Source organism: Burkholderia metallica, assembly GCF_001718555.1.
In the GTDB taxonomy this organism is placed as follows: Bacteria; Pseudomonadota; Gammaproteobacteria; order Burkholderiales; family Burkholderiaceae; genus Burkholderia; species Burkholderia metallica.
This window is the reverse complement of sequence record NZ_CP013403.1, coordinates 570891-628035: the sequence shown is the minus strand read 5'-3', so window position 1 is coordinate 628035 and position 57145 is coordinate 570891. Positions and strand designations below refer to the sequence as shown.

The 57145-nt window shown below is 66.4% G+C and carries 47 protein-coding genes, 1 tRNA gene and 2 pseudogenes (1 of these 50 running past the window's edge); 21 read left to right on the top strand and 29 right to left on the bottom strand.

Going from position 1 to position 57145, the window contains the following annotated elements:
* Positions 1-838, bottom strand: partial view of an RNA repair transcriptional activator RtcR gene (gene rtcR, locus WJ16_RS22580; protein ID WP_069259304.1) — the 5' portion only. It extends 779 nt beyond the left edge of the window; 838 of the gene's 1617 nt are visible here — the first part of the coding sequence; its start codon is at positions 836-838; the stop codon falls past the left edge of the window.
* 335 nt (positions 839-1173) lie between these two features.
* Between rtcR and WJ16_RS22575 the strand changes: the two genes are divergently transcribed.
* The 4 genes and pseudogenes from WJ16_RS22575 to WJ16_RS33655 all read left to right on the top strand — a co-directional run.
* A tRNA-Cys gene (locus WJ16_RS22575) sits at positions 1174-1246 on the top strand.
* A 258-nt stretch (positions 1247-1504) separates the two neighbouring features.
* Positions 1505-2647: a slipin family protein gene (locus WJ16_RS22570; RefSeq protein ID WP_069261086.1), complete on the top strand. Its 1143-nt coding sequence runs from the start codon at positions 1505-1507 to the stop codon at positions 2645-2647.
* Between the two features lie 59 nt (positions 2648-2706).
* On the top strand, positions 2707-3930 hold the full coding sequence (locus WJ16_RS22565) for an RtcB family protein (protein ID WP_069261087.1): 1224 nt from the start codon (positions 2707-2709) through the stop codon (positions 3928-3930).
* A gap of 55 nt (positions 3931-3985) precedes the next feature.
* Positions 3986-4135 (top strand): annotated as a pseudogene (locus WJ16_RS33655) (DNA polymerase beta superfamily protein); the annotation flags it as partial.
* A gap of 564 nt (positions 4136-4699) precedes the next feature.
* Here the strand turns inward: WJ16_RS33655 and WJ16_RS33650 are convergent.
* Together WJ16_RS33650 and WJ16_RS33645 are read right to left on the bottom strand one after the other, a co-directional pair.
* Entirely contained in the window at positions 4700-7723 is a 3024-nt protein-coding gene (locus WJ16_RS33650) for a DEAD/DEAH box helicase (RefSeq protein WP_084636106.1), read from the bottom strand.
* On the bottom strand, positions 7723-8592 hold the full coding sequence (locus WJ16_RS33645; RefSeq protein ID WP_167375395.1) for a Hachiman antiphage defense system protein HamA: 870 nt from the start codon (positions 8590-8592) through the stop codon (positions 7723-7725). Before WJ16_RS33645 ends, WJ16_RS33650 begins: the two co-directional genes overlap by 1 nt.
* A 713-nt stretch (positions 8593-9305) precedes the next feature.
* Between WJ16_RS33645 and WJ16_RS34355 the strand changes: the two are divergent.
* Together WJ16_RS34355 and WJ16_RS22550 are read left to right on the top strand one after the other, a co-directional pair.
* Positions 9306-9867 (top strand): annotated as a pseudogene (locus WJ16_RS34355) (RtcB family protein); the annotation flags it as partial.
* 319 nt (positions 9868-10186) lie between these two features.
* Positions 10187-11338, top strand: coding sequence for a DUF1176 domain-containing protein (locus tag WJ16_RS22550; RefSeq protein ID WP_069259301.1), 1152 nt, complete (start codon positions 10187-10189; stop codon positions 11336-11338).
* A gap of 9 nt (positions 11339-11347) precedes the next feature.
* Here the strand turns inward: WJ16_RS22550 and WJ16_RS22545 are convergent, their stop codons facing one another.
* Complete coding sequence (locus WJ16_RS22545) at positions 11348-12016, bottom strand: O-methyltransferase (protein ID WP_069259300.1); 669 nt, start codon at positions 12014-12016, stop codon at positions 11348-11350.
* 133 nt (positions 12017-12149) lie between these two features.
* Between WJ16_RS22545 and WJ16_RS22540 the strand changes: the two genes are divergently transcribed.
* The gene (locus WJ16_RS22540; RefSeq protein ID WP_069259299.1) at positions 12150-13445 is read left to right on the top strand and encodes an O-acetylhomoserine aminocarboxypropyltransferase/cysteine synthase family protein; all 1296 of its coding nucleotides are present in this window, start codon (positions 12150-12152) and stop codon (positions 13443-13445) included.
* Positions 13446-13627: 182 nt separating this feature from the next.
* Positions 13628-14353, top strand: coding sequence for a ZIP family metal transporter (locus WJ16_RS22535; RefSeq protein ID WP_069259298.1), 726 nt, complete (start codon positions 13628-13630; stop codon positions 14351-14353).
* 22 nt (positions 14354-14375) lie between these two features.
* Here the strand turns inward: WJ16_RS22535 and WJ16_RS22530 are convergent, their stop codons facing one another.
* The gene (locus WJ16_RS22530) at positions 14376-14837 is read right to left on the bottom strand and encodes a hypothetical protein (RefSeq protein ID WP_226239882.1); all 462 of its coding nucleotides are present in this window, start codon (positions 14835-14837) and stop codon (positions 14376-14378) included.
* A 106-nt stretch (positions 14838-14943) separates the two neighbouring features.
* Positions 14944-15219, bottom strand: a complete 276-nt coding sequence (locus WJ16_RS22525; RefSeq protein WP_069259296.1) for a DUF4148 domain-containing protein — start codon at positions 15217-15219, stop codon at positions 14944-14946.
* Positions 15220-15545: 326 nt separating this feature from the next.
* Between WJ16_RS22525 and WJ16_RS22520 the strand changes: the two genes are divergently transcribed.
* A complete protein-coding gene (locus tag WJ16_RS22520) occupies positions 15546-16706 on the top strand; it encodes a porin (RefSeq protein WP_069259295.1) in 1161 nt (386 codons plus the stop codon).
* Positions 16707-17011: 305 nt separating this feature from the next.
* Here WJ16_RS22520 and WJ16_RS22515 read toward each other — a convergent pair whose 3' ends face one another.
* A complete protein-coding gene (locus WJ16_RS22515) occupies positions 17012-17317 on the bottom strand; it encodes a hypothetical protein (protein ID WP_236858373.1) in 306 nt (101 codons plus the stop codon).
* Positions 17318-17547: 230 nt separating this feature from the next.
* On the opposite strand from WJ16_RS22515, the gene WJ16_RS22510 reads away from it, so the two are divergent.
* Positions 17548-17841 (top strand): DUF4148 domain-containing protein, encoded by a 294-nt coding sequence (locus WJ16_RS22510; protein ID WP_069259293.1) that lies wholly within the window; start codon positions 17548-17550, stop codon positions 17839-17841.
* 79 nt (positions 17842-17920) lie between these two features.
* Here WJ16_RS22510 and WJ16_RS22505 read toward each other — a convergent pair whose 3' ends face one another.
* The 6 genes from WJ16_RS22505 to WJ16_RS22480 all read right to left on the bottom strand — a co-directional run bounded on the left by WJ16_RS22505 (position 17921) and on the right by WJ16_RS22480 (position 27080).
* Positions 17921-19345 carry a heavy metal sensor histidine kinase gene (locus tag WJ16_RS22505; protein ID WP_069259292.1) on the bottom strand — a complete coding sequence of 475 codons (1425 nt, stop codon included), beginning with the start codon at positions 19343-19345 and terminating at the stop codon, positions 17921-17923.
* On the bottom strand, positions 19342-20025 hold the full coding sequence (gene irlR / locus WJ16_RS22500; protein WP_021157388.1) for a heavy metal response regulator transcription factor IrlR: 684 nt from the start codon (positions 20023-20025) through the stop codon (positions 19342-19344). Before irlR ends, WJ16_RS22505 begins: the two co-directional genes overlap by 4 nt.
* Complete coding sequence (locus WJ16_RS22495; RefSeq protein ID WP_069259291.1) at positions 20025-23249, bottom strand: efflux RND transporter permease subunit; 3225 nt, start codon at positions 23247-23249, stop codon at positions 20025-20027. The genes irlR and WJ16_RS22495 overlap by 1 nt, the downstream gene beginning before the upstream one ends.
* Before the next feature lie 137 nt (positions 23250-23386).
* Entirely contained in the window at positions 23387-24865 is a 1479-nt protein-coding gene (locus WJ16_RS22490; protein WP_069259290.1) for an efflux RND transporter periplasmic adaptor subunit, read from the bottom strand.
* Between the two features lie 34 nt (positions 24866-24899).
* On the bottom strand, positions 24900-26210 hold the full coding sequence (locus WJ16_RS22485) for a TolC family protein (RefSeq protein WP_069259289.1): 1311 nt from the start codon (positions 26208-26210) through the stop codon (positions 24900-24902).
* 378 nt (positions 26211-26588) lie between these two features.
* Complete coding sequence (locus WJ16_RS22480; RefSeq protein WP_157126847.1) at positions 26589-27080, bottom strand: OmpA family protein; 492 nt, start codon at positions 27078-27080, stop codon at positions 26589-26591.
* 433 nt (positions 27081-27513) lie between these two features.
* Between WJ16_RS22480 and WJ16_RS33640 the strand changes: the two genes are divergently transcribed.
* Both WJ16_RS33640 and WJ16_RS33635 read left to right on the top strand, forming a co-directional pair.
* Positions 27514-28284 carry a M35 family metalloendopeptidase gene (locus tag WJ16_RS33640; protein WP_236858372.1) on the top strand — a complete coding sequence of 257 codons (771 nt, stop codon included), beginning with the start codon at positions 27514-27516 and terminating at the stop codon, positions 28282-28284.
* A gap of 15 nt (positions 28285-28299) precedes the next feature.
* Positions 28300-28749, top strand: coding sequence for an OmpA family protein (locus tag WJ16_RS33635; protein WP_084636104.1), 450 nt, complete (start codon positions 28300-28302; stop codon positions 28747-28749).
* A 164-nt stretch (positions 28750-28913) separates the two neighbouring features.
* On the opposite strand, the gene WJ16_RS22475 is transcribed toward WJ16_RS33635, so the two are convergent.
* From WJ16_RS22475 to WJ16_RS22450, 6 genes are all read right to left on the bottom strand, one after another.
* Positions 28914-30104 (bottom strand): phosphotransferase enzyme family protein, encoded by a 1191-nt coding sequence (locus WJ16_RS22475; protein WP_069259288.1) that lies wholly within the window; start codon positions 30102-30104, stop codon positions 28914-28916.
* A 42-nt stretch (positions 30105-30146) separates the two neighbouring features.
* Positions 30147-30779: a nicotinamide riboside transporter PnuC gene (gene pnuC / locus WJ16_RS22470; protein ID WP_069259287.1), complete on the bottom strand. Its 633-nt coding sequence runs from the start codon at positions 30777-30779 to the stop codon at positions 30147-30149.
* Positions 30780-30838: 59 nt separating this feature from the next.
* A complete protein-coding gene (locus WJ16_RS22465) occupies positions 30839-33070 on the bottom strand; it encodes a TonB-dependent siderophore receptor (protein ID WP_069259286.1) in 2232 nt (743 codons plus the stop codon).
* Between the two features lie 561 nt (positions 33071-33631).
* Positions 33632-33835, bottom strand: coding sequence for a DUF2970 domain-containing protein (locus WJ16_RS22460; protein WP_046549365.1), 204 nt, complete (start codon positions 33833-33835; stop codon positions 33632-33634).
* Between the two features lie 123 nt (positions 33836-33958).
* On the bottom strand, positions 33959-36025 hold the full coding sequence (locus WJ16_RS22455) for a pyridoxamine 5'-phosphate oxidase family protein (protein WP_069261084.1): 2067 nt from the start codon (positions 36023-36025) through the stop codon (positions 33959-33961).
* Positions 36026-36061: 36 nt separating this feature from the next.
* Positions 36062-36706 carry a glutathione S-transferase family protein gene (locus tag WJ16_RS22450; protein WP_069259285.1) on the bottom strand — a complete coding sequence of 215 codons (645 nt, stop codon included), beginning with the start codon at positions 36704-36706 and terminating at the stop codon, positions 36062-36064.
* Between the two features lie 127 nt (positions 36707-36833).
* Here WJ16_RS22450 and WJ16_RS22445 point away from each other — a divergent pair, with 127 nt between their 5' ends.
* Positions 36834-37811, top strand: a complete 978-nt coding sequence (locus tag WJ16_RS22445) for a LysR family transcriptional regulator (RefSeq protein WP_069259284.1) — start codon at positions 36834-36836, stop codon at positions 37809-37811.
* Positions 37812-37918: 107 nt separating this feature from the next.
* Here the strand turns inward: WJ16_RS22445 and WJ16_RS22440 are convergent, their stop codons facing one another.
* The 3 genes from WJ16_RS22440 to WJ16_RS22430 form a co-directional block, all read right to left on the bottom strand.
* Positions 37919-38248, bottom strand: coding sequence for a type II toxin-antitoxin system RelE/ParE family toxin (locus tag WJ16_RS22440; RefSeq protein ID WP_069259283.1), 330 nt, complete (start codon positions 38246-38248; stop codon positions 37919-37921).
* Positions 38245-38517 carry a type II toxin-antitoxin system Phd/YefM family antitoxin gene (locus WJ16_RS22435; RefSeq protein WP_069259282.1) on the bottom strand — a complete coding sequence of 91 codons (273 nt, stop codon included), beginning with the start codon at positions 38515-38517 and terminating at the stop codon, positions 38245-38247. The genes WJ16_RS22440 and WJ16_RS22435 overlap by 4 nt, the downstream gene beginning before the upstream one ends.
* Positions 38518-38611: 94 nt before the next feature.
* Positions 38612-39253: a TetR/AcrR family transcriptional regulator gene (locus WJ16_RS22430; RefSeq protein WP_226239862.1), complete on the bottom strand. Its 642-nt coding sequence runs from the start codon at positions 39251-39253 to the stop codon at positions 38612-38614.
* Positions 39254-39356: 103 nt separating this feature from the next.
* Between WJ16_RS22430 and WJ16_RS22425 the strand changes: the two genes are divergently transcribed.
* Genes WJ16_RS22425 through WJ16_RS22415 form a run of 3 tightly spaced genes read left to right on the top strand, consistent with a single transcriptional unit; the run spans position 39357 to position 42825 of the window.
* Positions 39357-40259 carry an SDR family NAD(P)-dependent oxidoreductase gene (locus tag WJ16_RS22425; RefSeq protein ID WP_069259280.1) on the top strand — a complete coding sequence of 301 codons (903 nt, stop codon included), beginning with the start codon at positions 39357-39359 and terminating at the stop codon, positions 40257-40259.
* A complete protein-coding gene (locus WJ16_RS22420; RefSeq protein ID WP_069259279.1) occupies positions 40256-41830 on the top strand; it encodes a flavin-containing monooxygenase in 1575 nt (524 codons plus the stop codon). The genes WJ16_RS22425 and WJ16_RS22420 overlap by 4 nt, the downstream gene beginning before the upstream one ends.
* Before the next feature lie 8 nt (positions 41831-41838).
* A complete protein-coding gene (locus WJ16_RS22415) occupies positions 41839-42825 on the top strand; it encodes an alpha/beta fold hydrolase (RefSeq protein WP_069259278.1) in 987 nt (328 codons plus the stop codon).
* A gap of 70 nt (positions 42826-42895) precedes the next feature.
* Here the strand turns inward: WJ16_RS22415 and WJ16_RS22410 are convergent, their stop codons facing one another.
* Positions 42896-43294 (bottom strand): carboxymuconolactone decarboxylase family protein, encoded by a 399-nt coding sequence (locus tag WJ16_RS22410; protein ID WP_069259277.1) that lies wholly within the window; start codon positions 43292-43294, stop codon positions 42896-42898.
* 361 nt (positions 43295-43655) lie between these two features.
* On the opposite strand from WJ16_RS22410, the gene WJ16_RS33630 reads away from it, so the two are divergent.
* Together WJ16_RS33630 and WJ16_RS22395 are read left to right on the top strand one after the other, a co-directional pair.
* A complete protein-coding gene (locus WJ16_RS33630; protein WP_076605988.1) occupies positions 43656-46016 on the top strand; it encodes a collagen-like triple helix repeat-containing protein in 2361 nt (786 codons plus the stop codon).
* 120 nt (positions 46017-46136) lie between these two features.
* Positions 46137-47420 carry an isoprenylcysteine carboxylmethyltransferase family protein gene (locus WJ16_RS22395; protein WP_069259274.1) on the top strand — a complete coding sequence of 428 codons (1284 nt, stop codon included), beginning with the start codon at positions 46137-46139 and terminating at the stop codon, positions 47418-47420.
* 64 nt (positions 47421-47484) lie between these two features.
* On the opposite strand, the gene cml is transcribed toward WJ16_RS22395, so the two are convergent.
* Positions 47485-48690 carry a CmlA/FloR family chloramphenicol efflux MFS transporter gene (gene cml, locus WJ16_RS22390; RefSeq protein ID WP_069259273.1) on the bottom strand — a complete coding sequence of 402 codons (1206 nt, stop codon included), beginning with the start codon at positions 48688-48690 and terminating at the stop codon, positions 47485-47487.
* 688 nt (positions 48691-49378) lie between these two features.
* Between cml and WJ16_RS22385 the strand changes: the two genes are divergently transcribed.
* Entirely contained in the window at positions 49379-49969 is a 591-nt protein-coding gene (locus tag WJ16_RS22385) for a histone acetyltransferase (RefSeq protein ID WP_069259272.1), read from the top strand.
* 54 nt (positions 49970-50023) lie between these two features.
* Positions 50024-50596 carry an NADPH-dependent FMN reductase gene (locus WJ16_RS22380; protein WP_069259271.1) on the top strand — a complete coding sequence of 191 codons (573 nt, stop codon included), beginning with the start codon at positions 50024-50026 and terminating at the stop codon, positions 50594-50596.
* A 79-nt stretch (positions 50597-50675) separates the two neighbouring features.
* Here the strand turns inward: WJ16_RS22380 and WJ16_RS22375 are convergent, their stop codons facing one another.
* Positions 50676-50981, bottom strand: a complete 306-nt coding sequence (locus tag WJ16_RS22375; protein ID WP_069259270.1) for a DUF4148 domain-containing protein — start codon at positions 50979-50981, stop codon at positions 50676-50678.
* A gap of 238 nt (positions 50982-51219) precedes the next feature.
* Here WJ16_RS22375 and WJ16_RS22370 point away from each other — a divergent pair, with 238 nt between their 5' ends.
* Positions 51220-51723 carry a DM13 domain-containing protein gene (locus WJ16_RS22370; protein ID WP_069259269.1) on the top strand — a complete coding sequence of 168 codons (504 nt, stop codon included), beginning with the start codon at positions 51220-51222 and terminating at the stop codon, positions 51721-51723.
* Positions 51724-51756: 33 nt separating this feature from the next.
* Here WJ16_RS22370 and WJ16_RS22365 read toward each other — a convergent pair whose 3' ends face one another.
* Genes WJ16_RS22365 through WJ16_RS22350 form a run of 4 tightly spaced genes read right to left on the bottom strand, consistent with a single transcriptional unit; the run spans position 51757 to position 56820 of the window.
* Complete coding sequence (locus WJ16_RS22365; protein ID WP_069259268.1) at positions 51757-52374, bottom strand: DUF2894 domain-containing protein; 618 nt, start codon at positions 52372-52374, stop codon at positions 51757-51759.
* Positions 52371-53015 carry an OmpA family protein gene (locus WJ16_RS22360; protein WP_069259267.1) on the bottom strand — a complete coding sequence of 215 codons (645 nt, stop codon included), beginning with the start codon at positions 53013-53015 and terminating at the stop codon, positions 52371-52373. The genes WJ16_RS22365 and WJ16_RS22360 overlap by 4 nt, the downstream gene beginning before the upstream one ends.
* Before the next feature lie 3 nt (positions 53016-53018).
* A complete protein-coding gene (locus tag WJ16_RS22355) occupies positions 53019-56066 on the bottom strand; it encodes a DUF802 domain-containing protein (protein ID WP_069259266.1) in 3048 nt (1015 codons plus the stop codon).
* Positions 56067-56076: 10 nt separating this feature from the next.
* Entirely contained in the window at positions 56077-56820 is a 744-nt protein-coding gene (locus tag WJ16_RS22350; RefSeq protein WP_069259265.1) for a DUF3348 domain-containing protein, read from the bottom strand.
* Positions 56821-57145: the final 325 nt, after the last annotated feature.

Below are 57145 nucleotides of genomic sequence, written 5' to 3'. Positions count from 1 at the left end.
GCAGCAGCCCGGCCCGCGCAGACTGCGCGCCCGTGAACGCGCCCTTCACATGACCGAACAGCGTCGACATCGCGGCGTCGCCGCGCAGCGTCGCGCAGTTGATCTCGATGAAGGGCCCCGCGAGCCGATGGCGGCCGCGCTTCAGCTCGTACACGCGCTTCGCGAGAAACGACTTGCCGGCGCCCGTCGGCCCGACCAGCAGCATCGGCGCACGCGAACGCACGGCCACGCGCTCCAGTTGCTCGATCAGCGCGTTGAAGCGCGCGCTACGCGTCGCAATGCCGGCCTTCAGGAACGACACGGTTTCGTCGCGCTCACGGGTGAAGCGCTGCGCGATGCGGTTGTAGCGCGACAGGTCGAGATCGATCACCGACATCGTGCCGGGCCCGCTCGGCCCTTCGTCGGTCTTCTGCGGCGGCGCGGTCTGCGCGAGACGCGCGGGCAGGTAGCGCGCTTCCGCCAGCAGGAACCAGCAGATCTGCGCGACGTGCGTGCCGGTCGTGATGTGGATCAGGTAGTCCTCATGGTCGAGATCGAACGGGTAGCGGCGCGCGAAATCGTGCAGCGTCGCATAGACCTCCTCGAAATCCCACGGGTCGCGAATCTCCATCGGGATGAGCCGCACGTCGGTATGCGGCGATACGCGCTCGAGATCCTGTTTCACGCGGTTCGCGAGGCGGGCGTAGCTCGGCGAATGCAGCAGTTCGAGCCGGTCGATCGGCGTGTCGCGCTGTTCGCACAACGAAATCGTCGGCCGCCAGTTACGCCAGCGGCGCTGCGAGCCGCCACCCTGGTCGAGCACGGCACCGAGAAAACCGATCGCGACGGTTTTGCGCATGCTTATCCCACACGATAATGAACGATCTGATTGTATCGACTTCTCCGGATCGAGTTATCGCCCGATTTCCATCCCCAATCCGCCACACACAATAATTCTCCTTTTATTTCAAAGGGTTGAGATTTATTGCGCGCATCAAACCGCCCGCTGGCACGCCTCTCGCTAAATAGAAAGCGCCGGATGTCCCGCTGGCCCGCGAGCCAGGGTTCAACAAGCCCTGCTGGTGCGCCGCCGCCGAACCTGGTTCGTCGCGGTCGCGCATGCCGCCATGGGCAGACGAAGGCAAACGGGCGCGTACTGGAACTTCGCCCGGGTTCGAATCCCGGGGCGCCCACCGTTCGGTAGCTCATTCGGGTAGAGCAGCCGGCGCAAGCCGGTGTGTAGCGGGTTCGAATCCCGCCCGAACACTGTCCGCAAGGACAGTCTCTTGATAGAAGCAGTACCCGCCGGTGCGGGCCGCAAGGCCCGCCGCGCGTCGGACCGGTTGCGGTTCCGCGCGATCGGCCGGACGGCCGCACGGCCCGCGCGAGGGCGCACGACGACGCGATGCAGGATGCGTCGCCGCGCACTTCGGCGCAGGGCCGGCGCGCCGCCCGCCCGGTTGCGTCGCCCCGCGATCCGCACGACGTGCGTCACCCGGCAGTCGTTGAAGAAAAGGACAAGAATATGTGGATGCGACATGTAGTGAAAAAGAACGAACGCGCCCTGCTGATGAATGAGGGCGATTTCGTGAAGGTGCTCGAACCGGGCGTGTTCAAGGCCTTCGATCCGTTCAAGCGCTTGTCGGTGCAGACCGCGCGTCTCGACGCGCCGCTCGCGGACACGGCACTGGCCGACTACCTGCGCCACGACGCACCGGACGTGCTCGCCCGGCACTTCGTCGCGATGGATCTCGCCGACGACGAAGCGGGCCTGCGCTACGAAGACGACGTGCTCGTCGAGATCCTCGCGCCGGGCACGCGCCGGCTGTACTGGCGCGGCCTGACCGCGCACCGTCTCGAACGCGTCGATCTCGCGCAGGACAGCATGCTGCCGGCCGCACTCGTCACGCGCATCGCGCAACCGGCGCTGCGTGCGCGCGGCGTGGCGGGCCTGACGGGCGTGTTGCTGGCGCAGGTGCCGGCGTACCACGTCGGCGTGCTGAAGATCGACGGCAAGATCGAGCGGCTGCTGGACGCGGGCGTCGCGGCGTTCTGGCGCTTCAATCGCGACGTCGCGGTCGAACTCGTCGACCTGCGTTTGCAGGCGATCGAAGTCGGTGGGCAGGAAATCCTGACGCGCGACAAGGTCGCGCTGCGGCTCAACCTGTCGGCGACGTGGTGCTATGCGGACGTGCTGCACGCGTTCGGCCAGTTGCAGAAGCCGGTCGAACACCTGTATCGCGAGCTGCAGTTCGCACTGCGATCGGCGGTCGGCACGCGCTCGCTCGACGAACTGCTGGAAGACAAGCAGTCGATCGACGACGTCGTGATCGCGCAGGTGCGTGCCCGCCTCGGCCATTCGGGCGTGGACGTGCGCAGCGTCGGCGTGAAGGATATCGTGCTGCCGGGCGACATGAAGACGATCCTCGCACAGGTGGTCGAAGCGGAGAAATCCGCGCAGGCGAACGTGATTCGCCGCCGCGAGGAAACGGCGGCCACGCGTTCGCTGTTGAACACCGCGAAGGTGATGGAAGAAAACCCGACCGCGCTGCGACTCAAGGAGCTGGAAACGCTCGAGCGCGTCGCGGAACGGATCGACCGCATCTCGGTGTTCGGCGGTCTCGACCAGGTGCTGAACGGACTCGTCAGCATCAAGGGCGCGCAATGAACGATCGGGCACGGCGCACGGGCGCCGTGCCTCATGAACGAAGAAGCAAGGTGACGAACATGAGTGACATGGATTACCAGGTGATGGAACTGGCCAACGGCAAGCCGGTGAAGATGTGGACGCAAGGCGTCGCCGTCGAGGACGAAGCGCGCGCGCAACTGCGCAACACCGCGCAGATGCCGTTCATCTTCAGCCACGTCGCGGTGATGCCGGACGTCCACCTCGGCAAGGGCTCGACGATCGGCAGCGTGATCCCGACGAAGGGCGCGATCATTCCGGCCGCGGTCGGCGTCGACATCGGGTGCGGGATGATGGCCGCGCGCACGACGCTGACGGCGTCCGACCTGCCGGATTCGCTCGCGGGCCTGCGCAGCGCGATCGAACGCGCGGTGCCGCACGGCCGCGCGCCGGGCCGCCGCGATCCGGGCGCGTGGGGCGATCGCACGCCCGCCGCCGTGACCGAATCGTGGAAGTCGCTGCAACCGGGCTTCCAGCGGATCGTCGACAAGTATCCGAAGCTGGAAAAGACGAATCACTACGCGCATCTCGGCACGCTCGGCACCGGCAATCACTTCATCGAAGTGTGCGTCGACGAAGCGGACCACGTGTGGTTCATGCTGCACAGCGGCTCGCGCGGCGTCGGCAATGCGATCGGCAGCCTGTTCATCGAGCTCGCGCAGGCCGACATGCGGCAGCACATCGCGAACCTGCCGGATCGCAACCTCGCGTATTTCACCGAGGGCAGCCGCCACTTCGACGACTACGTGGAGGCGGTCGGCTGGGCGCAGGACTATGCGCGCCGCAACCGGCAGGCGATGATGGACGCGGTGATCGGTGCGGCGCGCGGCGTGATCGCCAAGCCGTTCTCGGTCGACGAACACGCGGTGAACTGCCACCACAACTACGTGCAGCGCGAACGCCACTTCGGCGAAGACGTGCTCGTGACGCGCAAGGGTGCGGTGTCCGCGCAGAAGGGGCAGCTCGGGATCATTCCGGGCTCGATGGGCGCGAAGAGCTTCATCGTGCGCGGGCTCGGCAATCCGGAAAGCTTCTGCTCGTGCAGCCACGGCGCGGGCCGGACGATGAGCCGCACCGAAGCGAAACGCCGCTTCACGGTTGACGACCAGGTGAAGGCAACCCGGGGCGTCGAATGCCGGAAGGACGCGGGCGTCGTCGACGAAATCCCGATGGCCTACAAGGACATCGACGCGGTGATGGCGGCCCAGCGCAGCCTCGTCGAAGTCGTGCATACGCTGCGCCAGATGGTGTGCGTGAAAGGATAGCGCGGTGCGCGGCCGATGGCCGGCGGCCGCGCACAACGAAAGGGAAACGACAACAATGAAAGCCGACAACGCAATGACGACCGTGCGCAGCGCGCACCCGGTCGACCCCGCCGTTCGGGTGCGCGTGATGGCGGAGCTCGCGGAAGTCGAGCGCCGCCACGACGTGAGCGTGCTGTTCGCATGCGAATCGGACAGCCGAGGCTGGAAGCGGCGTAACGGGCTGCAACTGCTGCGCCGATTAAACTCTACTTGTGAGTAGCCTCAAGTCAAGGCATAGCGAATCAGTTTGTCCTGAAAATGGGCTTCTTCATGTAGACGCTATAACAAACAACAGGAGGCGCCCATGGCACGCCCTTGGTCAGACTGACGAGACTTCCCCGACCCACGCCGCGCTGGAATTCTCGTCGTACAACTTGGCCCACGTGTCTACGAAATGCACAATGAAGATATCCTTGTCTATTGCGGCAGCGGTGACAACGTCATATTGCGAATTGCCTCATCGCTACCGTCCTCGTTGAGAGCTGGACACGCAACAATGCCCCACTGCGGGACTACCTTCTCCAGAACATCTCGCTGATACAGTACCGAACGCTATCGTGTGTTGATAGTTAGGAGACCCCAACTCGCGCGTGCGAGTACAAATGCACTAGCAATTACCTCGTTCACACGTAGTTGACGCGAAGTTATCTGCGGCGTCCCAACACTTCCGCGAAGCCAGTTTCCGAAACACTCGCTGTATGAGCGCTGTACGCTCTGATCGACCATATTGTTACGAATCCTGCTTCATATGCTCTCTTGCCAAACGATGATGCAAGACTCGAAACATTGGGTCGACACGGCGTTGGTCACGGCCTCGAACAATTCCTTCCGCGCGGGTCCATGGAAGTGCAGCAAGCCAGTCCTGAATAGGCATAGCTTTCGTGCGAAATGGTTTGTATGCCTGCGATAGCCGTGTGGCGTCGGCACGCTCGATTCCTAGCGACAAACTCAGAGTCAACGCGTCAAAGTTCGGTACACCCTCCGCGGCCAGCACTGACAGAGCACTGACACCATCTCCAACCACCAGCCCCCTAAGCTTAGCTTCGTACTGAAGCAGTTCGTGCATTCCGAAGAGCCCCCAAGGCAGGAGATACTGCATTCGGCCGTAGATTCTCGCAATCAACTCTCCAAACGTGCCGCGTTGTACTTCGAACTTTGAAAGGGGCATCCCTGCGATCCACTTTTCCGCGAGGTATGAATACATGCCACCGAGCGCTTCGCCATCGAAAGCTAGCAAATGCTTTGCAACCGGTCCAATCAGGTAGCTGACATTCGAAACGTTTATGACATACCCGCCAAGGACAAGATTTCCGAACCCCTCCAATTGCCAATCATCTCTAGTCTGGAGCCATCTATAGATGTTCGCTTGCGCTTCCAAAGACCAACCTACTCTCGCCGCGATTTCAATAAGAGCTGGATTCTCGTCCGTTGCTTTTTTTACGACTCTCCGCTGTCGCTTTCCCACGTGTTCGGCAAAAGCTCGCTCCGAGTCGTTAAGTTGCAGCGAGGCAAGAAGCTGACTCTCGTACTCCGGTGCTCCGTCGGCACCGATGTCTACGATGCCAGTCGAGCTTGCATGGGCATAGCCTACGCGCATGATGTTAATCAGCGCACGAACATTCTTCGCGTCCGCTGTTGCCTTTCCGTCGATCTTTATTTCGGATAGCGAGATTTCATCCAAATCATCCAGTGAAATTTTCTTGTCCTGAACCAGTTCGTTCAGTTTCGAGATTCCTTGCGCGAGCGCGGATTGGACGGGAGGAATGTCTACCAACGCGGTTTGAAGATAGTCCTCTATTGTGTTTCCCTTTAGTCGCTTGGCCCAAAGCTCTGGACGATATAAGACGCAAAGCCCTTCAGCATCAACACCAAATCTTCCCGCGCGACCTGCAATATTCCATAGTGCACGTGGCGATAGCTGAAAGCCGTGTCCGATTAGTGATTCGACAATGACGGTCGAAAACGGAAAGTTCACGCCTTCAGCTAACGTGGTCGTCGCGCATATGACGTCGACCTTCCGGGCCCGGATCGCTTCTTCAATACCGAGGCGTACTCTTGGTGGCATTTGGGCATGGTGAAACAGGACACGCTTCTTGTAGTGCGTCCGAAGTTCAGACTCCGGATAGAGTTCACGCTCAACCCATGCGTCGAGCCGCTCCGAGATGTCGTCGCTGACGTCTTGCTCCTCGTCGCGCATACCTGCAACAGCTCTCGCAACACGCTCGGCAGAGCCCGGACTCATGCAAAGAACGAGAACGATGCTGTTCTTAGCCATACTATTAGCCAGCGTCGCAAGACCCTCGATTGCATCTCTAGGAAGCGCCCCTTCAGAAAGCACCGTATAAGGTCTCCCTTGACGGAACTGAAGTTGAGCCGCCCCCCTTTCTGTTCGATTCAGAAGTCCAACACGTAGCCTGCTGGTTCGTGAGTCGACCATGACCGCACGCGCATCTTGTTTGGACGAAAGCCACGACGTCAGCTGTGAAATGTTTGGCGCGACAGCTGACAACTGGATAATTCTTGCTGAAGCGGGAATCATCCGCCGCAAACGCCACAAGTAGAACTCAAGCAATATGCCACGGCTACCTTGCTCGATATGGTGGGCTTCATCCACAATCACCAAACACGTTTGCCCCAAGAATTCTGGATCGACGCGAAGTAGCAAATCTGCGCGCTCTGGAGTAAAGACAACGACATCCGGGGAGCCCTCCGTAGGACTAAGATTTTCGTGAGCAGTTAAATTCCCTCCCGCCTCGAACACACTCGCCCCAATTCCGCTCAACGAAACTGAGAGATCCGACCAGACTTCACGCACTAGCGCTCGACTAGGACAAATATAAAAAATTTTGCTGCCCGGGTTGGCTCGTAACGCGTTGGCAATGAGAATGCGTGCGAGTGCAGTCTTGCCAGTGCCAGTTGGCGCGGCGAATCCAAAACTTCGCATCTCCGCGTCAAGCAACCCCTCCTTCAACGCAACTGCCTGCGCAGGCCAAAGCTCTACCGGCGCAGAAATCGCACGAAGGTCCTCCACGGAGAGCGAGCTAATCTTTGGGATTACTGATAGTGAGCTATTCGTCGCGCGTAATGCGAGTAATTTTTTCAGCGCCAGAACATCGTCGCCAGTCACTCCTAAGGCAAATTCACCGGCGAGATTGCCCAGCAACTCCAAGTCATCCGTCCCAGTCCCGCTCTCCCCAGTATCCTGAATCCTACGGCCAGCATTCGTCAGGATTTCGCTGAGACTCTGTTCGACCAAAATTGAAGCCGCTTGCTCCGTATAGTCAGGCGACTCATCGATTTCGGTTGGAACCGCCCCCAAATTCCCAGCCACATTCCGCCAGAGCGAGTTACTCTCGCGAGTGAAGAAGGCGCGAAAGCCTCGATCAAAGCCGTTCCGGGTAGCATGGGAAGAGCTTGCGCCTGGTAGGCCAGCGAGTTCATATAAGAAGATTGCTTTCAGTTGGGATAAGTGAGGCTGCAGCACGCCCGCCTCACTCTCCATCGACAAACTTGCTTCGATGTCTGCCGCATATTGACAAAGCAAACGTGCACCGCTCTCGCGAGGATTCTCCCAATCGGAAGCGCTGGAAATTACGGCCTGCGAGAACCGTTTCAATTGCTTCCTAACAGTTCGGTCGATGGGTTCACCGGGCTGTCCCAAGCGTGCCAGAAAGAGGTTCCGTTCAAGGGAATAATAGCCCTCAGAGAACCAGGACTGCGACAGACACGAGGAAAGTTGTTCGATAGTAAACATTATGCCGCCGCCTCTTTAATTTTAAACCAGCGACCGTATGCATCTTTAGCCAACCCTGCCAAATCCGTAACCACAAGCGCATAGTAATTAAAGTCGATATTGCATTTCCTCGACAAAATGAAATCATCATCCTCCGTGTTCACCGTGCACGCATTCGTTACGGAAACACCAATAAATTTCAAATTATCGGGCCCAGGAGGCGTCAAATCACTTTTTATAATCTTAGCTTCATCGTCCTTGAACGACGACTCCAAATTATCTCGAATTCTCGCAAACTCAAATCGTGGATCTTCGTCATCGTATTCGTGAAGCGACTTTAGCATTTGCGTAAGTATTCCCGACCTATGCGTCTTGGTCTTCGTGGACTCAGTTGGCAGAATGCTGCTTTTTGCTTCGACGAACAGATATTCATACGGCACACAACTTGTCTTCACGAAAAGACCATCCATCTTATGTGCGTTCGTATTTTCCGACGTTGTCATCGTGAGCTTGGAATAAAGTCGCCTATAACCGAGCATCTCTTCGACGAATTGCGCCGCCGCAATTTCTCCGCAATGACTATTTTGAAACGAAGCAACCGTCGGAATGGGGGCTATCATTCCCAGCAATGCTTCCAGATGGGAATCGCCGGATGAAAAATCCGAGGCGATTCCGTCAAGCGTTCGATAGTGCTTTGTAATCTGCCCAGTCAGATATTTACCCAACGAGTAGTTTTTGTAATTATCATTGAGAACAGCTCGGTATCCGTCCCGAATTGCGGTGACGCCGGTCGCCGTTGCTGCAAGAATCAATTCTTGCGCGATAAAACTCTTAAACTTTGACAAAATTACCCCCGCATTTTCTAATGAACAGCATCTGCTTCTTTTCATCGTGGGCCATCCGCAGCTACCCGTCGGCCTCATCTCTCATGCTCTTGCACCACCCTTGCTACATACTACTTGTTGCCCCATGCAAGAACCCCGACCACCAGCGCACGAAAAGAAATCACGTTTGTACCACGAGAAGCCCGGATTTCAGGCAGCCGGCTTGGTCGAAAAATGGCATAGTTGATCCCGCAACAACAATATTAGACCATACTCGACGTGGCGCACGGAGTCGATGTCGTCAATCTTAGCAAGCGACTCCACAGCTATCTGTTAGATCCAATGTAAAACTGCCTCGCCTGAACGAGGATGGCGGTTTTTCCGTCAATTTTGACTTGAGAAGCAAGCAACTTAATCAATGTTTTGGCAGGGCGAGGCACGCGGATGCAAGAGATAGTGCAGTGGATAAGTATCTCGCGGAACTCACACAGGTGTTACCGTACACCTTAGGCCGGCCTTGCTCTCCCAACGATTTTCATTTCGGCCATTCCTTGAGATACGTTGCGCGGCTTCAGTTCCCGACGTTGACATCTGGCGCGTTGTCCAGTGCTAAAGGGTCATTCGCGCAATCTACTTTGTCGAGCCGCAGGCAAGCGACCTTTGCTTCTAAAACTGTATAACTAGCATTGAGAAATTCGCTAGGCTCCATCAGCCGATGTTCTTCAAAAACTGACGTGAACTCGTCGACAGCATCCAGAAAGGACTGAGCATTCGCAGCACCAGTCACGATTGGCGTCCATAGTAAGACCGGCTGCGGGATAATGGCCGCGCGCACGACTCCGACGGCGTCCGATCTGCCCGACTCGCTCACCGAGCTGCGCAGCGTGATAGAACACTCACTGCAGTACTGCCGCGCGCCGGGCCGTCGCGATCTGGGCACGTGGGGCGACTGCATGCCGGCTGCGGTGACCGAGTCGTGGAAATCGCTGATGCCGAATTTCCAACGGCTAGTCGACAAGTATTCGATACTGGACAAGACGAACCACTATCATTCCGGGTCCGATGGGCGCGAATAGCTTCATCGTGCGTGGGCTCGGCAATCCGGAAAGCTTCTGCTCGTGCAGCCACGGCGCGGGCCGGACGATGAGCCGCACCGAAGCGAAGCGCCGCTTCACGGCCGACGACCAGGCGAAGGCGACGCAAGGCGTCGAATACCGGAAGGACGCCGGTGTCGTCGACGAGATTCCGATGGCCTACAAGGATATCGACGGGGTGATGGCGGCCCAGCGCAGCCTCGTGGAAGTGGTGCACGCGCTGCGCCAGGTGACGTGCGTGAGGGATAGCGCGACGCCCGGCCGGAGGATTGGCGACCGCGCACTCATCGAGACAATGCTCGACGAACTCCTGCGCGACGTGATCGACGATCGGTGAAAGACGAACGGCGCGATGCCTGCGGACATCGCGCCGTTTCCGCATCTGCACACACCCGACCTCGACCGGTGAGCAAAGTGCGTACCCGCACACTACGCGTCGTCGCGCCGAACTCAGCCCCCTTTGCGGCGGTATACTTGGCGTCACTCGGCAACGCGCGCCGCCGGCTGACGATGCGCCTGCAATCGGACCGCTTCCGCCCGCCCATCCATAGTCGATACGAACCGTCATGTCGCACCGCCTTACGCTCGCCGTCGTCGCCCTCCTCGCCGTGTCCCCGATCGTTGCCCAGGCCCGTCCGCTCGCGCGACCGCCGGTCGAGCGCGATTTCAAGAACTGGTCGGTCGTCTGCGACAACGGCAACCGCTGCATCGCCGAAAGCCACGCCGACGACATCGACGACGCAGGCACCCGCGTCATCCTGCGCGTGACGCGCGACGCCGGCCCGGACGCACCGGCATCGCTCGACATCTACGCGTCGGCGCCGCTGGACTTGCGCACCGCTCGCGTGGATGGCCGCCCGTTCGACGCAATGGCGCCCCAATGGCATGCGTTCGGCGGCAAACCGGACGATGACGAAGCGCACCCGTTCCGGATCAGGACCCACGATCCGGCGACGGTTGCCGCATGGCTCGCGGCAGCGCGCGATGCGCAACTGCTGAGCTTCGGCGATCCGGCGTCGGCACAAACGGCCCGCACGCCGTTGACGGGATTGAATGCTGCGCTGCTGCTGATCGACGACACGCAGGGCCGGGTCGGCACCGTCACGGCGCTGCTGCGCCCCGGCAGCCGGCCCGCGTCGTCGGTGCCGGCCGCGCCCGCATTGCCGCCCGCCGTCACCCCGGCACCGACCACCGCGACCCTCGCGGCCGCCGAGCAGCGCCCGCTCGTCGACGCGGTGCTCGCGAAATTCGGCGACGACGTGAAGCAATGCGCGGCCGATGTCGAAGATGAAATGCCGGCAAGCGATCGCAGGAAGGCGTCGCGCGCGGTGGCGATCTCCGCCGACGAAGCGCTCGTCGCGATACCGTGCCAGACCAGCAGCATGTATAACCACACCGACCTGTGGTACCGCGTGCGGCGAACCGCGCCCTATGCGCCGACGGCGATGAACTTCGGCGAAAACGCGAACGCGGGGCTCGATTCGGCGTCGTTCGCGAACGAACTGACCGACGCCGGCTACGACCGCACCCGCGCGACGCTGTCGAGCAAGGTCCGGCTGCGCAGTGCCGGCGACTGCGGCTCGAGCGCGTCGTGGATCTTCGACGGCCGGCGCTTCATGCTCGACGACATCGCCACGCACGGCACCTGCAACGGCCTCTTCGACGATCAGTGGCCACGCCTGTATCGACGGGCCGACGCGGCAGGCACCGCGCGCTGACGCGTCACGTTACGCGCCGACGATCGAGATCGAGAACCCGTCCCAGCCCTTCTGGCCGACCGTCTGCACGGCGGTCGTCGTGAGATTCGGGGCGGCCGCGAGACGCGCGAACCCGTCGCGCACGCCGACCACGTCGGGCTCGCGATTGTCCGGATCGGCCACGCGCCCGCCGCGCACCACGTTGTCGACGACGATCACCGTGCCGGGCCGCGACAGCTTCAGCGCCGCGTCGAGATAGGCCGGGTTGTTGTCCTTGTCCGCATCGATGAAGATGAAATCGAACGGCGCCTCGCCTGCGTCGATGAGCCGTGCGAGGCTGTCCTTCGCGCGGCCGACCATTACCGTCACGGCCTGCGCGAATCCCGCACGCGCGATGTTCCGCGTCGCGACCTTCGCATGCTCGGGGTTCAGTTCGAGCGTCACGAGCGTGCCGCCCGGCGGCAACGCGCGCGCGAGCCAGATCGTGCTGTAGCCGCCGAGTGTGCCGACTTCGAGGATGCGCCGCGCGCCGCGAATCGTCGCGAGCAGTTGCAGCAGCTTGCCCTGGTTCGGCGCGACGTTGATCGCGGGCAGCCCGGCCGCGTCGCTCGCCGCCAGCGCGGCGTCGAGCGCATCGTCGGACGGCACGAGCGTCGCCGACAAATACGCATCCACCTGGTTCCATCGATCCTGATTCATCGCGCGCCCCCTCGTTTGTGGAACAGGCATTTTATGCGTCGCGCCGCCATAAGCAACCCACCATTCGTTCTAAGGGCAGCCGCGGACGTGCTCCTATAATCGCCCGACCACCACAACAACAGATGGAGCACCCATGACCGAGCAGGCCGCATCGAACTGGCGCCTCGAAACCATCGCCGTGCACGGCGGATATCGTCCCGACCCGACCACGCGCGCGGTCGCCGTGCCGATCTACCAGACCGTTGCGTACGCATTCGACGACACGCAGCACGGCGCCGACCTGTTCGACCTGAAGGTCCAGGGCAACATCTACACGCGGATCATGAACCCGACGACGGACGTGCTCGAGCAGCGGATCGCCGCGCTTGAGGGCGGCATCGGCGCGCTCGCGCTTGCATCGGGGCAATCGGCCGTCACGTACGCGATCCAGACGATCGCGGAAGCCGGCGACAACATCGTGTCCGCGAGTTCGCTGTACGGCGGCACCTACAACCTGTTCGCGCATACGCTGCCGCAATACGGGATCACCACGCGCTTCGCCGATCCGCGCGATCCCGCGTCGTTCGCACCGCTGATCGACGCGCGCACGAAGGCGATCTTCGCGGAATCGGTCGGCAACCCGCTCGGCAACGTCACCGACATCGCCGCGCTCGCGGAAGTCGCGCATCGGCACGGGATTCCGCTGATCGTCGACAACACGGTGCCGTCGCCGTACCTGCTGCGTCCGTTCGAGCATGGCGCGGACATCGTCGTGCACTCGCTGACGAAGTATCTCGGCGGCCACGGCACGAGCCTGGGCGGCGCGATCGTCGATTCCGGCAAGTTCCCGTGGGCCGAGCATGCGGACCGCTTCAAGCGGCTGAACGAGCCGGACGTCAGCTATCACGGCGTCGTCTATACGCAAGCGTTCGGGCCGGCCGCCTATATCGGCCGCGCGCGCGTGGTGCCGCTGCGCAACATGGGCGCGGCCATCTCGCCGTTCAATGCGTTCCAGATTCTTCAGGGTATCGAAACGCTGGCGCTGCGTGTCGAGCGAATCAGCGACAATGCGCTGAAGATCGCGCAGCATCTCGCGCGCCACGAGCACGTCGAATGGGTGAACTATGCGGGCCTGCCCGATCATCCCGACCATCCGCTCGTCGCACGCTACCTGTCGGGCCGCGCGCCGGGCATCCTGACGTTCGGCGTGAAGGGCGGCCGCGACGGCGGCGCGAAGTTCCAGGACGCGCTGAAGCTGTTCACGCGGCTCGTCAACATCGGCGACACGAAGTCGCTCGCGACCCATCCGGCATCGACCACGCACCGGCAACTGTCGCCGGCCGAACTCGCGAAGGCCGGCGTGAAGGAAGAAACGGTGCGGCTGTCGATCGGCATCGAGCATGTCGACGACCTGCTCGCCGATCTCGACCAGGCGCTCGCGCAGCTTTGACCGGCCCGGCCGCGCCGGCTTGCCGGTGCGGCCTGCATCGAACGGGTTGACCTTGAAGCGGCTTCAAGGTGTTCAATCTGCGGTCGATGCCGGGGCGATGCCCGGCGCGTACGATCCGTACCACGCAACCGGGCAGCACGATGCCGAGCCCGCCGCGGTACGCCAACCGTTCGAGAAGTTCCATGACACCGACCGCGAAGCTTGCGCTGCTCACGTTACCGCCGTTGCTGGCCGCCTGTTTCGGCGCCGTCGCCGCCGCCTGGCGCGCGCCCGGCCCGAAAACGTCCAGCGTCATCCAGCATTTCACCGGCGGCATCGTGTTCGCGGCCGCGGCGCTCGAACTGCTGCCGCAGGACCGCGCGCACGCGCTGTTTCCGGTCGTCGTCGGTTTCGTGCTTGGCCTCGCGCTGATGCTCGCGATCCGTGCGCTGTCCGGCGCGATCGAGACGCGCTTCGAGGCAGCGCGGCTGCCCGTGAGCCTCGTCATCGTCACCGCGATCGATCTCGTCATCGACGGCCTCGTGCTCGGCATCGCGTTCTCCGCGAGCGACGAAAGCGGCATCATCCTGACCGTCGCACTGACGCTCGAAGTGCTGTTTCTCGCGCTGTCGGTCAGTGCGGCGCTCGCGGCCGCCGGCATCGGCCGTCTGCCGTCGATCGCCGTGCCGGTCGGGCTCGCGGCGCTGCTGAGCCTCGCGGCCGTCGCCGGCAACGCGGCGTTCGCCGGGCTTCCGGCCCCTATCTACGCGGCCCTGCTCGGGTTGGGCACCGTCGCGCTGTTGTACCTCGTCACCGAGGAACTGCTGGTCGAAGCGCACGAAGTGCCGGAGACGCCGTTCGCAACGGCCGCGTTCTTCATCGGCTTCATCGTGTTCTTCCTGATCGAAGGATCGGTGAAGGCCGGATAAGCGCGACGCGGCCGCGCACCGGCTACCACGTGGTCGCGCCCGCCGGATACGTATCGACGATGCGGGTGCCGTTGACGGGCGTCACGCCTGCGTTGCGCAGCGCGGCCCACAGGTCGATCGCATGTTCGCGCGACTTGCGGCTGCCGTCGTCGGTCAGCACGTTCAGCGCGATCACTTCGTCACGCGTCGTCAGTTGCACCTGCTCCTTCAGCTTGCGCGACTGATGCGATGCGGTGCGGACGTCGCCGAGCAGGACCTGCGTTGCCGCGACGGTCGATTCGCCGCCCGCGTCGGCCGGCACGAACGTCAGCCGGCCGTTGTCGACCTCGCATTGCCCTTGCGCGAACGTCGCGCTCCACTCGCCTGCCGGGACGGCTGCATACTCGCAACGCATCCGCTCGTTCGCGCGCCGGCCGACGTCGTGCGCCGACGCGTGCGACAACGCCCGTTCCGGCCAGCCGGCCGCCATGGCGGCCGTCGACATCAGGCACGCCGCCAGTACGATTCCTTTCGCGCAATTGCGCATGTCACGCTCCTGTTCGAATGGGAGACGGCAGGCGGGCACTGTGTCGCCAGCCGCAAATGAACGATCAACGCGCCGCGAAGCGCTTGTCGTGCGCGTCGAGCCGCGGTGCCGCCTCGCCGCGATGCACCGTCGCGCGATGGATTTCCTGGTTGCGCGCGACCGTGGCCGGGCTCGCCGGATAGTCGTGATTCGGGCTCGGGATCACGCCGTCGTGGCGCGCCCGTACCAGCTCCTGCCGGACTTCCTGACGCGTCTTCTGCTGCGCGGCCACCGCCTGCGAAAAGGCCGCCATCGACAGTGCGGCAGCGGCAATGACGATCATCGGTCGGTGAAGGTTCATGTTGTTCGCTCCTTGCTGAAAAGCCCTGACGGGAGGGGAGCCTTCACTTTGATCCGGTAGCGGTGCGCAATCGTGATCGCCGCATGACGGTTTCGTCACCGATCCGGCATCTTCTGCATCGCAGTGCGAATCAAATGCGTCGCATGCTTCGACGCGCATGACGCCGCGATGACATTTTTCTCATTTGTCCGTCACCGTCACGATCCGAACGCTTCCCAGAATCGGCAACGCGATGGGGATATTCCGCATTCGGCGGCACGACGCACAGCGTCGCGTGGAATCGACCCAAGCTCGCAACGATCATCTTGAATACCAGGGGGCACTCCATGAAAACGCCAATTCGGCTCGCCATGATGTCTGGCGCGCTGCTCGCGACCGCACATGCGGCGCATGCGTCGGAAGTCACGTTATACGGCCTGTTCGATACGTCGCTGACCTACGTATGGAACGCCAACGCGGACGGCAAGCACCTCGTCGGCCTCGGCAACGGCAATCTGCTCGGCAACCGCTTCGGAGTGAAGGGCTCGGAAGACCTCGGCGGCGGCCTGAAGGCGATCTTCACGCTGGAAAACGGCTTCAATCCGAACACCGGCGCGCTCGGGCAAGGCAACCGGATGTTCGGCCGGCAGGCATTCGTCGGCCTCGACAGCGCGCGCTGGGGCACGCTGACGCTCGGCCGCCAGTACGACGCGCTCGCGGATGTCGCGTGGCCGGTCACCGGCGACTTCTACTTCGGCAGCGTCTACGCGACACCCGGCGACGTCGACAACTACGACACGTCGTCGCGCACCGACAACGCGGTCAAATACACATCGCCCGTGATGAGCGGATTCCAGTTCGTCGGCATGTATGCGCTCGGCGGCGTGGCCGGCAAGCGTGGCGCCGGGCAGACCTGGTCGGCCGGCCTGTCGTACAGCAACGGCCCGGTCGACGCGGCGGGCGGCTACTACTACGCGGCCAATCGCGCATCGCTCGCCGACGGCATCCGGACCGGCTGGAACGGCACCTCCGACGGCACGTTCGACGGGTCGCTCGTCAATGGCGGCTATGTCTCCGCGAAATCGATCGGCATCGCGCGCGGCGCGCTGCGCTACAGCTTCGCGCCATTCGCGGTCGGCATCGACTACAGCAACGCGCTGTACAAGGCCGATGCGATGTCCACGTTTCGCAGCACGCAGAAGTACGACACCGCACGCGGCTTCTTCAACTATCAGGCGACGCCCGCGCTGCTCGTCGGCGTCGGCTACAGCTACACCCGCGCCCGCGGCGACACGGGCGCGACCTATCATCAGGTATCGGCCGGCGCCGACTATGTGCTGTCCAAGCGCACCGATCTCTATGCGGTCGGTGCGTGGCAACGGGCGAACGGCGAACAGCGCACGTTCGACGGCGGTACGCAGACGGCGCAGGCGTCGATCGGCTCCTACGGCTACGGCGGAACGCGCACGCAGGGCATCGTCAATCTCGGGTTGCGCCACCGGTTCTGAGCGCGGCGGGAAGATGCGCGCCGCATGACGAAGTTTTCATGTTCCGGTCAGGTTCGCGAAGCTTCGCATCGCTACGATCGGATACGTGACGGGCAGCGCCCGTTCCAGACCACGCAAGCGGGTCGCTGCCGCACGGCACGTCACGCGTTAGGCCCGGACACGTCGAGTGCCGGGCCTCTTTTTTTGCCATGGCGCGACGGACCGGATGATGGTCCGGGCGGGAACGCTCCGTTGAACCGCACGATCCGACAGAGTCCGAACGACTGCCGCCACACGCGCGACCACTGAAGACCAAGCAGTCGCGCTCAACGCGTACCGTTTCGCTGCGGAAACAGGCACGTATGCGTTTTCACATACAGGTTCGGATTGCCGCAGCGATGCCCGGCATAGTCGATCTGCTCGCCGGGCATGAGATCGGCCGGCGGCGGCTTGCGCCCGGCGGCGGACGCGGTTGTGGCGGTTCCGGAACGTGTCGATGCGCAGCCAGCCAGCAACGGGACTATCAGGACTGCGATCAAGGCTAAACGAAGGACGGGACGATGCACTTTTCGGTCCGGTGTGAAAATCGGAACAAGGCCGCCCGCTTTCGAGACTGCTTCAGCGAACGACATGAACGCCGTAGGCCACATGGCCATCGGCAGGCTTCATGTTCCGCTTCGCGCACATCGCCCCCGTGACGCGAACATGACGATCGCGTCAGATCAGTCGCGTCCGAACGGCGCATCGCCAGGTCACGCAATCTGACGCATTTTTCATCTCGCGATCACGATCACGCAGGGCTGTTTTCGCATACTGGGTCCACGGTTCGCCACCCGGCGGCCCCGATCACGGAGAGCACTCGATGAAAACCGCAAAATTCGCAGCACTGATCGTCACCGCCACGCTGTCGTTCGGCGCGACCACACAAGCCGCCTTCGCGCAGACACAGACGCAAACGCAGGGCAAGACCCGCGCGCAGGTCGCCAACGAGCTGAAGCAGGCGCAGCACGACGGCGTCGTGCCGATGAGCAAGACGCAGTACCCGCCGAGCGGCGAGCTGGTCGCGCGCAACAAGGAGCTGCACGGGATCTCCGTGCATGGCGGCGAGAAGAAGCCGCAGACCGACAACCACGACAAGCTGACCGCGCAGCAATGACGCTCGGCCACGCCCCCACGGGCAGCACGCCGCGCGCGGCCGCCTCAGGGCAACCGCGCGGGCGGCCCCGCCCGCGATGTCAGGTGCGGATGGCGGCCGGCCGGTTCGGCTCGGCCGGCCGTCGCGGAAAGCGCAGCCAGAACGTCGTGCGGCGGCCCGGATCGCTGTCGACGCCGCATTCGCCGCCGTGATTGTCCATGATCGACCGGACGATCGCGAGGCCGAGCCCCGTTCCGGACGCCGAATTGTGTCGCGACGGATCGACGCGATAGAAGCGCTCGAAGATCCGCCCGACATGCCGCGCGTCGATGCCGGGCCCCGTATCCGACACGGCGATCGTCGTCGCGCCGCCCTGCTCGACGCAGTCGATCGTCACGACGCTGCCGCGCGGCGCGTACCTCAGCGCATTGGACAGCAGGTTGCTCAGCGCGCGCTGGTACAGCGTCAGATCCGCATCGACCCACGCGTGGCCGTCGACCTTCACCTGCACGCCCGCATCCTCCGCGAGCGGCTCGTAGTAGCCGGCCACCCGCTCCGCCTCCTCCGCCGCATTCAACCGCCGCACGTCGATCGACGTGCCGGCCTGCTCCGAACGCGCGAGAAACAGCATGTCCTCGATCATCCGCGACAGCCGCTGATATTCGTCGATGCTCGACTCGATCACGCTCCGATAGTCATCCGCGCCGCGCGGCTGCGACAGTGCGACCTGCGCGGCCGCCTGCAGGTTCGTGAGCGGCGTGCGCATGTCGTGCGCGAGATTCGACGAGAACTGGCTCAACCGCGTGAACGATTCGTTCAGCCGTTCGAGCATGCCGTTGAACGCATGCTCGAGCTCCTTCAGCTCGCCGGCCGTATCGAGCGCCGGCAGCGGATGCGCGAGCCGGCTCGTCGACATCTGCTCGGCGCGCGCCGCGAACCGCCGCAGCGGGCTCAGCCCGAGCGCCGCGATGCCGTACGCGATCGCCGCCGCGAGCACCACGCCGAACACCTCGATCACGACGATCGTATAGGCATGCGTGCGCAGCAGCAGCATGTCGGCGCTGCGGTCGTACTGCACTGCGACGCGCACCGTCGGCGCATCGGCGCCGGCGAGCGGCACGACCGTCACGAGATACCGCTGCCGCGCACCGGGCGGCGCGACGCCGACGGGCACGCGCCCCGCGTCGAGCGACAGCAGCGGCGCCACCGGCCGGAAGCCGGGCGTGCCGACGAGGCGCATGCCCGTCGCGTCGTAGATCGCGAGATCCATGTTCGGATGGCCGTGCAACTGGTCGATCCAGATATCGGTGTTGCGCGCGACGTCCGCCGTCGAGCGCGCTTCGCCCAGGTGCGCGCCCAGCGCGGCGGAAATGCCGGCCATCTGCTCGGCCGCCGTCGTTTCGACGCGATTGCTGAGCGCTTCGTACAGCGCGACCCCGCTCGACGCGAGGATCACCGACGTCGACAGGATGATCAGCGCGGTCAGGCGTCCGCGCAGCGTGCGCGGCAGCAGGCGCGCGATCATGCGGCCGCGCCGCCGCGCGCTTCGAGCACGTAGCCCATCCCGCGCACGGTGTGGATCAGCTTCGGGTCGTACGCGTCGTCGATCTTCGAGCGCAGCCGGCGAATCGCCGAATCGACGACGTTCGTGTCGCTGTTGAAGTTCATGTCCCAGACCTGCGACGCGATCGTCGCGCGCGGCAGGATCTCGCCCTCGCGGCGCATCAGCAGCCACAGCAGCGCGAATTCCTTCGCGGTCAGCAGGATCGTGTCGCCCTGCCGCGTGGCTTTGCGGCGCGTCAGGTCGAGTTCGAGGTCGGCCACGCGCAGCGTGTTCGAATCGCGCGGCTGGCCGCGCCGCAGGATCGACTTGATGCGCGCCGTGAGTTCGACGAAGTCGAACGGCTTCGCCAGATAATCGTCGGCGCCGAGCTCAAGGCCCTTCACGCGATCGCCGACGTCGTCGCGCGCGGTGAGGAACAGCACCGGCGTCGACTTGCTGCGCCGCAGGTTCTGCAGCAGCGTCCAGCCGTCCTGCCCGGGCAGCATCACGTCGAGCACGAGCAGGTCGTACTCTTCGGTCTCGGCCTGATGCTGGCCCGTGATGCCGTCCTCGACCCAGTCGACGACGTAGCCGGCTTCGGTCAGCCCCTTGCGCAGATACGCGCCCGTCTTCGGTTCATCCTCGACAATCAGAATTCGCATCACGCATCACCCTTGAAGAAACCCAGCCGGCGCAGCACGCCCGAGCCGAAGCCGCCGCCGACGCTGCCCCGCAGCGCCGCGCGCCACGACACCGCATGGCTGACGCGATACAGCACGGGCAGCACCAGCAGCGTCAGCGCCGTGGACGACAGGATACCGCCGATCACGACCGTCGCGAGCGGCCGCTGGACCTCGGCGCCGGTGCCGGTCGCGAACGCCATCGGCAGGAAGCCGAGCGACGCGACGAGCGCCGTCATCAGCACCGGCCGCAATCGCGTGAGCGCGCCTTCGCGCACCGCCGCGTCGAGCGGCATCCCTTCGTCGCGCAGGTTGCGGATGAACGAGATCATCACGAGCCCGTTGAGCACCGCCACGCCGGACAGCGCGATGAAGCCGACCGCCGCGGTGATCGACAGCGGAATCCCGCGCAGCCACAGCGACACCACACCGCCGCTCAGCGCGAACGGAATGCCGGTGAACACGAGCAGCCCGTCCTTCACGTTGTTGAACATCACGAACAGCAGCACGAACACCATGAACAGCGCGAGCGGCACGACGAGCTTCAGGCGCTCGCTCGCGCTCTGCAACTGTTCGAACTGCCCGCCCCACGACAGCCAGTAGCCGGCCGGCACGCGCACGTCCTGCTGCAGCCGCTCGCGCGCATCGGCGACGAACGAGCCGACGTCGCGGCCGCGCACGTTCGCGCTGACGACCACCCGCCGCTTGCCGTCCTCGCGGCTGATCTGGTTCGGGCCCGGCGCGACGTCGATCGTCGCGAGCTCGGCGAGCGGCACGTACGGCGCCGCCGCGAGCGGTGCGCGTGCGCCTGCGGCCGGCGCCGGCAATGCGATCGGCAAGCGCTTGATCGCCTCGATGTCCGAGCGCAGCTCGTCGGGCAGCCGCACGACGATGTCGAAGCGGCGGTCGCCCTGGAACAGCGTGCCGGCCTTCTGCCCGCCGACGGCCGCGGCCACCGAATCCTGCAGGTCGGCCACGCTCACGCCGTAGCGCGCGAGCTTGTCGCGATCGAGGTTGACGGTCAGCACCGGCAGGCCGGTGGTCTGCTCGACCTTCACTTCGGACGCGCCCGGCACCTTCTGCAGCGCGGCCGCGATCTGCTCGCCCGTCTGGTTCAGCACGGCCATGTCGTCGCCGAAGACCTTCACCGCGACGTCGCTGCGCACGCCCGAGATCAGCTCGTTGAAGCGCAGCTGGATCGGCTGCGAGAACTCGTACGCGTTGCCCGGCAGTTCGGCGAGCGCGTCCTCGATCTCGCGCACGAGCCGGTCGCGCGGCTTCTTCGGGTCGGGCCACGTGTCGGCCGGCTTCAGCATGATGTAGCCGTCCGACAGGTTCGGCGGCATCGGGTCGGCCGCGATCTCGGCGGTGCCGGTGCGCGCGAACACGCGCTCGATCTCGGGGAAACGCGCCTTCAGCGTCTTCTCGATCGACTTCTGCATCTCCACCGACTGCGACAGGCTCGTGCCGGGAATCCGCAGCGCGGAAACGGCCAGGTCGCCTTCGTTCAGGCTCGGGATGAACTCGCTGCCGAGCCGCGTCGCCAGCCCGAGCGTGACGAGCACGATCGCGCCCGCGCCGAGCATCACGCGCGCCGGGCGCGTCATGAACGCGGCGAGCACCGGCTCGTACGCGCGCCGCGCCCAGCCCATCAGCCGGTTCTCCTTTTCCTCGACGCGTTCGCCGATGAACAGCGCGACGGCCGCCGGAATGAACGTGACGGTCAGCACCATCGCGGCCGCGAGCGCCATCACGACGGTGATCGCCATCGGGTGGAACATCTTGCCTTCGACACCCGTCAGCGCAAAGATCGGCAGGTACACGACCATGATGATCAGTTGCCCGAAGATCAGCGCGCGACGCGCTTCCTGCGATGCGCCGAACACTTCGGCAAAGCGCTCGTCGCGCGTGAGCGGCCGGCCGGCGGCGGCCTGCGCATGCGCGAGCCGCCTCACGCAGTTCTCGACGATCACCACCGCGCCGTCGACGATGATCCCGAAGTCGAGCGCGCCGAGGCTCATCAGGTTCGCGCTCACCTTCGCGTTGACCATCCCGGTGAAGGTCATCAGCATCGACAGCGGGATCACGAGCGCGGTGATCAGCGCCGCGCGCAGGTTGCCGAGGAACAGGAACAGCACCGCGATCACGAGGATCGCGCCTTCGAGCAGGTTCTTCTTCACCGTCGCGACGGCCTTCTCGACGAGCACGGTGCGGTCGTACACGGGAATCGCCTTCACGCCGGACGGCAGCGTGCGGTTCACGTCTTCCATCTTCGCGGCGACGGCCTTCGCGACCGTGCGGCTGTTCTCGCCCATCAGCATGAAGACCGTGCCTAGCACGACCTCCTCGCCGTCCGACGTCGCGGCGCCCGTGCGCAGCTCGCGACCGATGTCGACGAGCCCGACGTCCTTCATTCGCACCGGTACGCCGCCGACGTTGGTCAGCACGATGTTCGCGATGTCGTCGACGGTGCGTGCCTGGCCCGGCACGCGCACCAGATACTGTTCGCCGCGCTTCTCGATGTAGCCGGCGCCGACGTTGTCGTTGTTGCGCTCCAGCGCGCGCACGACGTCGGCGAGCGTGAGCCCGTACGACATCAGCTTCGCCGGGTTCGGCGCGACGCGGTATTCCTTCACGTAGCCGCCGATCGAGTTCACCTCCGTCACGCCACGCACGTTGCGCAACTGCGGGCGGACGACCCAGTCCTGCAGCTCGCGCAGGTCGGCCGCGGTATATCGCGTGCCGTCGGGCTTGCGCGCGGCCGCGTCGGCCTCGACGGTCCACAGGTAGATCTCGCCGAGGCCCGTCGACGTCGGCCCCATCGCGGGCGCGATGCCGGGCGGCAGCTTGTCCTTCGCCTCCTGGATGCGCTCGTTGACGAGCTGCCGCGCGAAATAGATGTCGGTGCCGTCCTTGAAGATCACGGTGACCTGCGACAGCCCGTAGCGCGAAATCGAGCGCGTCTGTTCGAGGCCCGGCAGGCCCGCCATCACCGTTTCGACCGGATAGGTGATGCGCTGCTCGGCCTCCAGCGGCGAATAGCCGGGCGCGGCCGTGTTGATCTGGACCTGCACGTTCGTGATGTCGGGCACCGCGTCGATCGGCAGCTTCTGGTAGCTGAATACGCCGAGCGCGGCCACCGCCGCGATCGCCAGCATCACGAGCCAGCGGTGCGCAATCGCAAAGCGGATCAGGCGTTCAAACATGGCGGGATTCCTTGAAGCGGGGCACGGTCGCCCGCACCGGACGAGCCGCCCGGCCGGTCACCCGGCGGGCCGGAAAGCGGGCCGCATACCGGGCCAAGAACCGGGCCGCGAGTTGCGCCACCGCGCATACGTCACGCTCATTCATGTTCCGCGCTCCCCTTGCCGAGTTCGGCCTTCAGCACGAAGCTGTTCGACGCCGCGTATTCCTGGCCCGGCTTGAGCCCCTTCAGCACTTCGGTCGCACGCTCGTCGCGCCGCCCCGTTTCGACGGCCTGCGCGACGAAGCCCTTCGGCGAGCGCACGAACACGGACGGTGCGCCGTCGACGTCCTGCAGCGCGTCGGTCGCGACCGCGAGCGGCGCGCCCTGCCTGCCCGCGTCGACCGACACGTTCACGAACATCCCGGGCCGCCACACGCCGTCCGGGTTCGGCAGCACGACGCGCGCGGGCGCGGTGCGCGTCTGTTCGCCGAGCAGCGACCCGACGTACGCGATCGGGCCGCTCGAACGCGATTCGAACGCGGTCGCGACGACCGTCGCGTCGCGACCGACCCGCACGTCGTTCAGCCGCTGTGCGGGCACCGCCATCTCGGCCCATACCGTCGACAGGTCGGAAATCACGAACATGCTGGCGTCGGCGGCAATCGCCTCGCCCGGTGTCGCGTGCTTCTCGACGATCGTGCCCGCGAACGGCGCGCGCAGTTCGTAGCGGTTCAGCGCGCCCGCGCCGACCGGCGCATTCAGCGCGGCGAGCTTCTGCCGCGCGTTCTGCACGGCGATCTCGGCTTCACGCAACTGCACCTGCGCCTGCTGGTAGTCCTGCTCGGCCGAAATGCGCTCCTGCCACAGCGTGCGTTCGCGCGCGTAGGTCGCGCGCGCGCCCGACAGCCGGCGCTCGGCCGTCAGCAGTTCGCTGCGCCGGTCGGCCAGATCGGTGCTCGCGATCACGGCGAGCACCTGCCCCTTCGCGACGTTCTGCCCGAGCGACACCGATACCTGTTCGACGATGCCGGCCACGCGCGGCACCACGTGCGCGGTGCGGTCCTCGTTGAACTTGATCTCGCCCGGCAACTGGAACGGCGTCGCTATCTGCGCGGGGCCTGCCTTCGCGAGCGCGATCTTCGAAGCGGCGAGCTGCGCGTCGGTCAGCGCAATCGCGCCGTCGGCGCGTGCGAACGGGAACGACGCGGCGTCGCTGCCCGCCTTCACGTCGATCGTCGCGTCGAACACGTGCGGCTTCGCAATCGACTGCGCGGACACGAACTTCTGGCCGCCCGCATCGAAACGCAGCGGTTCGTGCGTGCGGTCGTAGCGCACCAGCGTGCCGGATACGGTGACGCCCTTGTCGGCCGGCTTGCCGTCGACGAACGGATAGACGACGAGGCGCGCATCGCCGGGCTTTTCAGTCATCACGATTTCGACGGACAGCTTGCCGCGCTTGAGCACGACGCCGCCACGCTCGCCGGCGGCTTCGGTCGACGAAGCTGGCGTGGAGGCGGTGGACGCGGCCGGCGCAGCCGCGCCTCCGCCGTTGCGCGTGACGCCGAGTGCGCCGAGGACGATCCCGGCGCCGCCGAGCACGACCGCCGCGATGATCAGGATTCTGCTGCGTGACATGGTGATCCTTCAGGTAAAAGAGGCGTCCGTTGCGCTATTGCGCGACCGGTGCAAGCGGTGCGAGCGGCGTACCGACGAGCCGGCCGATGTCGGCGCGGGCCGTATGTGCGTCGGCAAGCGCGCGCACGTATTGCGACTGGCCCTGGAACAGCGTGCGCTGCGCGTCGAGCACGTCGAGGAAGCTGAACTTCCCGAGTTCGTAGCCGCGCGACATCGCGTCGAGTGCGACGCGCGCGGCCGGCAGGATGTCGCCCTTCAGCCGCTGCGCTTCCTGCGCGGCGGCTTCGAAATTCGCGTACGCCTGCGTGAGTTCCAGCCGCAGACGCATGCGTTCGCGATCGAGATCGGCGTTCGCGCGCTCGGCCTTGTGCGTCGCCTCGAGCAGCGCGCCCTTGTTCGTGTTGAACAGCGGAATCGGGATCGACACGCCGACCACCGCCTGGTTGTCCGGCACGCCGCCCGTGGTCACGCGCTTCACGCCCGCGCTGATCGTCACGTCCGGAATGCGCCGCGCGCGTTCGAGCGACACGGCCGCGTTCGAGCGCAGCATCTCGGCGCGTGCGACCCGCGCGAGCGGCGCATCGTCGAGCTGTGCGGTCAGCGCGGACAGCGGCGCCACCGGCGGCACCGCTTCGAGATCGCCGAGCACCGCCACCCGGCCGTCGCGCGCTTCGCCCATCACCGCGTTCAGCTTTTCACGTGCGACCTCGACACGGCCGCGCGCGGTCACGACTTCGATCTGCACGCCCGCCGCCGCCACGTGCGCCTTGGTCGCCTCGACCGGCGACACCTTGCCGGCCTGCGCACGGCGGCTCGCGAGATCTGCGGAGCGCGCGGCGATCGCGGCCGACTCCTCGGTCACCTGAAGCTGGCGCTGCGCGGCGAGCAGCCCGTAGAACGCGGCGATCACTTCGGCGCGCACGACGGCGCCCTGCTCGTCGAGCGACGCATCGGCCGCTTCCCTGCCGTACGACGCGACGTCGACGCGCGCGCTGCGCTTGCCGCCGAGTTCGATCGTCTGGTTGATCAGCGCGGTCGACGTGCGTTCGGCGCGGCGAAACCCTTCCTGCAGGAACGAGATTTCCGGGTTCGGGCGTGCGCCGGCTTGCAGCAGCGCGCCTGCGGACGCATCGACGTCGGCGCGCGCGCCGCGCAGCGCCGGGTTGTTGCGGGCGGCGACCGACAGCGCGTCGGCGAGCGTCAACGGCGGAACAGGGGGCGCGTCGGGGGGCGGGGCGGCGATTGGCGCGGCGCTGCCGCACGTCGCCGGCGCTGGCGACGGCTGCGCATGAGCCGTCGCGGCCATCGCGAAGATGACGGCCACGACGAGGTTGAGCTTGAGCATGTTCGGTTCTGCGGTAACGGTTTGCGACCGATGCTACGGTCAGGCCGCAGTGCGAACATGAGGCGAAGATGATATTTCCGTCATCTTCGGGGCGGCAGCGCGTGAGCGCGCAGCAATTGGATGAAGCGGTGTGTCACTACACCGACCCGCCAGCGCAACGTATTCCGTTCATGAATACGTGGGCGGCGCACGTCACAAATGACATGCAGAAGTTGTCCAGCAACGCTCGCCAGCGAGCGCCGGAACCTATGGCTTCGCGCACGAGCTAACAGCGAGTGTCACGCGCGCGGTGAGCGACGCCAGCGCGAAACGTCTCGGTCTCGTGTTTGATTGCAAGAAAAAGAAGCCCAGCCGATACGGCGCCACACTGCACTGAAATTACTTGATCGCCTTGCTTGTCGGCGTCACGCGAGGATCATCGCAAAGCCCCGCGCAACTGCCCTTACATATCGGCGTCAACTCGATCACGATTTGATGGATCGTCATCGTGCCGTCGGGATGCTTAACCACCATCTCATCTGTGAACGTCTTCTTGTCAATCAATATGTTCTCGCTCTTGATGCCAAGTTGCTGCAGGTACGCTTTAACGCTACCGGCTCGGATCTCCTTCAATCCCTCTACATTCCTTTCACTTTTATATGCACCCGCAATCACGACCGCTTGAATTTCCACATCGGTCCATTTCTTCGCCTCAATCACGATATTGGCTATTGCGAGCCTGTCGGCATTGGAAATATCAGTGGCATTGAACGGCAGTTGGATCTGCGCCTCCTCTCCGATAGTACAGGCGACAGCCGGTCCACCGAAGAATGCGAACACCAGGATTGTCAGAGCCGACAGAAAAAATTTCAACCCCCGTGTGATGATCATTGGATAATAACCCTGTCAAATGTTTCAATATAACCAGTTATGCCATCAGCATTCTTGATCGCGCAATCCGAATTATTCATTGCAAAAACCTTCACCCCGTTTTCAGTATTGCCCATCCGATTCGCTGAACCAGCGCGCATGCCCGATCAGGCAGCCGTCGCACGATATCAACGATTGCCGGCGCATGGGTGATGTAGCCGAAATAAGCGACTTCCGACGGCACGAACTCCGCACGCACGAGCCGCGCGTGGTACAGGCCGATGACATCGGCCTGGTGTTCGAATCCGATGATGCCATCACATTCAATTCGGTCCCGTCAGAATCACAGAAAATAATTTCCCATTCCAAAATTTCGAACAAGTTCTATGGACATTTTCACTTGAAAAGATGACCGTTCAAGGTTGCGGGAACGCGAACGCAATCATGTCACCTCATGACCCAGATTGGGCTGCACTCTTTAAAATCTATCCAGCGAACATTTAAGGAAATGAACAATTTCACGAATCACAACGCGTACGACTTTGATTCTGACGAAGACAAGGAATGGTTTCTCGTTCATTCCGGCGCTGTCACCAACACGAATCCAGGGTCGATGGTTCATGTCTACATCAACACAACACCCATTTGCCCGAACATGACCAACAGAGAATTCAGAATTATGGTAATGAGACTGCTTAAATGGTCCATAATTCTAGTTGATCGAAGAATCACAGACCTGAGACGGTACGACGAAAGAACAAAAGAAAGAATGATCCATTGGTTCAATAGATGCGACGACAATACACGGCAATATCTTATCAGTGGCTTCTCACGTCACCTTTCCGTTCTTAAAACGTTAACGCCACACCACTTCGTTCGAAGCGATCCGAATCTCGATAGAATGCTAGGCTGCGTCCCGAATATGAACAACATTGAAAACGAGGCTGCTCATGTCTGCGGCCCCAACACGGAGCGCAGGCTTGTAAGCATTGCCACGAAATTTTGCACCGGCTTGCGCGATCAGAATATGTTCGGAGATTCTCGGCTATCCACGCTCATCCACGAAGTAACACATTTCGCCGATACCTTCGGCAGCAGCGACCCTCGATATGGACTTGACCCTACAGCGACCGCATGGGCAAGAGCCAATCCCGACCTCGCATTGAGAAATGCGGATACACTCACCGGATTCGTGATCTACGGCGAAGATTTATTTGCGGAGTAAGGAGTCGAACTGAGCATGAAGATCTTGATTGCGTTATCACTCTCCATATTTTCAGTTCTATCCTTTTTTACCACGGACGCTTCAGCAGAATGCCAGGGACCGCAGAATCTGCCATCGCAACAATTTTTCGTGGCCTTTCCGCCCAACAGTCCCGATCTCACCCAATCCGAGAAACTTCGAATCGAGCAATGGGTCTCGGAAGTCAATACCAGACATCCGCGTCAAAACTGGGTCGACATAATTGGCAGCGCATCCAGGAACGAAACCACCCCCGATCGACTTGCAACGAAACGCGCCGCCGCGGTGGCAAAGGCCGTCATAGACGATGGGCTGATAAACGCACCATTTCAGATAAAAACGCAAATTTATCCGGCCAGCAGCACGACCGAATCAACATCGGAAACCCGTGAGGTCACCGTTCAGGTGAGTCCCGGCTGTCTCAACGATTGCTGTACAGGCCGTTGATAGGAAGTTGGCTCATTTATCGCCACCGCGCTTGCGTTGAAGCGCGCGTCTCCGACACTCGCGTGCGACCGCCCATCGAGTCCGTCCGGACGACGTTCGATTCAATAATGATTCGAGCGACCGATCAACCACCGCCGGGCGAAGCGATCAGCGCGCTCTCGAGATCAAACGATCCCTTGCTTCGCGCGCCGGCGCTGCACGAGCCAGTCGAGCAATTGCTGCCCGTCGCGCTCGCCGAACCACCGCGCATGCCCGATCAGGTAACCGTCGTACGCGATGTCGACGATCGCCGGCGCATCGATGATGCAGCCGAAATAAGCGACTTCCGACAGCGCAAACTCCGTATGCACGATCGGCAGCAGCGCGACCAGCGCCGCATAGGCTTCGTCACCCAGTGGCTCGAGCGATTCGTAGCCGTCGAGCAGCGCGTCGATCTGCGCGTATTCGACGCGGCGCGCATCGGCCGGCGCCATCCAGTCGACCGTATTGCGCTCGATCGCTAGCGCGAGGTCCATCACCGCGCAGGTGCGATCCGCCAGCCCGAAATCGAGCACGGTCCGCACCTGTGCGCCGGGCCCCGCCTCGGTCCACAACAGATTCGACGCATGCCAGTCGCCGTGCGTCCACAACGGCGTGAGCGCAGGCAGCAGCGGCACGAGCCGCGCATGGTACGGGCCGATCGCGTCGGCCACGTCGCCGCGCCAGTTGCGCGCGCCGAGCGCACGCACGAGCAGCGGCTGCGCGTCGACCCAGCGTTCGAGCGCGCCCGCCAGATCGGCGGACGACAGCACACGAAAACTCGACAGCAGCGTCCGCACGGGCCGCGCCGGCGCATCGTAGCCGGCCGATGCGCGATGCAGTTCGGCCAGCGCGCGGCCGGCCGCGTATGCGTGCGACGGATGCGTGAACGGCTGCCACGACATCACGCCGCGATACGGGTCGACACCCGGTGCGCGCACGTGCACTTCATAGGTCCACTCGCCGGACGCGAATGCGGTCGCACCGTCGCGAGCCGCGAGGATGTCAACCACGGGCATCCCGCGTTCGCGCAGATGCGCGATGAAGCGATGCTCTTCCTCGAGCCCCTCGACATCGCGCAGGCTCACGTGATGACGCTTGACGAACAGCCCGCGGCCGTCCGTCATCTGCACCAGCACGGCCGCCGCGAACTGCCGCGGGCTGTGCCAGGTGAGCCGCGCGGGCTCGCCGGCGCCGTCGATCCGTGCGAGCACCGCCGCCACCTCGTCGTGCGTCATCAGCGGCCAGTCGCGTTCGGCCTGCTCGCCGTCGACGCCGAATTGCGGCGGCGCGACCTCACGCGACAGGTTTCCGTCCGGCTCGAGTGGGAATGACATGAACGACGTTGCTCCGTAGTTGAATCCGAATCGGCGCGCGAATCAGCGCGCGCCGCCGCCCGTCGCCAGCGCACCACCGGCCGCCGCGCGCAGCGCCGCGGCCGTGCGGCTCCAGTCGCGCCAGCCGACGACGGCGAGCCCGATGAACAGCGCATAGAGTCCGGCCGTCAGATACAGTTCCTTGAACACGAACATCCCGACGTACACGACGTTCACGACGATCCACAGCCCCCACGACGCGATGTAGCGCCGCGCGGTCCAGTATTGCGCGACGAGGCTGAACGCGGTCAGCGAGGCATCGACGAACGGGAGTGCCGCATCGGTCCAGCGCGCCATCATGCCGCCGAGCAGCGCGCTGCCGACGACGGCCGCGACCAGGTCGGGCAGCATCTGCATCGGCCGCACGCCGGTGACGGGTGCGACGTCGCCCGCCGGCGCCGCGCCGCCTTCGGCTTCACGCGCACGCTGCGCGAGCCAGCGCTGCCAGCCGTACACCTGCAGCACCGCGAACGCGCCCTGCAGCAGCATGTCCGAATACAGCTTCGCGTCGAAGAAGATCCAGCCGTACAGCGCGACCGACACGAGCCCGACCGGCCAGCACAGCATGCGCCGCTTCGCGGTCAGCCAGATCGCGAGCGCGCTGACGATCACGCCGGCGATTTCGAGTGGGGACATCGTCTGTGCTCTCCAGGTTGGCTGCCGGGGCCGCGCGTCACGCGGCCGGTTCCGGACGATCAGAAATCATAGGTCAACGACACGCGCGCGGTGCGCGGCGCACCCGGGAACAGGTACGCATCGCCCTGCTGCTCGCCCGCGTCGCGCCAGTAGAACTTGTTGAACAGATTGTCCACCGACACGCGCAACACCGTGCGATGGCCGCCGATCTTCGTCGTGTAGCGCGCGCCGAGATTGAACACGAACCACGACGGCACGCGCGCGGTGCCCTCTTCGTTCGCGTTGCGGGCCGCGCTGTACTCCACGCCGCCCAGCACGTTCAGCCCCGCGACGCCCGGCACCGCGTAGTTCGCGTACAGCGACGCGCGCAACGCGGGCACGTTGATGATCTGGTGCCCTTCGTACGCCGGCGACCCGGAATCGTAGGCCCGCGCGCGAATCGCCGCGACGCTCGCGGTCAGCCCCAACCGCTCGGTCACGCGCCCGGCCGCACCGAGTTCGATCCCCTGGTGCCGCTGCGTGCCGCGCTGCACGAACGTGTAACTCGTACCCGATGCGTCCGGATCGGCGAACTGGAACGGCTTGCTGATCGAGAACACCGCGGCCGTGAGGCTCAGCCGGTCGAGCCAGTCGTATTTTGCGCCGAGCTCGAACTGGTGCGATTCGACGGGCGGCAGGAACGCATACGCGTTGGTCGCGCGCACGGGTGCCTGGTCGCCGAGCGACAGCGCCTTGCTGTACGACGCGTACAGCGACAGCACGTTCACCGGTTTGTAGACGAGCGCGACCTGCGGCAGAAACACCGAGCGGTCGGTATGTGTCGCATCGCCGTCAAGGCTGCTCCAGCTGCGCTGGCGCAGCAGCACTTCCTTGCCGCCCGCGAGCACCTGCCAGTGTTCGCCGATGCTGATGCGGTCGAGCCCGAACACACCGTACTGCCACGCATCGAGGCGCGGATACGACGGCCCCGGCGAATTCGGCGAAGGCGCGAAAGTCACGTCGGGCCCGTAGATGTTCTCGCTGCCCACGTAGTCGTACACGGCGTCGGCCATGCTCACGACGCGGCGCTGCACGCTCACGCCGAGCGTCAGCTCGTGCCGCAGCGGGCCCGTCGCGAACTTGCCCGTCGTGACCGCGCGCAGATCGTCGTTGCGCCGGTATTCGCCGGGGCTGCGGAAGTCGTACACGTCGTAGTCGCCGTTCGCGCCGAAGAAGAACGGCGACGTCGTGCCGGCCGCGCAACTGGCCGCGTACGAGCAGCCGTATGCGAACGCGCTGTTGTCGTCGATCATCGTGCGGCTGCGGCCGGCGGCGATGTAGGCTTTCCAGTCGTCGTTGAACTGGTAGTCGAAGCGTGCGTTCAGGTTCAGCGCGTCGGTCGTCACCGGCTTCGCCCACGGCTGCGTGCCGAGCGCCTTCGACGTCGTCTTGACCGACGGCACGACGGTGCCGCCGAGCAACTGGTAGCCGGGCGCGGAACGCTGGATCCACTGCTGGAATTCGGCGTTGAGCTGCAGGCTCGCACGCGGGCTGATGTCCCAGTCGGCGGCGATCGAGCCGAACGTGCGCCGTCCGTTCGTGCCGTCGACATACGAGTGCATGTTCTCCTTCGCGGCATTGATCCGGAAGCCGAACTGATTGTCGGGGCCGAAGCGGCGGCCGAGATCGACGGCCGCCGACGTCGAGCCGCGGCTGTCGACGCCGCCCGTCACGCTCGCGACGTTCGCGGAGCGCTTGGTCACGAAGTTGATCACGCCGCCCGGCGCGACGACACCGCTGTCGATGCCCGCGAGCCCTTTCAGGATCTCGACGCGCTCCTTGTTCTCGAGCGGCACGTTCTGCTCGCCGGACACCGTCAGCCCGTCGATCCGGATCGCGCTCGCCAGATCGACCGGAAACCCGCGGATCGCGAAACCTTCGAAATAGCCGACCGGCGCATAGTCGTTGACGACCGACGCGTCGTTGCGCACGACGTCGCTCAACCGCTTCGCCTGCTGGTCGTCGAGCTGCGCACGCGTGACGACACTCACCGACGCCGGCGTGTCGCGCAGCGGCGCATCGTCGAGCCCCGCGACCGATGCATTGCGCACGCGCAGCGCATTGCCGCGCTCGCCGCTCACCGTGATCGTCGGCAGCGTCGCGCCGCCGGCCGCTCCGGCGTCCGGCGCCGGCGTGTCGCCCTGCGCCGCGGCGGCCTGCACCGCGAAAAGCGTAATGCCGACACCGACGCCAAGTCCGACCTTCGCGCGCCGCCGCCTTGCGCGCGACGCTGTTGTTCTATTCACCGTCATTGTTCTGGATGGAAAACTCGCCACTCGACCCTGTCGAAACACGTTACGAAGCTGCATTACGAATGCTGCGAAGCGCGCGCCCGCGAACGGCTCCGCGCCCGAGCGCCGGACGCGGGCGTCGGCACGATATTCATCCGACGAATCGGACGACACGGCACGCGCGCGGGCCGACCGGTCGGGAAGACGCAGGATGGGACATCGGATTCAGGTGACGCGCCGGGAACCGACGCAGCCGTCGACGGTTCGTCGGGGGCGTGTCGGGCGGCCGGCGGCATCGCGCGGTCTTGTCATGCGGGGGACGCTTCGAACGCCTCGGTGCGGGCGCGACGCATTTGCGCGCACCGTTCGCTGGAACGGCGGCATGCCCGTCGCGCGCGACATCGCGGCGCGGCGCGCATTTTACCCCGGGCGGGGCTGAACGCCCTGGAATCGGGCGAAATGGGGGGAAGCGGGATTCGTCCGGCACGGCGACGGTGCCCATACGGGCCAGCGCATTCGTGCGCGGCCGCGCGGTCTGCGAGCGGAGCGGGCACGTTCCCCCGCTCGCGATCCGGCTGCCGGTCAGAACCCCTGCATCGTCACGGTCGGATCGACGACCAGATGCACGACGCCGTAAATCACCGCACCGACGAGCACCGCGAGGATGATCGCGACGAACGGCAGCAGCGTGAAGTTGACGTTCGCGAGATCGGCCGCGTGCGCCTTGCTGTTGCGCACGCCGAAGAAACTCCACAGGACCAGCTTGATCATGCCGAGCAGTTTCATGATGACGCTCCTTTCATCGAATCGGTTGACGCTATCGTCGATCCAACCGGTCTCCGAAAAAAGCAGCAGTTGCGTGCGCTTTTCGCGCAGCAGGCCGTCTGCGGCGGCGTGTCGCAGGCGCCGTCAGCGGTCGAGCACGAGCGACGCCGTGGCCCCTTGCGCGGGCCGTGCGACGCACAGCAGCGCACAGCCGGGTGCGACCGGCGCGTCGGGCGCCGAGTCGTAGGCGACCGCGCCGGACAGCACGCGCGTTGCGCACGTGCCGCACGAACCGGAGCGGCATTCGGACGGCACGGCCACGCGCTGCCCTTCCGCGAATTCGAGCAGCGTGCCGTCGGCGGGCGTCCATGCGGCTTCACGCCCCGAGCGCCGGAACACGACGGGCACGCCCGCCACCGCCGGCAGGCCGGCCGCGCGGGTGGCGCTGCGCGCGACGCTCGACGGCCCGAACGCCTCGAAACGGATGCGCTCGTCCGGCACGTTCAGCACGCGCAGCCCGTCGTACAGGTCGCGCATGAACGCGGCCGGCCCGCACAGGTAGAAGTCGTAGTCGTCGAACGTGAGGAGCCGCTTCAGTTGCGCGATGTCGATGCGGCCCGCCCGCGCTGCCGTGCCGTCGTGCGGGCGGCTGTCGAACCAGTGGAGCGACAGCCGCGCATCGGCGGCCGCGATACGCGCCAGTTCCGCCGCGAACGGCCGGTCGGCCGCTTCACGCGCCCCATGCACGAACACCACGCGGCGCGACGGTGCGGCGTCGGCCAGCGCGCGGCGCAGCATCGCGATCATCGGCGTAATGCCGATGCCGGCCGACACGAGCACGGCCGGACGCGGGCTCGCGAGATCGAACGTGAAGCGCCCGCGCGGCATCTGCGCGTCGAGCGTCATGCCCGCCTGTGCGTGATCGTGCAGCCACGCCGATACGCGTCCTTCGCGCTTCACGGTGATCCGGTAATGCGCGCCGCCCGGTGCATCGGACAGCGTGTAGCTGCGGATCGCCGCTGAATCGCCGCCCGGCAGCGCGACGCGCAGCGTCAGGTGCTGGCCGGCTTCGTAGGCAGGTAATGCGCCGCCGTCCGCCGCTTCGAAATGGAACGAGCGGATCGCGCGCGCTTCGTCGACGATCTTCGCGATGCGCAGCGGCCGCCACGCCGGTGCCGATACCGGTGCCGATGCGGACGGCACCGAAGCGGCCGCCGTCGCCACCGCTCCACCCGCGGCGGCCGCCATCGCCGGGAACTGCGGCGCGCGCTCGACCGCCGACCATTGGAACGGCAGCACCGCGCGCATGCGTCGCACTTCCCGCACGTGGAACCGCACGACACGCTGCGCACCGTCGAACGACGCGACGAGCGGCCCGTCCCACACGATCTCGGCGCGCGCGGCGACATACATGAGGTCGCCGCTGTCGAAATCGACGAACAGCAGCCCCGTGCGCGGATCGTGCTGCAAATTGCCGAGCGTGTTGAAGAAGCGGTTGCCGCTGAAATCCGGCGTCGTCAGCGTGCGCGCGTCGTCGACGCGCACGAAGCCCGGCATCCCGCCGCGATGCGACACGTCCGCGCCGCGCGCGGCGCCCGCGTCCGCCGACGTGTTCGCGCTCGCGACGAAGAACGTATCGGCCTGCGCGAGCAGCGCGCGATCGGCGTCGTTCAGCCGTTCCGACACGTCGGGCTCGACCTGCGCATCGCCATCGCGCGCGACGAACGTCGGCTTGCGACCCTGGATGTATTTCGCGCAGTTGCCGAAGCTCTGTTCGACCGCGATCGTCAGCACGTCGCCGTCGACCGCGCGCACGATACCGTTCACGCGATTGCGCCGCCGCGTATCGAATTCGATGCCGAGCCCGCCGAGCGGCGCGCCCGCGCGCCACGCGCCGGCCAGCGGATCGCCGGGCAGCGCGTGCGCGGCGATGCGCAGCGTGCGCGCATCGGGCGACGTCACGAACCCTGGCTCACCGGCGCGCAGCGTCGCCCACGGCTGGCCGTGCGCATCGACACCGCCAAGCACGAAGAACGGCAGTTGCGCGAAAAACGTCCGGTGCTGGTCCGGCATGAAGCGCCGGATCCCGCGCCGGCCGGCCGAACCCGCGGCCTCGGTCACGCCCGCGCGCTGCTGCACGGCCAGCTCGCCCGCGTGAAACGGCGCGGTGTCGAGTTCCCAGCCCGGTACGACGGCGGTCGGGGCGTTCATCATGTTCTCCGTGGGCAGGCGTGGCTTCGGCTGGCGTTACGCGGCGAGCAGGCCCGCGCGCGTCGTCGGCATCGCGACGAAGCCCGGCAGCGCCTCGACGCGCGCGAGCCACGCCCGCACGTGCGGATACGGTTCGAGCGACACGCCGCCTTCCGGTGCGTGTGCGATGTACGTGTACGCGGCGATGTCCGCGATCGTCGGTTGCGCGCCGGCCGCGAACGGCTTGGCGGCCAGCTCGCGGTCGATCACGTCGAGCACCTTCGCGGCCGTGCGCTTGGCGGCCTCCGGGTCGAGCTGGGCGCCGAACACGGTCACGAGCCGCGCGGCCGCCGGGCCGGACGCGATCGGGCCGGCCGCATACGAAAGCCAGCGCTGCACGACGGCCGCGCCGACCGGGTCGTCGGGCAGCCAGTGCGCGTCGCCGTAGCGCTTCGCGAGGTACACGAGAATCGCGTTCGAATCGGCGATCACCGTGCCGCCGTCGTCGATCACCGGCACCTGCCCGAGCGGATTGAGCGCGAGGAACGCCGGTTCGCGCTGCGCACCGGCCGCGAGATCGACGTCGATGGTCTCGGACGGCAAGCCGAGCAGCGACAGGAACAACCGGACACGATGCGCGTGCCCGGACAGCAGGAACGAATACACACGGATCGGCGAGGCGGGCTGGCGGGAAGCAGACATGGAAAACGCTCCGGAATCTCGCGTCGCCGGGAGTCGGCGACGAACCCCTGCAGCGTAGCGCTCGCCGTTCGTCACCAGAAGACGGATAATCGATGAAACATTATCCTTTCCCATAGGACAATCGACGATGGCCGACTTGCGCGACGTGAACCTGAACCGGCTGGCGATCTTCGTCGCGGTGGTCGATGCCGGCTCGCTGACGGCCGCGGCCGAGCGGCTCGGCCTCGCGAAGACGGTCGTCAGCACCCACATGCAGCGCCTCGAATCCGAGGTCGGCGCGAACCTGCTGGTGCGCACGACGCGCCGGCTGAGCGTGACCGACGCGGGGCGCGCGTTCTACGACGCGTGCCGCGGCATCGTGCGCGCCGCCGAAAGCGCGCTCGACGCGGTGTCGTCCGACGCGGGGCCGCTGCGCGGCACGCTGCGCGTGAGCGTGCCGATCGACTACGGCGCGCAGGTCGTCGCGCCGGCCGTCGTCGCGCTGCGCGACGCGCATCCGGGGCTCGATGTCGAACTCATCGCGAACGATCGCGTGGTCGATCTCGTCGCGGACAACCTCGACGTCGCGATCCGCATCGGCCGCCTCGCCGATTCGAACTATCGCGCGGTGCAGCTCGGCACGTACGAGAAATGGCTGGTCGCGAGCCCGGCGTTCGTCGCGCGGCACGGGCTGCCGCGCGATCCGGATGCGCTCGCCGCGCTGCCGTTCGTGATGCTGTCGACGCTGGCGCGTCCGCACACGGTCGAGCTTGAAAGTGCGAACGGGGGCAGCGCGTCGGTGCGCTGCATCCCGCATTTCGTGTCGAACACCGCGACGGCTTGCCGGGCGATCGTGCTGGCCGGCGGCGCATTCGGCCTGCTGACGGATTTCTCAACCGCGGAGGACATCGCGGCCGGCCGGCTCGTGCGGCTGCTGCCTGCGTGGCGCTCGGCGCCGGCGGGGATTCATGCGGTGTTTCCGTCGACGCGTCTGCCGTCGCCGAAGGTGCGCGCGTTCATCGACGCGATGAAGGGGAGGATCGGCGCCGGCGCGACAAACGCGAAAATTATCCCCGCCGAGCGCCGCGCGTCCGGCAAGCGGTCGGTGGCCCGCAACGCGCGATAGCAATGCATCGATCGAGTCAGTCGTGCCCGTCGACGAGAACGTGCGGGCCGGAACGTGCAAGCGCGCGGATCGAAACGCGCGAATGGCGAGTGAAGTTCCGATCTGCTTCAATGAGCAAGCATGAGCCTTCTCATAAGCAACGATTTCAGATCCTTCCGCGTATCGCAGACGATATGGACATAGAGGGTATCGGCGCGCACTTCGTAAATGATGCGATTCATTCCGGCAACGACCTGCCGATATTGACCGACGTCGATATTCGCAAGCTCGTCGGGAGTCCTGCCCTGTTTCGGAAAAGCGCGAATCGATGCAATGGCATCCTTGATCTGGCCATAGCCTGCTCGCCAGATTTCCGCGCCGAAATTCGAAACGAGATAGCGCTTCAACACCTTCAGATCTTCTTCCGCCGAACGAAGGATAACGACACGAAGTGTCATTGATCGTCGTCCTTGTCGAGATCGGCAAAGACATCCTCGGCCGGACGAAAGTGGCCTTGATCGATCTCCCGATTGCCCAGTGCAATCAGCTTGAGAAGCGCGAGCGTCTCTTCCTGCTCCTCGTACGACTTGACATCCATCACGACGAGCTTCGCTTCGCCGTTCTGGGTGATCAGCATCGGCTCGCGACTCTCCGAAATGTCCTTGACGATCTCGGCCGCATGGCTCTTGAGATAGCTGATGGGTTTGACCTGGGTAGAGAATTTCATGGGAGCACCGTCCAGCATGGCCGCAACAGGACCGATTATAGTCCGAATTTGGTCTCGAAATTGAACGTGCGCCGCCGTCTCGCGCCGCTCCGGTTCAATCCTGCTCCCGCAACGTCCCCAGCAGCACCTTCCTGCAACTGGCCACCATCTGCGCCTCCGGATCGCGATAGTCGGTGAGCAGCCACGCCGCGCCGACGTTCGTCATCGCGCCCACCAGCGCGAGCCCGATCAGCCGCTGCTCGGTGCGCTCCGCGGGCGTCGCCGCTTCGCGCGGCGCGCCGATCGCCATGATCAGCTTGCCGAAGTCGATCAGCATGCGCTGGTAGGTCATGTCGGTGTCCGCGCTCACGCCCATCACCTCGAGCAGCAGCACGCGCGCCGCGCACGGGTCGCGCAGGAACGCGAAGAACGCCGCGAGCCCCGCATCGACGCTCGCGTGCAGATCGCCGCCGCGCTCGGCCACCGCCCGCGCGACCGCGTCGTGCAGTTGCTGCGCGTGATGCAGGTAGGTGCAGCGCAGCAAATCCTCGGTGCTGTCGAACGCCGCATAGAAATAGCGATCGTTCAGCTTCGCTTCCTGGCAGATCGACCGCACGGTCGCCTTGCGAAACCCGACCGTGCCGAACACGCGCGTCGCCGCGCGGATCAGCGCGTCGCGGCGCTCGGCGGCCCGCACCTCGGGCGCCACGCCGCCATATGCGCGGCCCCGTTTTTCCGTTTCGAGTGCTTTCTCCATTCCGCTATTTGACATCAGGACACCCGAAAACTAAAGTGGTGACGACCAACACCACAATAGACGCGCCGCCGGTGCAGCACAAGCGGAACGGGAGGAGCAACGGATGAACGGGTTTTCCGGCAAGGTCGCCGCGATCACGGGCGCCGGTTCGGGCATGGGCCGCAGCCTTGCGGTCGAACTCGCGCGACGCGGTTGCGATGTCGCGCTCGCCGACATCGACGAAACCGGGCTCGCCGGCACGGCGGCTGCCTGCGCGCGGCACGGCGTGCGCACAAGCACGCGGCGGCTCGACGTCGCCGACCGCGACGCGGTGTTCGCGTGGGCCGATTTCGTGCGCGCCGAGCACGGCAAGGTCAACCTGATCTTCAACAACGCGGGCGTGTCGCTGGCCGCGAGCGCCGAAACCGCGCGCATCGCCGATCTCGAATGGATCGTCGGCATCAACTTCTGGGGCGTCGTGCACGGCACGCAGGCGTTCCTGCCGCATCTGCGCGCGTCGGGCGACGGGCACGTCGTCAACACGTCGAGCCTGTTCGGCCTCGTCGCGATGCCGACGCAAAGCGCGTACAACGCGACCAAGTTCGCGGTGCGCGGCTTCACCGAGGCGCTGCGGATGGAACTCGAACTCGACGGCGCGCCGGTGAGCGCGACCTGCGTGCATCCGGGCGGCGTCGCGACGAACATCGTCGACGCGAGCCGCGTCGACACCAGCATCCACACACTGACGGGCCAGGACGAAGCGACCCATCGCCGCCAGGCGAACCGCCTGATCAACACGACGACGGCCGACGACGCCGCGCGGCAGATCCTCGCGGGGGTCGAGCGCAATGCGCGCCGCGTGCTCGTCGGCGCCGACGCGCGCCGGCTCGACAAGATCGCGCGCCTGCTCGGCGCCGGCTACCAGTGGCTGATGCTGCGCCACGTGCGGCGCGCCCGCGCCCGCAATCTGGAACGTGCGGCCGCCCCGGCCGCGCACCCGACCACCCCGACCAAGGACCCCGCATGACCTCGACGACGACCGACCGGCGCGACGCGCCGCCCGCCCGCGGCGCCCGCCCGGACGGCCACGACCTCGACGTGCTGATCGTCGGCGCCGGCCTGTCCGGCATCGGCGCCGCCTATCACCTGAAACGGCGCTGCCCGGATGCGAGCGTCGCCATCGTCGAGGCGCGCGACGCGATCGGCGGCACGTGGGACCTGTTCCGCTATCCGGGCGTCCGTTCGGACTCCGACATGTTCACGCTCGGCTACAGCTTCCGTCCGTGGCACAGCGACAAGGCGATCTCGGACGGCCAGACGATCCTCGACTACATCCGCGACACCGCACGCACGTACGGCATCGACAAGACGATCCGCTACGGCCAGAAGGTGGTCGCGGCCGACTGGGACTCGAACCGCGCGCGCTGGACGGTGCACGTCGAGCGCACGCGGGACGGTGCGACCGACACGCTCGTGTACACATGCCGCTTCCTGTTCATGTGCAGCGGCTACTACGACTACGACGCCGGCTACCGGCCCGACTGGGCCGGCATGGACACGTTCGAAGGCACGCTCGTGCATCCTCAGCACTGGCCGAAGGACCTGGCGTACGCGAACCGGCGCGTCGTCGTGATCGGCAGCGGCGCGACGGCCGTCACGCTCGTGCCGTCGATGGCGGCCGACGCGCAGCACGTGACGATGCTGCAGCGCTCGCCGACCTACATCGTGTCGCTGCCCGCGCGCGACAAGATCGCGAACGCGCTGCGCCGCGTGCTGCCGTCGCGGCTCGCGCACCGGCTCGTACGCGTAAAGAACGTACTGCTGACGATCTACCTGTACAACGTGTCGCGCCGCAAGCCCGAGCAGACGAAGAAATTCATCATTCGCGCGGCCGGCAAGCAGCTCGGGCCGGATTTCGACGTCGCGAAGCACCTGACGCCGCGCTACATGCCGTGGGACCAGCGCCTGTGCCTCGTGCCGAACGGCGACCTGTTCAAGGCGATCCGCGCGGGCCGCGCATCGATCGTCACCGACGAGATCGAGCGCTTCACGCCGACCGGCCTCCAGCTGAAGAGCGGCCAGCAGCTCGACGCCGACGTGATCGTCACCGCGACCGGGCTGAAGGTAAAGCTGCTCGGCGGCGCGCGCGTCACGGTCGACGGCCGCCCGGTCGACCTGCCGGAGACGGTGTCCTACAAGGGCATGATGTACAGCGGCGTGCCGAACCTCGCGTCGTCGTTCGGCTACACGAATGCGTCGTGGACGCTGAAGGCCGAGCTGATCGCGCGCTACGTGTGCCGGCTGCTGAACCACATGCGTGCGAACGGCTACGACACCTGCGTGCCGCGGCTCGGGGCCGGCGACATCGGCGACGTGCCGGCCGTCAACCTGAGTTCGGGCTACATCCAGCGCGCGGCCGGCATCCTGCCGAAGCAGGGCCACCGCAAGCCGTGGAAGTTCCACCAGAACTACGTGCGCGATCTCGCATCGCTGAAGTTCAGCCCGCTCGCCGATTCGGCGATGCAATTCGAACGCCGTGCGACGGGCGCCCCGGCTGCCGCGACGCCGGTTGCCGAACCCGCACTCGAAACCCGCTGAGGCCAGACATGACTCCTACGCTCCATCTGATCCAGAACGTGCTGCTCGGCGTCGTCGCGGTGCTCGCCGCGCTCGCGCTGTTTACCGCTTACGTGGCCCGCCGCGTGACGCGCGCGTTTCCGCCCGAAGGCCGCTTCGTCGACATCGGCGGCGACCGCATCCACTACGTCGAATACGGCAGCGGCCCGCCGCTCGTGTTCGTGCACGGGCTCGCCGGGCAGTTGCGCAACTTCGCGTACCTGCCGCTCACGCGGCTCGCGCAACGGCATCGCGTGATCCTCATCGACCGCCCGGGCGCCGGCCGCTCGCTGCGCGGCGCGGGTTCGCAGGCGAACGTGTTCGCGCAGGCCCGCACGGTCGCCGCGTTCATCGACGCGCTGAAGCTCGACAAGCCCGTGCTGGTCGGCCACTCGCTCGGCGGCGCGATCGCGCTGGCGGTCGGCCTCAACCATGCGGACCGCGTGAGCCGGCTCGCGCTGATCGCGCCGTTGTCGCACGAGCAGAGCGAGCCGCCGGCGCCGTTCAAGCCGCTGATGCTGCCGTCGCCGCTGGTACGCCGCTTCGTGTCGTGGACCTTCGCGATTCCGCTGACGATCCTGACGGGCCGCAAGGCCGTGCAGCAGGTGTTCGCGCCGGAAGCCGTACCGCGCGACTTCCCGGTCAAGGGCGGCGGGCTGCTCGGGATGCGCCCGCACGTGTTCTATGCGACCGCGACCGACCTGCTGTCGGCGCCCGTCGACCTGCCCGCGATGGTGCGCCGCTACGCTGATCTCGCGCTGCCGGTCGACGTGCTGTACGGCCGTGCCGACCCGATCCTGAACTGGCGCGATCACGGCGAAGCGCTCGCGAAGAAGTCGGCGCGCGTGCGGCTGAAGGTCGTCGACGGCGGGCACATGCTGCCGGTCACGCTTCCTGACGCGACCGCCGACTGGCTGCTCGAAGTCGCCGCCGCGCCGGCCGATGGCGTCGCGCAGACGGCGCGGGTCGCGCACTGACGTGCTGGCGCACCGGAACGCGGCGCGGATCGAAGCGGGAACCTGATCCGGCGCCGCGCCGGCGGCGGGATCAGGATTCGTCGTCGGGCACCGACAGCCCGAGATCCGATATCACCTCGCGCGCACTGCGGAATGCCTCGACCGCCGCCGGCGCGCCCGCATACAGCGCGCTGTGCAGCAAGACCTCGCGGATCTCGACGAGGCTCGCGCCGTTGTTGAGCGCGCCGCGAATGTGCCCCTTCAGTTCCGTACTGCGGCCGAGCGCCGCCAGCATCGCGCACGTGCACAGGCTGCGCGTCTTCAGGTCGATCCCGCCCCGCTGCCACGTACTGCCCCACGCGTGCTCGTTCAGCCAGTTCTGCAGCGGGCGTGAAAAGCCGTCGAGATCGCGCATCGCGCGCTCGACGAACGCCGCGCCCATCACGTCGATGCGTCGCGCCTTGCCGTATTCCCTGTCCTGTTCGCTCATGTCCGTGTCCTGTGTGGATGGAGTCGCGGCCGCTTCGGCTTCGTCGGCAGCCGGGGATCGCGCCATGTTCGTCGGGCCGGCGCATCTCGTCAAAGATGGGCCCCTCGGTTCGCGGCCGGCCGCGTGACGCGATATCGAACGCTACGTAACATCGCGCCGCGCGTTACGGCGGCTTACGGGAACATCGCAACCGCCTCGCCGGCGCACCCCGCGTGCCCGTCGCGCGAAAAACCCGTTACACCGTTTAAATCGCGCAGATATTCCCGATTTCTGCAATAAAGCGCGACACCGTTTCGGGGAATCTGCCATGGCGCGAAATTTGCAGAGATGGCCGGGACACACTTCCAATGTCGAGGCCAACATGCACACACTCTTCAAGAAGACGACGGTAACGATGGCCGTCTCGTCGTTGCTCGCGCTCTACGGTTGCGGCTCGGTCGATGGACCGACCACCCCGCCGACGATCAAGCCGAGCACGTCAGGGACGAGCGGCAGCTCGGGGACTTCGGGTACGTCGGGCGGCGGGACGTCGGGGACTTCGGGCGGCGGCAGTTCGGGTACGTCGGGTAGTTCTGGGACCTCGGGTACTTCCTCGGGCACCTCCGGTACGTCAGGTACGTCAGGTACTTCGGGCACTTCCGGGACTTCCGGGACTTCCGGGACTTCCGGGACTTCCGGTACGTCGGGTACTTCCGGCACCTCGGGCACTTCCGGCACCTCGGGCACTTCCGGTACCTCGGGCACCTCCGGTACGTCGGGTACTTCCGGTACGTCAGGCACCTCCGGTACGTCAGGCACCTCCGGTACGTCGGGCACCTCCGGTACGTCGGGTACTTCCGGTACGTCAGGCACCTCCGGTACTTCGGGTACTTCGGGTACTTCCGGTACTTCTGGCACCTCCGGTACCTCGGGCACTTCCGGTACGTCGGGCACTTCTGGTACGTCCGGCACTTCCGGTACGTCGGGTACTTCCGGTACGTCAGGCACTTCCGGTACCTCGGGTACCTCGGGCACCTCGGGTACTTCCGGCACGTCGGGCACTTCCGGTACGTCGGGTACTTCCGGTACGTCGGGTACTTCCGGTACGTCGGGTACTTCCGGTACGTCGGGTACCTCCGGTACGTCCGGTACTTCCGGTACGTCGGGTACTTCCGGTACGTCAGGCACTTCCGGTACCTCGGGCACGTCGGGCACTTCCGGCACGTCGGGCACTTCCGGCACGTCGGGCACGTCGGGCACGTCGGGCACCTCGGGCACTTCCGGTACCTCGGGCACCTCCGGTACCTCGGGCACTTCCGGCACCTCGGGCACCTCCGGTACCTCGGGCACCTCCGGTACGTCAGGCACTTCCGGCACCTCCGGCACTTCCGGCACCTCCGGCACCGGCGTCACCCCGCTCGGCAACGTCCTGCAGAAATCCGGCAATCTCGTGACGGCAATCGGCACGACCGTGGCGAATGGCGGCGGCCAGATCGGCGGCGTGCAGATCCCCGGCACGAACCCGACGACGGCCACCAGCGTCGGCAACGCGGTCACGAGCCTCGGCAACGGCGTGCAGGCGCTCGGCAACGGCGTTGCGGCCGGCCTCGGCTCGATCGGCGTGTCGGCCAACCCGCTCGGACCGACGCTGACGTCGACCACCGGCCTGCTGACCGGCACCGGCGGCGCGGTCAACAGCCTCGGCAACGCGGTCAAGAGCCTCGGCTCGGGCCCGCTGTCGCCGCTGTCGCCGGTCACGACGCTCGTCGGCGATCTCGTCGGCACGGTCGGCGGCGCCGTCAACTCGACCGCGTCGGGCCTCAACACGGCACTGAACAGCTCGCCGGTCCAGCAGCTCGAGACGCAGATCGGCAAGGTGATCAACCCGATCACGAACACGCTGACCGGCGGTGTCACGACGCCGGGCGCCACCCAGACGCTCGGCGGCGTGACGCTGCTCGGCACGCCGCTCAACGGCCTGCTGAGCGCGCTCGGCAACGGCCTCGCCAGCGCCGGCACGAAGGTCGGCGGTGCAACCGACAACCCGGTCGGCGCCGGTCTCGGCGGCGTCGTGGCGCAGCTCGGCAACACGGTGACGTCCACCGGCGGTCTCGTCCACGACAACAACGCCGGCAGTTCCAGCAGCGGCACGGGCGGCAGCAACCCGCTCGCCCCGATCACGGGCCTGCTCGGCACGCTGACGGGCGGGCTGGGCGGCCTGGGCGGCGGCAGCTCGAGCGGTTCTGGCGGCACCAGCGGCACGAGCAGCGGCGGCCCGCTCGGCCCGGTCACGGGCCTGCTCGGCTCGCTGACGGGGGCGCTCGGCGGCCTCGGTTCGGGCGGCACGAGCGGCACCGGCGGAACGAGTGGCACCAGCGGCACCGGTGGCGTAGGTGTCGGCGGCCTGCTGGCGCCGGTCACCAACCTCGTCAACGCGCTGACGCCGCTCGGCGCCAGCCTCACCGGCACGGTCACGACGCCGGGCGGCAACGTGACGGGCACGCTCGGCGGCCTGCTGACGAGCGGCCCGGTCGGCGCGGTGGCCGGTGCGGTGACGACGCCGGCAGGCGGCGCGGCCGCCGGCGGGGCGGCGGGCGTGGTCACGACGCCGGCCGGCGGCGGCACCGTGGTGGGCGGCCTGACCGGCAGCTCGAACGGCGGCACCGCGGGCGGCGCCGGCAACCTGCTGTCGCCGGTGACGAACCTCCTCGGCGGCCTGCTCGGCGGCGGCAACAAGAAGTAACGCTTTACCTATCAGAACCACAGGCCAATGGCCGGGCACGCATCCATACCAAGCCCGGCCGACGGCCGGCGTCACCCGCCAAGCGGGGGCGCCGGCCCTCACTCGTACGAGGACCCGATCATGAATTCGACGCTCGACGGCATCGCAGCGGTTCAGGACCGCCCACCCCGTTCCGCCACGCCCCTGCGCGCCGGCCTGCTCGGCATTGCCGCCGGGCTCTTCGCGCTGTGGATCACGCGCGGCCAGCCGACCCTCGATGCAGCCTCGCGCGCGGTCATCGCGAGCCTCGCGATCATCGGCACGATCGCGCTGCACGAAATCTTCATCTCGCGCGTCTACCTGCGCCCGAGCGCGGGCCTGTCGCGGCAGGCGGTCCGGCCGCTCGGCATCGCGCGCGTCGCGACGCGGCTCGGCGCATTGACGTCGATCTATGCGGGCATCGGCGTGATCTACTGGCTGCTGCCCGAATATCACGGCGCGTTCTACCTGCCGTTCTGGTCGCTGCTGCGCTCGCTCGCGCCGTACGTGATCGTCGCCGCGCCGTTCTACTTCGCATGGATGGACCGCCACCAGCGCGAGACCGACGACGCATACCTGCTGTGGGGCCGCTTCCTGTTCCGCCGCGAGCAGCCCGCGAGCTGGAAGCCGGTGCGCGAGATGCTGGCCGGCTGGGGCGTGAAGGCGTTCTTCCTGCCGCTGATGACCGTCTACCTGTCGAAAGACGCCGATCACCTGACCGCGTCGCTTGCGAACGCGATGCATGCGCCGGCGTCGATCGCGACCTTCATGTTCATGTACGACCTGTCGTTCACGATGGACCTGATGTTCGGCACCGTCGGCTACCTGTGCACGTTCCGCATCCTCGACAGCCACGTGCGCACCGTCGAGCCGACCACGCTCGGCTGGGTGGCCGCGCTGATGTGCTACCAGCCGTTCTGGTCGCTGTTCTCGAACAACTACATCCGCTACGAAGGCTCGATGTTCTGGGACAACTGGCTGGCGTCGGCCCCGACGCTGCGCGTGATCTGGGGCACGGTGATCATCCTGCTGCTGCTGACCTACGCGCTGTGCACGATCTCGTTCGGGCTGCGGTTCTCGAACCTCACGAACCGCGGGATCATCACGTCGGGCCCGTACCGCTTCACGAAGCATCCGGCGTACATCACGAAGAACCTGTCGTACTGGATGGTGTCGGTGCCGTTCGTGGAGCCGCACGGCTGGCAGATCGGGCTGATGCACTGCGCGGGGCTCGTCGCGGTCAACCTGATCTACTACACGCGGGCGAAGACGGAAGAGCGCCATTTGATGCGTGATCCTGACTATCGCGCGTATGCGGAGTGGATCGCGCAGCACGGATTGCTCGCGCGGATCAGGCAGGCGTTCGGCGTGCAGCAGGCGGCGTGATCGGCGCTTCCGGGCCGGGGGGCCGGTCACGCATCGGCCCTGCCCGCCCCACGCACCCCTCGGTTCATCCGCGCTTGCGCGTCAGTACGGCGAGCGCGACGACGCATGCCGCCGGCATGACGAAGCAAAACGCGGCCAGCGGCCACGGCGTATCGCCGGGCAGCACCAGCGTCGCGAACGTGCCGGCCCCGCCGACGATCAGGCTCTGGACGCAGTAATACAGCGACACGGCCGTGCCTGCCGTGTCGTCGAACTCTCGAAGCGCACCGTTCGCCGTCACCGACGACATCAGCACGATGCCGATCGCGACGATCCACATCGGCATCACGAACGCGACGAACGACGGCGCCATCAGGGCCGTGCATGCCGCCAGCACGATCGCGCCGGCCATCATGACGCCGGCGCCGCGCACGAAACAGCCCGGAATCCCCCAGTTCGACACGCACCATCGCGCCAAACGCGCGGCAACGATCATCACGATCGCGACGGTGGCGAACGCCGCGCTGAATGCGGTGCGGGAATAGCCGGCCTGCCCGACCAGCACCCGCGGCGCAATCGAAAAGAACACGAAGAATGCGCCCATGGCCGTGCCGAACCCGAGCGAATAGACGAGGAAGGACGGGCTGCGCAGGATCGAGACGAGGGGTTGCCGCGGCTTGCCGGCGGCCCGCGGCCGCGTTTCGTGCCAACGCGGCCACGCGCGGCCGAACGCCACGCATCCGGCGCCGCCGAGCATCACGAAAATCGCGCGCCAGCCGAAACCGTGCGCGATGCCCGCGCCGAGCATCGGCCCGAGCGCGGGGACGAACGCGAGGATCGCGCCGAACTGGCTGTAGAGCGTGCTGCTTTCCGGACGATCGGCATACACATCGCGCACCGTTGCAAAGGTCGCGACGAGCGCGGCGGACGCACCCAGCGCCTGCAGCAGCCGCAACGCGACGAACACGCCGCCGCTGCCCGCCGTCGCGAGCGCGAGGGAAGCCGCCGAGAACAAGAGCGCGCCGCCCAGGAGCACGGGTCGACGCCCGATCCGGTCCGACAACGGGCCGAACACCAGCTGGCCCACGCCGAGGACGATCATGTAGACGCTCAGCGTCAGCTGCACCACGGCGGCCGACGTGTGCAGCGCGGACGGCATCTCCGGCACCACCGGCAGATACACGTCCATCGCGAGCGACGCGAGGAGATCGAAAGGGGCCATCAGCAGCAAGGCCGACGGCAGCGAGCAAGCCCATACGGGCGGGGTGTGGTTTCGGGTTTGATCAGGCATGACGAAGCATCCGCTCGGAAAGGGGAAATCCGGCGGCAATCTGCCTGCTGAGTCATCGACGAGAGGAGATCGCCGCAACAACCGGGTGAAGCAGGTTGTTGCGGCTCAGCGATCCGAGGACGGGCCCGCTCCCATGGTCAGATCCTTGTGGAGTTCGTTTGCCGGGAAGTGTATGCGATTTCCCGCATGAAAGCGGGCTGCGGCCGGAAACGGTCACGCGGACGATTCCGGATCCTCGCGGCGAATCGTCACGCACCCACCGGCCGCCATGCGACCAATCGTCGCGAAACAGCCGCTTTCTCCGCTTTTCGTCGCTTTTCTCCGCCGGCCCGATTGCCGCGCTGCGGCACCTCGCGTAGGGTGCTGGCCGTCCGCGCACGATCCGTCGCGCCGACACCCGACCGTCGTCACGCACGACCGCCGCGCGGGCCGTGCCCGCCGCTCACCGTCTCAGCGATGCCGCCCGCCGGCGCCGCGCATTCATGAGGAGAGAGACGTGATCCACAAAGTCCTGATCCTGTTCGCACTCTGCATCGCGGGCCTCGCCGCGATCGCCGCCGGTTTCCAGCACATCCCCAGCTGATTCGCGGCCCCGGCCCGCTTCGCGGGGCCCGGGGGCCGCACCCATTCCTTTTCCCTGTTGCGATGAACCACTTTCTCGGACCGCCCGGGACGGGCGGCCTTTGCCATGCGCATCGACGTACACCATTCCCAGCACGACATCGACGATGAACTCGACACCCTCTACGCGCGCCTGCATCAGCCGGGCCATCGCCTGCACGGCCTGCCTGCGGTCGCGCTCGGCCGCTCGGACCTGATCGTCCGCCACCGCGAGGCGGACGGCGAATACTTCCTGTATGTCGAAGATCCGGCCGCGCGCCAGCTCGCCGGCTACACGGTATTCAACCGCCTGCCCGAAATTCCGCGCCGCGCGGATCGCTACCTGCGCGCACCGCATACGCGGCTACGCGGGTCGGCGCAACGCAAGGGCCTTGCGACCACGCTGTATCGCTGGGGGCTCGACGCGGGCCTGTGCCTGATCAGCGGCGCGCGCCAGTCGGTCGGCGCCGCGCAACTATGGACCGCGCTCGCGCAGGATTACCGTCACGGCTTCGTCGATATCGAAGGGCGCGCGCTGCGTTATCTCGGCGAAACCGTCGCCGACGACGTGCACGGCGCGCTGCATACGCGGCGGCTGATGCTCGGTCACGGGTGGGAAATAGACGAATTCGCGCGCGTGGCGGGGATGGCCGGCGTCGACCGAACGTCGGTGCGATAATCCGTGCGATTCGCGCGACGCTGCTGCGCGACACGCAAATCGACACGCTCATTGATGGCTACCGAACCCCGTCCCCACTCAGCCCCCCGCTTCGACATCGTCGCACTGTGCGGCAGCCTGCGCGCGCAGTCGTACAACGCGGCGCTGCTCGACGCGGCCGCGCTCGTCGCGCCGCACGACATGCGCATCGTGCGCTTCGATCGTCTCGGCGAATTCCCGCTGTTCAATCCCGATGCCGAATACCCATCGCCGCCCGCCGTGCGCGATTTGATCGAGCGCCTGAATGCGGCCGACGGCGTGCTGATCGCGAGCCCGGAATACGCGCACGGCGTGACGGGCGTCATGAAGAACGCGCTGGACTGGGTCGTGGGATGCGAAGCCGTCGTGTACAAACCGGTCGCCGTACTGAATGCGTCGCCGCGCGCGACGCATGCGGACGCGGCGCTGCGGGAAACACTGTCGGTGATGTCCGCGCACATCGTCGAGCGCGCGTCGATCGCGCTGCCGATCCTCGGCAGCCAGCTCGATGCGGCGGGCATCGCCGCGCATCCGCCGTTCGCGTCGGCGCTGGCCGATGCGTTGCACGCGCTCGGCGCGGCAATTGCCGAAGGCGCGCCGCCGGGCTGACGTTGCGCATCCGCAAACGCATCGCAGTCCAGACGAATCGGACATTGCGCCCGTCGACAGGCGCAATGTCCTGTGCGGATCATCGTCCGCGATAGATCGGCCGGTCGGCGGCAATCGAGCCCGATTCGCTCGCGGTCGGCGACATCGTCCCGTATCCGCTCGTATCGGCAACCGACGCACCCGTCGAGCCGATCTTCGTCAGCGCTTCCGCCAGTTTCGCCGGATAGTGCGGGTCTTCGCCGGTCTGACGGTAGCCGGCCGCGTGCAATGCGGCCAGTTCGGCCGTGACTTCCGCGCGCGTCACGGTGGACTGCGGCGCGGCCCATGCGGAAACGGAAGCGGTCGCGGCAACCGTCGCGAGAACATACAGAGCAAGCTTGTTCATGTGAACTCTCCTTGGCATCGACGACGTTGTCGACAGAGAGTGAGTCGATCCGCGAGCGCCAAGATGACACGTGCCGGCGGAAAATTTTAGGCATCGTGTCGCCATGCGGCTGCCGGGCCCCGCGCCGTGGAGACGGCCTGCGCAAACAAATGCCGGCCGGGTGTCAGATTCTGGCGGCCCGCGCGACTACAGGGTCGTGGCGCTGCGCCACCCTCTGTTTCCGCTCATGGGGTCCGACATGAAAACCAGAATCTGGATACCGATCGCGTCGCATCTCGCGACGGGTCTCGTTGCATTCGCCGCGGGCATCTACGTGCTTCCGATCCTGACGGCATCGGAGGGCGCAAGCGCCGTCGAACTGCAGGTGGCCGCCGAAAACACACGCCATACCGGTCGCTTCGAACGCGGCCTGCCGGGCAGCGACCTGCTGCACTGGGCCGACGGCAAGCTGACCATCACCGATTCGTCGATCGCCTTCGAAGGCGACGTAGCACCGGGGCCCGACTACAAGATCTACCTCGTTCCGGAATTCGTCGACACCAAGGCGTCGTTCCTCGCGATCAAGGCGCGTGCCGCGCGCGTGGCCGACCTGAAGACGTTCGGCAACTTCGTCGTGCCGCTTCCCGCCGACGTGAACCCCGCGCAGTACACGTCGGTCGTGATCTGGTGCGAGCGCTTTTCGAAGTTCATCAGCGCGGCCCGGTATCGAAGCGCCGCGAAGTCGGGCTCGGTGTCGATGTAACCGGCTGCCGCCGCAGCGGCGCGTGGTCGCGCACTACCGGCTCTTGGTCCGCGTGCCCTTCTTCACCGTCTTCGCGCGCGGCACTTCCTTCTCGGGCTGCGCGCCGCCGCCGGCGAGATCCTCGAGCCACGCGAGCGCATCGACGTACGACAGGAACTGCTGCAGGTATTCCGGCGACAGCTCGCGCATCGTCGCGAGCGACCGGTGCACGAGACTGTTCGAATTGAGCGGCCCCGCATTGCGCGGCACCTGGTCGAGCGACTGGCGGTACTGCTGTTCCGTGCGGACTTTCGACCACATCGTGCGGAAGTAGTCGACCAGCTCGGGATCGAGCCCGCGCCGGTCGGCCTGCGCATCGCGCGCAAGCCGTTCGACGAGGTCCGCGATCGCGCCGCGCACGGGCGCACCTGCCGCGGCGTCCGCAGTGTCGCGCGCCACCTTCGCTTCATCGGCCCGCGCAACGACCTCCGCGAAGCCTTCGATCAGCGTCGCCAGCCGTGCGTCGAGCAATTCGCGCGCGCTGCCATCGAGCACGGCCGCGCGCCGTTCGAGCGCGTCGATCCGGTGAAAACGCACCGGATCGAGCCGGTCGGCGCCCTGCTCGCGCCACGCGTCGAGCGTCGCGCGCACGTGCGTCGCGTCGAGCGTCACTTCGCCTTCCCTCCGTTCGACGCCGACTTGCGCGGCACCGGCGCGATTTCCACGCGACGGTTCTTCGCGCGGCCTTCATCGTCCGCGTTCGAGCTGACCGGCTGTTCGGAGCCGAACGCCGCCGCGAACACCGACGACGCCGGCACGCCGGCGTCGATCAACGCACGCGTGACCGTCAGCGCGCGCTTGGCCGACAGCTCCCAGTTGTCCGCGAATCGGCGGTTGCCGGCATGCACCTGCTGGTCGTCGGCGAAGCCGCTGATCATCAGGAGCTCGTCGCGCGTCTTCAGGTAGGTGCCCAGCGGCGCGGCCAGCGTCTGCAGCAGATCGCGGCCCGCGGGCTGCAACTGGTCGGAGTTCAGCGCGAACAGCACGCTGCCGCTGATGCCGATGCGCCCGTTCACGAGCGTCACGCGGCCGGCCGCGAGCGGCCCGGCGAGCGCCTGCTCCAGCGATTTGCGCTGCTGCGCTTCCTGCTGGCGCGCCCGCACGGCTTCCTCGAGCTTCGATGTGAGCTGAAGCTGCATGCCGATCACGCCGACGAGGATCAGCACGAACGCGCCGAGCAGCACCGACATCAGGTCGGCGAAGGCGGGCCACACCGGCGCGGATGACGCGCCGCCGTCGATTTCGTCGTGCATGCGTTACGCTCCGACGGACGCCCGCCGGCCGGCGAGCTGCTGCAAATCTTCGACGATCTGCTTCTGCGACATCATGCTCAGGTCGATCACCTCGCGCGCCTGCGCGACGTAATACTCGAGCTGCTCGTCGCTACGCGCGAGCGACTTCTCGAGCGCGGCCTCGATGCGTTGCAGATGGGTCAGCAGCTTGTCGTTCGATTCGCCGAACACCTGCACGGCGGCGCCGAACGCATCGCCGAGGCTCGCCACTTCGACGGCACCGGCCGTGACCTGCGCGGCCACCGAGTCGAGCTTGCGCGTTTCGGCATCGACGGTGTCGTTGAAGCGCGCGCCGACGCGATCGAGCAGGTCGACCGACGTGCTGACGAGCGCATCGATCGCGGTGCGCTGTTCGGTCGACGCGTGATTGACCGCGCCGAGCAGCGTTTCGAGCGTCGCGAGCAGACGGCTGCGCTCCTCGAGCATCGCGGTATCGTGCGCGAGGCTGTCGGACAGGCGCTGACGCAGCTCGGCGACGACGTCGGCCGCGGCCTTCGGCGCCTCCGATGCAGCCTGCACGAGACGCGCGATCTCGTTGATCGTGTCGCCCGCATGCACTTTCGCCTGCGCGGTGATGTCGCTCGCGGTGCGGGCCAGCGTGTCGCAGATGTCCTGCTGACGCGTCGCGGCCTGCGCGCTCGCTTGCGCCCATTCGTCGCGCAGCGCGGCGGCCATCGCGGCGAGCGAGTCGTTCCATGCGGCGAGGCGTGCTTCGTCGCGCGCGGCCAGTTGCGTCTGCAAGCTCGCGTGCGAATCGCGGATCGTCGACAGCAAGTCGTTCGAGCGTTGTTCGAACGTCGCCGCCTGTGCGCTCAGGTCACGCGTCGTTTGCGCGAGCGCGTCGCAGATTTCCTGCTGGCGGCCCGCGCTGTGCACGCCCGCACGCTGCCATTCGTCACCGAGCTTCGCGGCCATCGCGGCCAGCGAGTCGTTCCATTTCGACAAGCGCTCTTCATCGCGTGCGGCAAGCTGCGTTTGCAGGCCCGTATGCGAATCGCGGATCGTCGACAGCAGGTCGTTCGAGCGTTGCTCGAACGTCGCGGCCTGTGCGCTCAGGTCACGCGTCGTTCGTGCGAGCGCATCGCAGATCTCCTGCTGGCGGCCCGCGCTGTGCACGCCCGCGCGCTGCCATTCGTCGCCGAGCTTCGCGGCCATCGCGGCCAGCGAGTCGTTCCATTTCGACAGGCGTTCTTCATCCCGTGCGGCAAGCTGCGTTTGCAGGCCCGTATGCGAATCGCGGATCGTCGACAGCAAGTCGTTCGAGCGTTGTTCGAACGTCGCGGCCTGTGCGCTCAGGTCACGCGTCGTTTGCGCGAGCGCGTCGCAGATTTCCTGCTGACGGCCCACGCTGTGTGCGCCCGCGCGCTGCCATTCGTCGCCGAGCTTCGCGGCCATCGCGGCCAGTGATGCGTTCCATGCAGACAGGCGTTCTTCATCGCGTGCGGCAAGCTGCGTTTGCAGGCCCGTATGCGAATCGCGGATCGTCGACAGCAGGTCGTTCGAGCGTTGTTCGAACGTCGCGGCCTGTGCGCTCAGGTCGCGCGTCGTTTGTGCGAGTGCGTCGCAGATTTCCTGCTGACGGCCCGCGCTGTGCGCGCCCGCCCGCTGCCATTCGTCGCCGAGCTTCGCGGCCATCGCGGCCAGCGAGTCGTTCCACGCGGCGACGCGTGCTTCGTCGCGCGCGGCCAGTTGCGTCTGCAGGCTCGTGTGCGACTCGCGCATCGCGGCGAGCGTCGCACCCGAATGGCGTTCGAACGTCGCGGCGGCTTCGCCCAGCGCACGCGCATGCTGGCCGGCGAGCGCCTCGCCGACCTGCTCCTGACGCGACAGCGCATCGCGCCACGCGTCCGAGAGGCGGTTTTCAGTCGATTCGAGGCGCGTCGCGACGCCGTCGAGCAGATCCGTCGAACGCTGCGCGAACGTATCGGTGAACTGGCCGAGCGTCGTCTGCAGCTGTTGCGCGACCGCGTCGCCCGCGCGGCGCTGTTCGTCGAGCGCACGGTTCCAGACGGCCGTCACGTTGCCGGTGGTCTTTTCAAAACCGTCCGTCAGCCCGTCGAGCTGACGTTGCACGGCGCCCGTCACGGTGTCGCGCAGCGCGGCCATTTCCTGCGCGAGCCCCGTCATCGTCGCGGCGACGACCGGTTGCAGCGCGGCGCCGGCCACGCGCGCGCTTTCGGCGGCGCTTTCCTTCAGCGCGTCGCCGACGTTCGACGCGAGGCCCGCATACGCGCGCTCGGTCCGGTCGAAAAACGCCTGCTGGCTTTCGAGCTGGCGATCGTGCAGCGCGACGCTGCGCGCCTCGAGCGTCGTCATCATCGTCTGCAGCCGGTCGACCAGCGCCGGCATCACGTCGGCCTGGCGCTGCAGCAGCCGGAACGATTCGTCGCGCTGGTGCGCGGACGAATGCACGCGCAACGTCGTCGCGATCTTCGCGTCGAGCTGCTGCGCCGCGTCGATCCGCTCGCGGCGCACGAGCGCGGACAGCAGCCCGAGCATCGCGGACGTCGCGACGCCGGCAATCGACGTGCCGAACGCGAACCCGAGGCCCTTCACCGGCGCGATCAGCGATGCGCGGATCGCGTCGAGGTCGGTCGCGCTTTCGAGCGCGGCGCCCGTGCCCTTCAGCGTGACGACCATCCCGAGCAGCGTGCCGAGCATGCCGAGCAGCACGAGCAGGCCGACGAGGTACGGCGTGAGCGCCGGGCCCGGCAGCGCGACGCGCGCGCCTTCGACCCGCGCACGCACCGCGCCGCGCAGGCCCGGGTGCAGCGTGTCGAGCCACGTGTCGAGCTTCGCGGGCGGCTCGGTCAGGCCGGCGACCGCGCGCGACAGCGTGGCGGTGGCCTGCCGGTAGCGCAGCAGTTCCCATGCGCCGGCGACGTAGCACGCGGCGATCAGCAGCGTGACGGCCGCCGCCAGCGGGTTCGACGCGGCATAGCCGGCGCCGATCCAGCCCACAGCGAGCAGACCGGCGACGAAGACAACGAGATCAAGGCGAATTCTGGACATAGCGTGTTGATTAGCTGGTGCGAAGGGCCGCGAGCAGCCCGTCCACCGTTTGAAACCGGACTTCGAGTTCGGCCAGCAGGATGCTTTGCATCTCGTCGCGAAACGTCTCAAGCCATGCGCCGGGCACGAGCGCCGCGACGGCCTCGGCCGGCTCGACTGCCGCTGCGGCGGCTTCCGCATCGGCCAGCGCCTGCCGCTCCGCGTCGCGCAGCCGCCCGAAACGCGTGGCGAGCAGCGCGGGCACGGCCGACAGCAGGCTGCGCTCGCGCGCGCCGAGCACGCGCTCCATGATCGCGTCGAGCGTCGCGAGCCGCGCCATCCCGGACGAGCGCGCGGCGACCGCGACCCGCAGGCGGCCGCGCAACTGGCCGATCGCCGTTTCCATGTCCTGCTGCAACGCCAGGTAACGCTGGCGGAAGTCGGCGAAATCGGCAGTGTCGGCGGCCGGCGGCGGCGGATCGCCGGGCCGGCGCCGCGCGCGCGGCCGGTTGGCGGCCGTGATCGCCTGCGCGAGCTCGTGGCGCACGCGCGCGCAGTCCCGCTCCGCGTCGTAGCCGCGCACGCCGGCCGCGACGCCGGGCGCGCTCGCGTTCAGCGCGGACGACAGCGTGATCGCGTCGGTCCAGCCGAGCCACTGGCTCAGCCGGTCGGACAGCGTCTGCCGGGATTCCGCGACGTCGGCATCGGCCACGCGCGCGAGGAGCCGGACGAGCGCCGGGCCGCTCAGCGCCGGGCGCGGAGGTGCTTGCACCATGCTGCAAACCGTCAAAAAAGGCAGCAGTTTACACGTCGTCGGGGAGCCGACCGCCGGAATCGGGGGAGCGGCGCCGTCCGGCGCGGCGCGCGACGGACGCGAACGCCCGCCCGGCAAGGCTCGGCGGGCGGCGGCGGGACTTGGGAACATCGCCGGCGGCGGCTCGGCCAGCCGCCGGATCGGGGCGCCGGTTGGGTCGACGGGTGAGTCGGGCGGAATGAACGGCGCTTTCTTATCCCGGACGCGCGTTAGCGGGACGGTTCAAGCCGCTCTCGCCGTTCGAACCATTCGCTCCGGCGACCGCCCACGAAACCGGCCAGCCGCC

Excerpts from the sequence above, each read along its gene's own strand:
- WJ16_RS22570 (WP_069261086.1), top strand. The coding sequence starts at position 1,505 with ATGTGGATGCGACATGTAGTGAAAAAGAACGAACGCGCCCTGCTGATG.
- WJ16_RS22565 (WP_069261087.1), top strand. The coding sequence starts at position 2,707 with ATGAGTGACATGGATTACCAGGTGATGGAACTGGCCAACGGCAAGCCG.
- WJ16_RS33650 (WP_084636106.1), bottom strand. The coding sequence starts at position 7,723 with ATGTTTACTATCGAACAACTTTCCTCGTGTCTGTCGCAGTCCTGGTTC.
- WJ16_RS33645 (WP_167375395.1), bottom strand. The coding sequence starts at position 8,592 with ATGAAAAGAAGCAGATGCTGTTCATTAGAAAATGCGGGGGTAATTTTG.
- WJ16_RS22550 (WP_069259301.1), top strand. The coding sequence starts at position 10,187 with ATGTCGCACCGCCTTACGCTCGCCGTCGTCGCCCTCCTCGCCGTGTCC.
- WJ16_RS22545 (WP_069259300.1), bottom strand. The coding sequence starts at position 12,016 with ATGAATCAGGATCGATGGAACCAGGTGGATGCGTATTTGTCGGCGACG.
- WJ16_RS22540 (WP_069259299.1), top strand. The coding sequence starts at position 12,150 with ATGACCGAGCAGGCCGCATCGAACTGGCGCCTCGAAACCATCGCCGTG.
- WJ16_RS22535 (WP_069259298.1), top strand. The coding sequence starts at position 13,628 with ATGACACCGACCGCGAAGCTTGCGCTGCTCACGTTACCGCCGTTGCTG.
- WJ16_RS22530 (WP_226239882.1), bottom strand. The coding sequence starts at position 14,837 with ATGTCGACGGCCGCCATGGCGGCCGGCTGGCCGGAACGGGCGTTGTCG.
- WJ16_RS22525 (WP_069259296.1), bottom strand. The coding sequence starts at position 15,219 with ATGAACCTTCACCGACCGATGATCGTCATTGCCGCTGCCGCACTGTCG.
- WJ16_RS22520 (WP_069259295.1), top strand. The coding sequence starts at position 15,546 with ATGAAAACGCCAATTCGGCTCGCCATGATGTCTGGCGCGCTGCTCGCG.
- WJ16_RS22515 (WP_236858373.1), bottom strand. The coding sequence starts at position 17,317 with ATGTCGTTCGCTGAAGCAGTCTCGAAAGCGGGCGGCCTTGTTCCGATT.
- WJ16_RS22510 (WP_069259293.1), top strand. The coding sequence starts at position 17,548 with ATGAAAACCGCAAAATTCGCAGCACTGATCGTCACCGCCACGCTGTCG.
- WJ16_RS22505 (WP_069259292.1), bottom strand. The coding sequence starts at position 19,345 with ATGATCGCGCGCCTGCTGCCGCGCACGCTGCGCGGACGCCTGACCGCG.
- irlR (WP_021157388.1), bottom strand. The coding sequence starts at position 20,025 with ATGCGAATTCTGATTGTCGAGGATGAACCGAAGACGGGCGCGTATCTG.
- WJ16_RS22495 (WP_069259291.1), bottom strand. The coding sequence starts at position 23,249 with ATGTTTGAACGCCTGATCCGCTTTGCGATTGCGCACCGCTGGCTCGTG.
- WJ16_RS22490 (WP_069259290.1), bottom strand. The coding sequence starts at position 24,865 with ATGTCACGCAGCAGAATCCTGATCATCGCGGCGGTCGTGCTCGGCGGC.
- WJ16_RS22485 (WP_069259289.1), bottom strand. The coding sequence starts at position 26,210 with ATGCTCAAGCTCAACCTCGTCGTGGCCGTCATCTTCGCGATGGCCGCG.
- WJ16_RS22480 (WP_157126847.1), bottom strand. The coding sequence starts at position 27,080 with ATGATCATCACACGGGGGTTGAAATTTTTTCTGTCGGCTCTGACAATC.
- WJ16_RS33640 (WP_236858372.1), top strand. The coding sequence starts at position 27,514 with ATGACCCAGATTGGGCTGCACTCTTTAAAATCTATCCAGCGAACATTT.
- WJ16_RS33635 (WP_084636104.1), top strand. The coding sequence starts at position 28,300 with ATGAAGATCTTGATTGCGTTATCACTCTCCATATTTTCAGTTCTATCC.
- WJ16_RS22475 (WP_069259288.1), bottom strand. The coding sequence starts at position 30,104 with ATGTCATTCCCACTCGAGCCGGACGGAAACCTGTCGCGTGAGGTCGCG.
- pnuC (WP_069259287.1), bottom strand. The coding sequence starts at position 30,779 with ATGTCCCCACTCGAAATCGCCGGCGTGATCGTCAGCGCGCTCGCGATC.
- WJ16_RS22465 (WP_069259286.1), bottom strand. The coding sequence starts at position 33,070 with ATGACGGTGAATAGAACAACAGCGTCGCGCGCAAGGCGGCGGCGCGCG.
- WJ16_RS22460 (WP_046549365.1), bottom strand. The coding sequence starts at position 33,835 with ATGAAACTGCTCGGCATGATCAAGCTGGTCCTGTGGAGTTTCTTCGGC.
- WJ16_RS22455 (WP_069261084.1), bottom strand. The coding sequence starts at position 36,025 with ATGAACGCCCCGACCGCCGTCGTACCGGGCTGGGAACTCGACACCGCG.
- WJ16_RS22450 (WP_069259285.1), bottom strand. The coding sequence starts at position 36,706 with ATGTCTGCTTCCCGCCAGCCCGCCTCGCCGATCCGTGTGTATTCGTTC.
- WJ16_RS22445 (WP_069259284.1), top strand. The coding sequence starts at position 36,834 with ATGGCCGACTTGCGCGACGTGAACCTGAACCGGCTGGCGATCTTCGTC.
- WJ16_RS22440 (WP_069259283.1), bottom strand. The coding sequence starts at position 38,248 with ATGACACTTCGTGTCGTTATCCTTCGTTCGGCGGAAGAAGATCTGAAG.
- WJ16_RS22435 (WP_069259282.1), bottom strand. The coding sequence starts at position 38,517 with ATGAAATTCTCTACCCAGGTCAAACCCATCAGCTATCTCAAGAGCCAT.
- WJ16_RS22430 (WP_226239862.1), bottom strand. The coding sequence starts at position 39,253 with ATGGAGAAAGCACTCGAAACGGAAAAACGGGGCCGCGCATATGGCGGC.
- WJ16_RS22425 (WP_069259280.1), top strand. The coding sequence starts at position 39,357 with ATGAACGGGTTTTCCGGCAAGGTCGCCGCGATCACGGGCGCCGGTTCG.
- WJ16_RS22420 (WP_069259279.1), top strand. The coding sequence starts at position 40,256 with ATGACCTCGACGACGACCGACCGGCGCGACGCGCCGCCCGCCCGCGGC.
- WJ16_RS22415 (WP_069259278.1), top strand. The coding sequence starts at position 41,839 with ATGACTCCTACGCTCCATCTGATCCAGAACGTGCTGCTCGGCGTCGTC.
- WJ16_RS22410 (WP_069259277.1), bottom strand. The coding sequence starts at position 43,294 with ATGAGCGAACAGGACAGGGAATACGGCAAGGCGCGACGCATCGACGTG.
- WJ16_RS33630 (WP_076605988.1), top strand. The coding sequence starts at position 43,656 with ATGCACACACTCTTCAAGAAGACGACGGTAACGATGGCCGTCTCGTCG.
- WJ16_RS22395 (WP_069259274.1), top strand. The coding sequence starts at position 46,137 with ATGAATTCGACGCTCGACGGCATCGCAGCGGTTCAGGACCGCCCACCC.
- cml (WP_069259273.1), bottom strand. The coding sequence starts at position 48,690 with ATGCCTGATCAAACCCGAAACCACACCCCGCCCGTATGGGCTTGCTCG.
- WJ16_RS22385 (WP_069259272.1), top strand. The coding sequence starts at position 49,379 with ATGCGCATCGACGTACACCATTCCCAGCACGACATCGACGATGAACTC.
- WJ16_RS22380 (WP_069259271.1), top strand. The coding sequence starts at position 50,024 with ATGGCTACCGAACCCCGTCCCCACTCAGCCCCCCGCTTCGACATCGTC.
- WJ16_RS22375 (WP_069259270.1), bottom strand. The coding sequence starts at position 50,981 with ATGAACAAGCTTGCTCTGTATGTTCTCGCGACGGTTGCCGCGACCGCT.
- WJ16_RS22370 (WP_069259269.1), top strand. The coding sequence starts at position 51,220 with ATGAAAACCAGAATCTGGATACCGATCGCGTCGCATCTCGCGACGGGT.
- WJ16_RS22360 (WP_069259267.1), bottom strand. The coding sequence starts at position 53,015 with ATGCACGACGAAATCGACGGCGGCGCGTCATCCGCGCCGGTGTGGCCC.
- WJ16_RS22355 (WP_069259266.1), bottom strand. The coding sequence starts at position 56,066 with ATGTCCAGAATTCGCCTTGATCTCGTTGTCTTCGTCGCCGGTCTGCTC.
- WJ16_RS22350 (WP_069259265.1), bottom strand. The coding sequence starts at position 56,820 with ATGGTGCAAGCACCTCCGCGCCCGGCGCTGAGCGGCCCGGCGCTCGTC.